Here is a 53,265-nt window from a genome sequence, read left to right on the forward strand (position 1 = left end):
TCGCTCGCCAATTTAAGAAAAGCTTATGATCAAACGCGCTCCGCCGCCGCTGCCTCGCTCATCCGAAGCTGAGACCCAGTCGATCTCTGTACAGAGACTCGATTGCGTGCCAGACCATCGAGGCCGGGGCCGCTCTCGGCACAGTCTTCGACTTCCTCCGCCGAGCCTTTATCGCCGGCGGAGCGTTTTCACGATGATATAGGACCTGGAACAGCCGAACTATCCCGGCTTGTCCTGCGACAGCCAGGCGAGCGCCTCCGCCCCGGTGAGCGGCGTCGGGTCCCAGCGGGCCGGATGCTCGACGGCCTCGCGCAGCAGGCGCTTGTAGACCTGGCGCGGCACCTCGGTGGCGCCGAACTGGGCGAGGTGGCTGGTCACGAACTGCGCGTCAAGGAGGCGGTAGCCGTCGCGGCGCAGCCGCGCGGCGAGGTGGACCAGGGCGATCTTGGAGGCGTCGCGGGCGAAGTGGAACATGCTCTCGCCGAAGAAGGCGCCGCCCAGCGACACGCCGTAGAGCCCGCCGATCAGCGCGCGCGGCTCGCCCCCGTAGACCTCGACCGTGTGGCAGTAGCCGAGGTCGTACAATTCGCCGTAGAGGGCGCGGATGCGGCCGTTGATCCAGGTGCGGGCGCTCTCGCGGCGCGGCGCGGCGCAGCCGGCGATCACCGCGTCGAAGTCCCGGTCCACCGCCACCTCGTAGGCGTCCGAGCGCAGGGTCCGGGCGAGCCGGCTCGCCACGTGGAAGCGGTCGAGGGGCAGGATGCCCCGCTCCCGCGGCTCGACCCAGTAGATCGCCGGGTCGTCGGCATCCTCCGCCATCGGGAAGATGCCGGCCGCGTAGGCCTTGAGCAGGATCTCAGGCGTGATCTCGACGAAGACGCTGCCGTGCATCGAGGGCTTCCGGTCGAGAGAGGTCCGCATTCTCCACGGGGCGGGCGGCCCTTGCAAACGGCTCCGGCGTCAGCCGGCTTCGAGACCCCCGGTCCGCAGGAACTCCTCCAGCCAGTGGATGTCGTAGAGGCCGTTCTGGATGTCGGGGTTGCGCACCAGGGTGCGGAAGAGCGGCAGCGTGGTGTCGACCCCGTCGACCACGAACTCGTCCAGCGCCCGGCGCAGGCGCATCAGGCACTCGGTCCGGGTGCGGCCGTGCACGATCAGCTTGCCCAGCAGGCTGTCGTAGTGCGGCGGGATCCTGTAGCCCTGGAAGGCCGCCGAATCGACCCGCACGCCGAGGCCCCCCGGCGGATGGAAGTAGGTGATGGTGCCCGGCGAGGGCCGGAAGGTCGCCGGGTGCTCGGCGTTGATGCGGCACTCGATGGCGTGGCCCTCGACCCGCACGTCCTCCTGGCGCACAGACAGGGGGGCGCCCGCCGCCACCCGGATCTGCTCGTTCACGAGGTCGATCCCGGTGATCATCTCCGTGACCGGGTGCTCCACCTGGATGCGGGTGTTCATCTCGATGAAGTAGAACTGCCCGTCCTCGTACAGGAACTCGATCGTGCCGGCGCCCGTGTAGCCGAGTTCCTGCATGGCCCGGGCGCAGATGCCGCCGATGCGCTCGCGCATCTCGGTGTTGAGCGCCGGGGAGGGACCCTCCTCCCAGACCTTCTGGTGGCGGCGCTGCAGCGAGCAGTCGCGCTCGGCGAGGTGGATCGCCCCACCGCGCCCGTCGCCCAGCACCTGCACCTCGATGTGGCGCGGCTTGGAGAGGTACTTCTCGATGTAGACCGCGTCGTCGCCGAAGGCGGCCTTCGCCTCGGTGCGCGCGGTGGCCAGCGCCGTCTCCAACTCGTCCTCGGAGCGCGCGACCTTCATGCCGCGGCCGCCGCCGCCGGAAGCGGCCTTGATCAGCACCGGGTAGCCGATCTCGGCCGCGACCCGCCGCGCCTCGTCCGGGTCGGTGACGCCGCCGTCGGAGCCGGGCACGCAGGGGATGCCGAGCCGCGTCGCCGTGCGCTTGGCCTCGATCTTGTCCCCCATCACCCGGATGTGCTCGGCCTTGGGCCCGATGAAGGCGATGCCGTGATGGCCGAGCACCTCGGCGAAGCGCGCGTTCTCCGACAGGAAGCCGTAGCCCGGATGCACCGCGTCCGCCCCGGTGATCTCGCAGGCCGCGATGATCGACGGGATGTTGAGGTAGCTGTCGCGGGCGGGCGGCGGGCCGATGCAGACGCTCTCGTCGGCGAGCCGCACGTGCATGGCGTCGGCGTCGGCCGTGGAGTGGACCGCCACGGTGGCGATGCCGAGTTCCTTGGCGGCCCGCAGCACGCGCAGCGCGATCTCGCCCCGGTTCGCGATCAGGATCTTGTCGAACATCGCTCCGCCGCTACTCGATCACCAGGAGGGGCTCGCCGAACTCCACCGGCTGGCCGTCCTCGATGAAGATCGCCGTGACGGTGCCGGCGCGGGGCGCCACGATGTCGTTGAAGGTCTTCATGGCCTCCACGAGGAGGAGCCGCGCGCCGCTCTCGACCCGCGCGCCCACCTCCACGAAGGGCTTGGCCTCCGGAGACGGGCGCCGGTAGGCGGTGCCGACCATCGGCGAGAGCACCGCGCCCGGATGGGCCGCCAGCGCCCGGGCGTCGGCCTCGGCGCTCGGGACGGTGGTGGGCACGGCCGCCGCCGGGAGGGGGGGCGCCGCCACCGGCGGGGCGACCGGCACCTGGAACGTGGCCGCCATGCGCTCGCGGGCGACGCGGATGCGCAGGTCGCCCTTCTCGACCTCGATCTCGGTCAGGTCGGTCTCGGCGATCAGGGTCGCGAGCTGGCGCACCAGATCGGGATCGAAGGGCTCTTGCTTGGACATGCTCGGGCAATCGACTCTGTGGCGAGGGAGCCCGCGGGATGTAGGGCACCGCGACGCTCGGCGCCGGTCTTGGCCGGCGCCGGAGCGCGCTCTTACCCGATCGGCCGGGGCTGGGATAGACCGGAGGACGGCCTCCGCCTCAGCAGGTGGCGTGGCCGCACTGGCGCACGCCCGCGATCGTCTTGCGGATCGGGTCCGCGCCGACCGCGCCCGGGATCACCTCGTCCCCGATGATGAAGGCGGGCGTACCCGACAGGCCGAGCTTGTCGCCGAGCCCGACATTCTCCTGCAGCACCGCCTGCACGTCGGGGGCCTGCATGTCCTTCTGCAGGCGGGCGATGTCGGCGCCCATCTCCTTGGCCACCTGGATCGCCCGCTCGCCGTTCACGCGGCCGCGGGTCTCCAAGAGCTTGGTGTGGTACTCGAACAGCTTGTCGCCCTTGAGCTGCTGGCGCACCGCGAGCGCGACCTTGCTGGCCTCGACCGAGTCCGGGCCGAGCACGGGGAAGTCCTTCAGCACGACCTTGAGCTTCGGATCGCTCTTGAGGATGGCCTGGACGTCGCCGAGCGCCCGCTTGCAGTAGCCGCAATTGTAATCGAAGAACTCGACCAGCGTGACGTCGCCGTTCGGGTTGCCGGCGACGTAGCTCGTCGCGGCGTTGTGCAGGACGTCCCGGGTCTCCTTGAGGGCGCTGGCCTGGGCCTGGCGCTGGGCCTCCTGCTGGCGCTTCTCCAGCTCGGCCATCGCCTCCTGCAGCACCTCGGGGTTCTTGAGCAGGTAATCCCGGATCACGCCCTCGATGGCTTGGCGCTGCGCGTCGGTCATCGGCGCCTCGGCCCGGGTCGGGGCGGCGGCGAGCGCGAGGCCCCCCGTGAGGGCGAGCGCGGGCAGGAGGCGGGAAAGGGGCAGCATCATCGTCCTCGTGGGCGTCTAGGGCGGACGGCGGGCGTCGCGCGGACGCAGCGATAGTCGCGTGGTTAGGCGGTTTCGCGGCGTGCGGCAAATCACGGTTGTGGGGGCGTTGCGGAGGGGAGGGGAAAGGGCCTAACTGGCCGGACCCATCGATCGCGCTGGCGGCGACCGGCCCCCGCCGACGCCGTCTCCGTCCAGGCGCGGGAACCCCTCTCCCGTGCGGGAGAGGGGCAGGGGTGAGGGTCCAGGTGGTTCAGCAGGACACCTGAACCGGTCCGCTGCCAGCACCACCGTGGTGGACGCTTGGTGCAGGGTTCGGGGCCCTCACCCCTACCCCTCTCCCGCACGGGAGAGGGGATCCCGCGTCGGACGGGCGACCGTCGAGGCCTCACCGCTCTCCGGACACCGCTCATGCCCACCGACCCGCTTCTCTCCCGCCGTGCCGCGCGCGTTGCCCCGTTCCTCGCCATGGACGTGCTCGCCGCCGCCGCCGTGAAGGAGCGGCGCGGGGACAGCGTCGTGCACATGGAGGTGGGCCAGCCCGCCGCGCCCGCGCCCCGCTCCGCGATCGCGGCGGCGCAGGCCGCCCTGGCGACGGGCCGGATCCCCTACACGGAGGCGCTCGGGATCGCCCCCTTGCGCGAGCGCATCGCCCGCCACTACGCCGAGGCCTACGGGATCGCCGTGCCCCCTGAGCGGATCGTCGTGACCACGGGCTCCTCGGCCGGGTTCGTGCTCGCCTTCCTGGCCCTGTTCGACGCGGGCGCACGGGTGGCCATCGCCGAGCCGGGCTACCCGGCCTATCGCAGCATCCTGCAGGCCCTCGACCTCGAACCGGTGCCGCTGCGCCTGCGGGCGGAGGACGGCTTCGTGCCCACGGCCGCCCTGCTGCGGGCGGCCCAGGCCGAGCGCCCGCTCGCCGGCCTCCTGACCATGAGCCCGGCGAACCCCTCGGGAACGATGATCGACCCGGTGGCGCTCGGCGAACTCGGCCGCGCCTGCCGGGCGCTCGGCCTCGCCTTCGTGTCGGATGAGATCTACCACGGCCTCACCTACGGGGTGCCGGCCGCCACGGCGCTCGCGAGCGATCCGGAGGCGGTGATCATCAACTCCTTCTCGAAGTACTACTGCATGACCGGCTGGCGGATCGGCTGGATGGTGGTGTCCGAGGCCCTGGTGCGGCCGATCGAGCGGCTGGCGCAGAACCTCTACATCTCGGCGCCCTACCTGTCGCAGGTGGCGGCGCTCGCCGCCTTCGACGCGACCGAGGAGCTGGAGGCGGTCAAGGCCGACTACGCTCGGGCCCGCGCGCTGCTCCTCAACGCATTGCCGGGGCTCGGCCTCGGCGACGTGCATCCGGCCGACGGCGCCTTCTACCTCTACGCGGACGTGGCCCGGCTCACCAATGATGCGAGCACCTTCTGCCGCCGGATGCTCGACGAGGCCGGCGTCGCGGCGACGCCCGGCCTCGACTTCGATCCGGCCGAAGGCCACCACCACCTGCGCTTCTCCTTCGCGGGGGGCGAGAAGGAGGCGCACGAGGCGGTGCGGCGGCTGAAGGGGTGGCTGGGCTGAGCCTCACGCGCTCGCGAGGGCGAGGCGCAGGCCGAAGCCGATCAGCAGGGCGCCGAACAGGCCGCGCCGCAGGCGCTCCCATCCCGGTGAGCGGCCCAGGCAGCGGCCGAGCGCGGCGCCGCCCAGGGCGTAGAGCCCGTCGAAGACGAGCCCGACGCCGACCAGGATCGTCCCCAGCAGGAGGAAGCCGCCACCCCTCTGCTCCGGCCGCGCGAAATGCGGCAGCAGCACCGAGCAGAACAGCAGGGCCTTGGGATTGGTGATGTTGGTGAGGAGGCCGCGCCGGACCGCCCCCCACCACGAGACGGGCGACGGCGCGTCGCCCGAGGACGGGACCGGCTCCGCGCGCAGCACGCCGATGCCGAGCCAGACGAGGTAGGCGGCGCCGACGACCCGCAACGCCGCGAAGAGGCCGGGCGAGGCCGCGAGCAGGGCCGCGAGGCCGAGCCCGGCCAGGGCCACGTGGGCGGCGCGGGCGAGGGCGAGACCAATCGCGATCGCCATCGCCGGTCCGCGGCCCTGCGCGATCCCGGTCTGCAGCACCAGCGCCATGTCGGGCCCCGGCATCAGGTAGGCGACGGCGAGCGCCCCGACGAAGATCCACGGTTCCGTCATGTCGCGACCTCCCGGGTGTGATGGCCGGGAGATTAGGACGCGAGGGTGGGGCAGGTCCGTGCGTTCTGCGCTAGGATGACGGGACTCCTTGGCAGATCCTGCCACATCTCCGCCCCAGGCAGCGCAATCATGCCACAACCGACGCTCGACGCCATCGACCGGCGCGTCCTCGCGGCCCTGCAGCGGGAGGCCCGGCTGACCAATGTGCAACTGGCCGACGAGGTCGGCCTCTCGCCGTCCCCGTGCCTGCGCCGGCTGCGTCGCCTGGAGCGGGACGGCGTGATCGCGGGTTACGCCGCGCGGCTCGACCGCGCGGGCATCGGGCTCGGGCTGACGGTTTTCGTGGAGGTGCGGGTGGGGCGTCACCACGAGGAGGCGACGGCGGCGATCCGGGAGGCGGTGGCGACCGTGCCGGCGATCGTCTCCTGCCACCTCGTTTCGGGGCAGGCGGATTTCCTGCTCCAGGTCGTCGTGCCGGACTTGGCCGCCTACGAGCGCCTGCTCCTCGACACGCTGCTCAGGCTGCCGGGCGTCAGCGACGTGCGCAGCAACTTCGCGATCCAGACCGTGAAAGCGGAGGGACCGCTGCCCCTCGGCCACCTGCCGGGGGCGGGCCGCGCGTAACCGCCGCCAATCAGACCCACGCCCCCCGCGCGTCCTCCGCCGCCTGCCGGATCGCCGCGATGTTGGCCGCGTAGGCGTCGCGCCCGCCCCGGAAGGTGGCCGAGCCCGCCACCAGCGCGTTGGCGCCCGCCCGCACCACGGCGGGCGCGGTCTCGGCCGTGACGCCGCCGTCGACCTCGATGTCGATCGCCCGGCCGCCGATCATGGCGCGCACGCGCGCCACCGTCTCGCAGACCGAGCCGATGAAGCTCTGGCCGCCGAAGCCGGGATTGACCGTCATGCACAGCACGAGGTCAGCCATGTCGAGCAGGGGCTCCACCAGCGCGGCCGGCGAGCCCGGGTTGATCGCGATCCCGGCCCGCTTGCCGAGCGCCCGGATGGTCTGGAGGGAGCGGTGGATGTGCGGCCCGGCCTCGGCATGGACCGTGATCGTGTCGGCCCCCGCCTTCGCGAAGGCGTCGAGGTACGGATCGGCCGGGGCGATCATCAGGTGGACGTCGAACGGCGCGGTGGTGTGCGGGCGCAGGGCCTTCACCACGTCCGGGCCGATCGTGATGTTGGGCACGAAGTGGCCGTCCATCACGTCGACGTGGATCCAGTCCGCGCCGGCCGCGACCACGTCGCGGACCTCCTCGCCGAGCCGCGCGAAATCGGCCGAGAGGATCGAGGGGGCGATGACGAGAGGACGGGTCATGGCATGTGCCTCACACAACGGCGAAAGGCCAGGATCGGAGGATCCCGGCCCGGCCGGCCGCGACGGTGGAGGAGGTGGGACGGCTCAGCGCCGGCGGAACTGGCTGCCGCCGCGCATCGGCGGGCGGGGACCGGAGCGCTCGTCCTTGTGGCGGAACACCAGGCGGCCCTTCTCCAGGTCGTAGGGCGACATCTCGACGGTGACGCGGTCGCCGGCCAGAGTCTTGATGCGGTTCTTCTTCATCTTGCCGGCCGTGTAGGCCACGATCTCGTGACCCTGGTCGAGCTGCACGCGGTAGCGCGCGTCCGGCAGGATCTCCAGAACGAGACCCTCGAACTGCATCAACTCTTCTTTCGCCATCCACACTCTCCGCCCAGGTGCCGTCGCGGGCGGCGTCCCAGGATACCTGTCTGTCGAATCCAGCGCGAGCGGTCGAGGCTGAGGGAGCACGGCGGGAGGCCCGGGGGCTTGGCGGCCGTCGAACGCGAGAGTGCATGTAAGGGCGCCCGGCAGGGCGCGCAAGCCGTGCCGGTGACGAAGTCCACCGTTCGTCATCGCGGGAGAACCCGGCGCCCTTTCGGACGCCGGGCCCCGATCGAGGGCGTGTCGAGACGACGCCTTACTGCGTCAGCTCGTTGCCGGTGTAGTCGATGCGGCCGTCGGCGGCCTTCTTCCAGACGTACATCACGTAGTCGGGACGCGTGATGTCGCCCTTCTTGTCGTAGGAGATGTCGCCGATCACGGTCTTGAACGGCTTGCCGGCGTGCATCACCTCGGCGACCTTCTTGCCGTCGGTCGACTTGGCCTGCTCCATCGCCTCCTTGAGGATCTGCACGGCGGCGTAGGAGTACAGCGTGTAGGCCTCGGGGTCGATGTTCTTGGCCTTGAACTCGGCGACCGCGTCCTTGGCGTTGGGGTTCTTGCGGGCGTCGGGCGCGAAGGTCATCAGGGTGCCGTCGGCGCCGGGACCGGCGATCTGGGCGAACTCCTTGTCGGTGATGCCGTCGCCGCTCATCAGGGGCACGTTCAGGCCCTGGTCGTGCATCTGGCGCACGATCAGGCCTGCCTCCGGGTGCAGGCCGCCGTAATAGACCACGTCGGTCTTGGCCTGCTTCAGCTTCGAGACCAGGGCCGAGTAGTCCTTCTCGCCCGGGTTGATGCCCTCGAACAGCACGTCCTTGGCGCCCTTGGCCTTCAGGGCCTTGAGCGTCTCGTCGGCGAGGCCGCGGCCGTACGGGGTCTTGTCGTGCACGAAGGCGATGTTCTTGCCCTTGAAGTGGCTGGCGAGGTAGGCGCCGGCCACCGCGCCCTGCTGGTCGTCGCGGCCGCAGGTGCGGAACGTGTTCCAGAGCTTGCGCTCGGTGAACTTCGGGTTGGTCGAGGCCGGGGTGATCTGGACGATGCCGGATTCCGCGTAGACCTCGGAGGCCGGGATCGAGACGCCGGAGTTGAAGTGGCCGACCACGGCCTTCACACCCTCGGCCGAGAACTTGTTGGCGACGGAGACGCCCTGCTTGGGATCCGAGGCGTCGTCACCCTCCACCAGCACGACCTTCTGGCCCAGGATGCCGCCGGCCTTGTTGATGTCCTCGACCGCCTGCGTGGCGCCGTTCTTGAGCTGGGCGCCGAAGGCGGCGTTGGCGCCGGTCAGCGGGCCCACGACGCCGATCTTGATCTGCGCCTGCGCCGCGCCGGCGAAGGTCAGGCCGGCCGCCAGGACAAGGCCGGGCAACAGCGTGCGTTTCATCGTGTCTCTCCTCTGGATCAGACGTGACCGCGTGTTGGGCCCTTCGGCCATCGTACCGGGGACGCTCCCCCCGGAACCCGTGGAACTGGTGACGCCCTCACGCCTCGGCGCGCGGCCGCTCGCGCCAGGTCAGCGGACCCGTGCGCTCGTAGAGCCAGCGATACTGCGTGGTCATCTGCCGCGCGCGGGTGGCGCGGTAGCCGGCCGAGCCGAGGACGAGCAGCACGAGCGTGTCGATGGCGTAGAACTGGGGCGTCACCAGGGTGCCCCCGAACAGGGCGAAGTGGATGAAGCGCACCGCGGCCCCGAGCAGGAGCAGGCCCAGCACCGCCTGCCAGTAGGGCCGCCAGCCGAGCGCGATGCCGCGGGCGAGCATCCAGGCGGCCCAGCCGCCCATCACCACCGTGACGAGGAGGAAGACCGCCGCGTTCTCCTCGTAGAGGATGCCCTGCATCAGTGCCGCCCCCCTTCGAGATAGGCCGCCTTGACGGACGGGTCGTTGAGGAGGTCGCGGCCGGTCCCGCTCATCGTGATGGTGCCTGTGACCATGACGTAGCCGCGATGGGCGAGCTTGAGCGCGTGATAGGCGTTCTGCTCGACCAGGAACACCGTCATGCCGTCGCGCTCGTTCAGCTCCTTGATGACGGAGAAGATCTGCTTGACGATGAGCGGGGCGAGGCCGAGCGAGGGCTCGTCGAGGAGCAGCAGCCGCGGCCGGCTCATCAGGGCGCGGGCGATGGCCAGCATCTGCTGCTCGCCCCCCGACATGGTGCCGCCGCGCTGGTGCAGGCGCTCCTTGAGCCGCGGGAACAGCCCGCAGACCCGCTCCAGGTCCTGCGCGAAATGCGCGCCGCCGTTCACGGCGGCCCCCATCTGCAGGTTCTCGTAAACGGTCATGCGCGGGAAGATCCTGCGCCCCTCGGGCGATTGCGCGAGGTTGAGGCGGGCGATCTCGTGCGTGGGCATCTTGGTGATGTCCCGGCCCGCATAGGTGATGGTGCCCTCGCGCGCCCGCGGGCTGCCGAAGATCGTCATCATCAGGGTGGACTTGCCCGCCCCGTTCGCCCCGATCAGCGTGACGATCTCGCCCTCGTTGACGTCGAGGTCGACGCCCTTCAGGGCGATGATGTTGCCGTAATAGGTCTTCACCCCGCGCACTGTGAGGAGCGGCGGACGGGTGGCGGCGGCGCGGCCGGAGACGTCGTCCACGCGCAGGAGGGGGCCGGCGGTCACGGAGCGCTCCTCGTGGCGGCGATGCCGGCGCCGATCAGCAGGCTGCCACCGACGCGGTTGAACAGGCGCACCCGCTCCGCCCGGCCGAACAGCCCCCGCGCCCGGGCGGCGAGGACCGCGTAGCCGAGGGCGTTGAGGAAGGCGAGCGTCACGAAGGTGGCCTCGAAGCTGGCCATCTGGATCAAGAGGTCCCCTCGCGGATCGAGGAACTGGGGCAGGAAGGCGATGAAGAAGGTCAGGCTCTTGGGGTTGAGCGCCGTGACGAGCCAGGCATGGGCCGCCATGCGCAGGGCCGGCGCCCGCGTCCGCGGCGGGGCTGCGAGGCTGCCGCCGGCCCGCCACAGCTTCACGCCGAGCCAGACCAGGTAGGCGGCGCCCGCCCATTTCAGCGCCGTGAACAGGGCCGCGGAGGTCGCCAGCAAGGCGCCGAGCCCGAGCATCGAGAGCGTCATGGCGGTGAAGTCGCCGAGCGCCACTCCGATCGCGGCGGGAAAAGCGGCGCGCAGGCCGCCGCCGAGCGCGTAGGACACGACGAGCAGGATCGTCGGACCGGGGATCACCAGCAGGATCGCGGAGGCGCCCGCGAAGGCCGCGAGGGTCGCGAGCGTCATACGCCCACCTCCGCCTCGACCTTCTCCACCTCCTCGTCCTCGACGCCCAGATAGGCGGCGATGACGCTCTGGTCGCTCTGCACCTCGGCCGGCGTGCCGTCCGCGATCTTGGTGCCGTAATCGAGCACCACCACGTGGTCGGAGATCTCCATCACCACCGACATGTCGTGCTCGATGAGGAGCACCGACGTGTCGAAATCGTCCCGGATCGCCCGCAGCAGGTCGTTGAGTTCGAGGGATTCGCGCGGGTTGAGGCCGGCGGCCGGCTCGTCGAGGCAGAGCAGCACCGGATCCGTGCACATGGCCCGCGCGATCTCGAGCCGGCGCTGGTCGCCGTAGGGCAGGTCGCCCGCCGGGTCGTCCGCCCGGTGGATCAGGTTGATGCGGGTCAGCCACTCCACGGCCTTGGCGACCGCGGCTGCCTGCGCGGTCCGGTAGACCGGCAGCCCGATCAGGCCCGCGATGGAGAAGCCGGAAGCGTGCATCAGCCGGTTGTGCTGGGCAACGAGCAGGTTCTCCAGCACCGTCATGCCGGTGAAGAGGCGGATGTTCTGGAAGGTGCGGGCGACCCGCGCCCGCCGGTTCACCGCGAAGCCGGGCAGGCGCTCCAGCAGGTAGGACGACCCGTCCCGGTGCCGAAGGGTCATCATGCCCTCCGTCGGCTTGTAGAACCCGGTGATGCAGTTGAAGACCGTGGTCTTGCCGGCGCCGTTCGGACCGATCAGCCCGGTGATGTCGCCGCGCCCGACCGCGAAGGAGAGGTCGTTGACCGCGACGAGGCCGCCGAATCGCATGGTCAGGTGCTCGACGGTGAGCACCGGGTCGGCGAGGCGGGGGGAGGCGAGGGAGGCCATCAGCCGTGTCCCTCCTTCACGAGGGAGCCTGAGATGGCCTTTCGCTCCTTGAGCACGATGGAGGGCGAGCGCTCCGAGATCAGGCCGCGCGGACGCCAGATCATCATCAGCACCATGGCGAGTCCGAACAGCAGCAGCCGGTACTCGTTCGGGTCGAAGCCCTCGCCGAACACCGCCTTGAGGAAGCCGAGGTTGCGCAGCAATTCGGGCCCGCCGACCATGGCCAGCGCCGCGATGGCGACGCCGATCTGCGAGCCCATCCCGCCCAGCACCACGATGGCGAGGATGATCGCGCTCTCCAGGAAGTTGAAGCTCTCCGGGCTGACGAAGCCCTGGCGCACCGCGAAGAACGAGCCCGCGAAGCCCCCGAACATCGCGCCGAGCGCGAAGGCGGTGAGCTTGGTGTTGGTGGTGTTGATGCCGAGCGAGCGGCAGGCGATCTCGTCCTCGCGCAGCGCCTCCCAGGCTCGGCCGAGGGGCAGCCGGCGCATGCGCAGGGTGACGCCATTGGTGATCAGCGCCAGCGCCAGGATCAGGTAGTAGAGGAAGATCACCCGGTGCATCGGGCTGAAGGTGAGCCCGAGCTTGGCCGCGAACCCGTCCTCGTCGGCGGTGAAGGGGAGGCCGAAGAAGGTCACCCGCGGGATCGACGAGATGCCGGCCGAACCGCCCGAGAAGTCCGACCAGTTGATCAGGACGAGGCGGATAATCTCGCCGAAGGCGAGCGTCACGATGGCGAGGTAGTCGCCGCGCAGGCGCAGGACCGGGAAGCCGAGCAGCATGCCCCAGCAGGCGGCGAACAGCCCGGCCAGCGGCAGGCAGATCCAGAAGGAGAGGTCGAAGGTGGTCGAGAGCAGCGCGTAGGTGTAGGCGCCGACCGCGTAGAAGGCGACGTAGCCGAGGTCGAGCAGGCCCGCGAGCCCCACCACGATGTTCAGGCCCCAGCCCAGCATCACGTAGGTGAGGACCAGGATGCCGAGATCGATCCAGTAGCGCGACTCGGTCAGGCCGCCGGTGCCGAGCACGCAGATCAGCGGGAAGGCGAGCGTCGCGCCGAGGAAGACCGGCAGCGCGAGCCCGGAGAGGCGCTGGCCGGCGTTGGGTGTCGCCGCCACGGCCTCGGTGGCCTGGCGCGGCGCCGGGGTTAGCGCCCGGCGGGCGTCGCGGTTGGCCAGAACGAGCCGCTGCGCGACGCGCCCGACGAAGACGAGGCCGCAGAGGATCGCCACCAGGCCCCAGCGGGGCCTGAGGAAGAGGCCGCCGCTCTCGCCGCCGAGATCCGTGCGGTAGGCGACGATCGGCACGCAGAGGCCGAAGGTCACGAGGGCGAAGAGCGCGGCGTCCTTGACGATCGCCGCCACGTCGGCGCCCGTGCGGGCGGCGGGAGCGGGGGCCGCGATGGCGTTGGCGGGGGCGCTCATCAGACCTTCTCGACCTCGGGCCGGCCCAGGATGCCGGAGGGCATGAAGATAAGCACGATGGCGAGGATCGAGAAAGCCGCCACGTCCTTGTACTCGATGGAGAAATACGCCGACCAGAAGGTCTCGATGAGCCCGATGATGAGCCCGCCCAGAACCGCCCCCGGCAGGCTGCCGATGCCGCCCAGCACCGCCGCCGTGAAGGCCTTCACGCCGGGCACGAACCCGTCCGAGAAGGACAGGACGCCGTAGTAGAGGAGGTACATGGTGCCGGCGACCGCGGCCAGCGCCGCGCCCAGCACGAAGGTGAGCGAGATGGTGCGGTCGACGTCGATGCCGAGCAGCGCCGCCATCTTGCGGTCCTGCTCGCAGGCGCGCTGGGCGCGGCCGAGCGGCGTGTGCTGCACGAGGTACCAGAAGCCGACGAGCAAGACCGCCGTCACCAGCATGATGATGATCTGCTTGTAGGAGAGCGCGACCGCGTAACCATTCTCGCCGGTCCACAGCACGATCACGTCGCGCAGCATTGGCGGAGTCGGCTTGTTGCGGGCACCCTGCACCACCTGCACGAAGTTCGACAGGAAGATCGAGACACCGATCGCCGAGATCAGCGGCGCGAGGCGGAAGGAGCCCCGCAGGGGCCGGTAGGCGACCCGCTCGATTGACCAGCCCCACAGGGCGGTGAGGGCCATGGCGATGACCATCACCAGGATCAGCGCCACCACGACCGAGCCGATGCCGAGCACGGTGGTCAGGATCATGAAGGCGATCAGCGCGATGAAGGCCGAGAGCATGAACACGTCGCCGTGGGCGAAGTTGATCATGCCGATGATGCCGAACACCATCGTGTAGCCGATGGCGATGAGGCCGTAGATCGACCCGAGCGTCAGCCCGTTGATGAGCTGTTGCGCGAAGACCTCCATGCGGATGCACTCTCCCTGTCGGGCTCATGCAACCTGTCGTTGCGGCCCTGCCCCTGTGGTCCGCCCCCGTTTTTCGGGTGACGGACAGCTCCCTGCGCAAGCCTTAGCAAGGGCCGCACCACTCCACAATCGGGGGGGTCGGAGGCGGCTGGCTTGGCCGGCCGCGCTTCGCTATCGTCCGGAGCAACCGGAGTTTCGGGGGAAGCGCGCGATGGCGATGACGATGAACGGCGAGGTCGTGCTGCCCGCCGACCAGCAGACCGTCTGGGAGAAGCTCAACGATCCCGAGGTGCTGCGGCGCTGCATCCCGGGCTGCGAGAGCCTGGAGAAGGTTGGGGACAACGAGCTGCAGGCTTCCGCAAAGGTCGCGGTCGGCCCGGTGAAGGCGACGTTCAAGGGCAAGGTGACGCTCACCGACATCGACCCGCCGAACGGCTACCGGATCTCCGGCGAGGGCCAGGGGGGCGTGGCGGGATTCGCCAAGGGCGGCGCCGCGGTGCGCCTGGAGACGGTCGAGGGCGGCCAGACCCGGATGACCTACGACGTCGATGCCAGCGTCGGCGGCAAGCTCGCGCAGCTCGGCGGCCGCCTGATCAACGGCGTGGCGAAGAAATACGCGGACGGATTCTTCGAGACCTTCGCCAAGGAGGTGCAGGGCGGGACGCCTTCGGCGTGAGGGCCGCGCAGCCTATGTTCTTGGTGGGCGGCGCGCCCGAGCGGAGGTGTGATGGCCGAGATCGAGCATCTGGTCGTGACGCTGCCGGCCGACGTGGCCGCGGTGGTGCAGGATGCGGTCCGAAGCGGAGCCTACGCGTCGGCCGGTGAGGTCGTGCGCGCCGCGCTTCATGACTGGACGACCCGCAGCCGTGGGCTCGATTCCGAACAGTCGCTGAGGGCCGATATCGAACAGGGCCTGGCCGATATCGCGGCCGGGCGCGTTCACGCCTTCGATCTCGATGACATCATCGCGAATGGGAGGGGCATGTCGAACGATCGGCGACCGGCTAAGCGTACCGATCGAAACTCTCCGATGTCGCCTGTCTAACGAGAATGCCGCGGGATCCCTTCTCCCGTGCGGGAGAAGGGTAGGGATGAGGGTCCAGGTGGTTCCGCAAGTGCCCTGAACCATCCCGCTGCCAGCACCATCGTTCAGCCCGATTGCGGCATGGTCCGGGACCCTCACCCCTACCCCTCTCCCGCACGGGAGAGGGGATCCTGCGGTGCGCCGTTCGAACGAGACATCTTGGACCGTGGCAGCTTTCCATGAGTGTGAGGGCTGCCGCACCGCACACCCCCAAACCGCCCCTTTTGGCACCCGAAAGTCTCCCAACGCCCTCCTTGACCGGCCGCCGCGGCCGGTTGACACTCGTTTTCGAACGATTCTGAATTCGCGGGTGGCCGGCCCGGAGGTCCCGTGCGAAGGACCCGGAACAGGGTCCGGCGGGCGCGGCCCAGAGGAGGAAATCAGCATGAGCTCCGTCAGCCTGACGGTGAACGGCAAGGCCGTGACCGCCGCCATCGAGCCGCGCACGCTGCTCGTCCAGTTCCTTCGGGAGACCCTGCGCCTCACCGGCACCCATGTCGGCTGCGACACCAGCCAGTGCGGCGCCTGCGTGGTGCATCTCGACGGGCAGGCGGTGAAGGCCTGCACGCTGCTCGCCGTCCAGGCGGACGGGCGGCAGGTCACCACCATCGAGGGCCTGGCCGATTCGGGCGCCCTCCACCCGATGCAGGCGGCCTTCCGCGAGCATCACGGCCTGCAATGCGGCTACTGCACGCCCGGGATGATCATGACCGCCGTCGACCTCGTGCGCCGCAAGGGCCACGCCCTCGACGAGGCCACGATCCGGCACGAGCTCGAAGGCAATCTCTGCCGCTGCACCGGCTACCACAACATCGTGAAGGCGATCGCGGCGGGCGCCGCCGCCATGGGCGGCGAGCCGCCCCTGCAGCAGGCGGCCGAGTAGCGGCCGCGCCGCTCCACCGGCCCGGAAGAGGCGAGGGGAGCCCCGAGGAACGGACGACACCAAGGCTGGGGAGAGGAACATGACCGCGACCGGCATCGGCGCCCCCGTGCGCCGCAAGGAAGATCAGCGCTTCATCACCGGCAAGGGCCGCTACGTCGACGACTTCAATCGGCCCGGCCAGGCCCATGCCTATTTCCTGCGCTCGCCGCACGCCCATGCCGAGATTCGCGGCATCGACGCCGCGGCGGCCCGGGCGATGCCGGGCGTCCTCGGGGTGTTCACCGGCGAGGATCTGGCGGCCGACAAGGTCGGCGGCCTGATCTGCGGCTGGATGATCCACTCCAAGGACGGCAGCCCGATGAAGGCCGGGCCGCACCCGGCGCTGGCGCAGGGCAAGGTGCGGTACGTGGGCGACCACGTCGCCGTGGTGGTGGCCGAGACCCTGGCCCAGGCCCGCGACGCCGCCGAGGCGATCACGGTCGATTACGGGATCCTGCCGGCCGTGGTCGAGACCGGTAAGGCGCAAGGGGCGGGCGTGACCGTGCACGAGGTCGCCCCCGACAACGTCGTGTTCAACTGGCATCTGGGCGACAAGGAGCGGACGGACGCCGCTTTCGCCCAGGCGAAGCACGTGACCACGCTCGACATCGTCAACAACCGCCTCGTCCCGAATCCGATCGAGCCGCGCGCGGCGATCGGCGAGTACGACGAGGCCGAGGAGGCCTTCACCCTCTACACGACGAGCCAGAACCCGCACGTCGCCCGCCTCGTCCTCTCGGCCTTCATCGGCATCGCGCCGGAGAACAAGCTGCGGGTGGTGGCCCCCGACGTGGGCGGCGGCTTCGGCTCCAAGATCTTCATCTACGCCGAGGAGACGGTCTGCGTCTGGGCCGCCAAGAAGGTCGGCCGGCCGGTGAAGTGGACGAGCGACCGCACCGAGGCCTTCCTCGCCGACGCGCATGGGCGCGACCACGTCACCCACGCCGAGATGGCCCTCGACGACAATGGCCGCATCCTGGCCCTGCGCGTCCACACGGTGGCGAATCTCGGCGCCTACCTGTCGACCTTCGCCTCCTCGGTGCCGACCTACCTGTACGCGCCGCTCCTGTCGGGCCAGTACAACATCCCGGCGATCTACTGCGAGGTGGACGGGGTCTACACCAATACCGCGCCCGTCGACGCCTACCGGGGCGCCGGGCGGCCCGAGGCGACCTTCGTGATCGAGCGCATGGTCGAGGTGGCGGCCCGCGAGATCGGGCAGGACCCGGCCCGCTTCCGCCGCCGCAACTACATCAAGAGCTTCCCCCACCAGACGCCCGTCATCATGAACTACGATGTCGGGGACTACGTCGCCTCCCTCGACAAGGCCCTGGAGGCCGCCGATTACCAGCACTTCCCGCGCCGCCGCCGGGAGAGCGCGCGCCGCGGCAAGCTGCGCGGCATCGGCTTCTCGTCCTACATCGAGGCCTGCGGCATCGCCCCGTCGCAGGCGGTGGGCGCCCTCGGGGCGGGCGTGGGATTGTGGGAATCGGCCGAGGTGCGGGTGAACCCGACCGGCTCGATCGAAGTGCTGACCGGCTCGCACAGCCACGGCCAGGGCCACGAGACCACCTTCGCGCAGCTCGTGTCCGACCGGCTCGGCGTGCCGATCGAGAGCGTGACGATCGTGCATGGCGACACCGACAAGGTGCAGTTCGGCATGGGCACCTACGGCTCGCGCTCGGGCGCGGTCGGCATGTCGGCCATCGCCAAAGCCCTCGACAAGGTGATCGCCAAGGGCCGCAAGGTCGCCGCCTACGCGCTGGAGGCGGGCGAGGGCGACATCGAGTTCAAGGACGGGCGCTTCACCGTCTCGGGCACCGACCGCTCGCTTGCCTTCGGCGAGGTGGCGCTCCAGGCCTACATCGCCCACAAGTTCACGGGCGCCGACCTGGAGCCCGGCCTGAAGGAGGGGGCGTTCTACGATCCCACCAACTTCACCTTCCCGGCCGGGATGCACATCTGCGAGCTCGAGGTCGATCCCGACACCGGGACGGTGACGATCGAGCGTTTCACCGCCGTCGACGATTTCGGCAACGTCATCAACCCGATGATCGTCGAGGGGCAGGTCCATGGCGGCATCGCCCAGGGCGTCGGCCAGGCGCTGTTCGAGGGCGCGGTCTACGACGCGGACGGCCAGCTCGTCACGGCGAGCTTCATGGATTACCGCATGCCCCGGGCCGAGGACCTGCCCTCCTTCGCGGTGGGCATGACCGTCACCCCCTGCCCGTCGAACCCCCTCGGCATCAAGGGCTGCGGCGAGGCCGGGGCCATCGCGGCGCCGGCCGCCGTGATGAACGCCCTCACCGACGCCCTCGGGCACGAGAACATCGCCATGCCGGCGACCCCGCTCGCGGTCTGGCGCGCGGCGCAAGCGGCCCGCCGGCCCGAGCCGATCGCCGCCGAGTGAACCGGGAGCCCCCGCCATGTACGCCTTCGACTACCACCGCCCGGCGAGCCTCAAGGAGGCCGCCACCCTGCTGTCCAAGGAGGACGCCAAGATCGTGGCGGGCGGTCACACGCTGATCCCGACCATGAAGCAGCGCCTCGCTTCGCCCGGCCTGCTCATCGACCTCGCCGCGATCCCGGACCTCGTCGGGATCGAGCGCACGCCCCGCGCGGTGACGATCGGCGCCATGACCACCCACGGCGCCGTGGCGGATTCCGCCGAGGTGAAGGAGGCGATCCCCGCCCTGTCGGAACTCGCCGCGCTGATCGGCGACCCGGCGGTGCGTCACCGCGGCACGATCGGCGGCTCGGTCGCCAACAACGACCCCTCCGCCGACTACCCGGCCGCCTGCCTGGCCCTGGGGGCGACGATCCTCACGAGCCGGCGGCGGATCGCGGCGGAGGAGTATTTCCGCGGCCTGTTCGAGACCGCGCTCGAGGAGGGGGAGATCGTCACCGGGGTCTCCTTCCCGATCCCGCACAAGGCCGCCTACCAGAAGTTCCGCAACCCGGCCTCCCGCTACGCGCTCGTCGGCGTCTTCGTGGCCAAGCGCCCGAGCGACATCCGGGTCGCCGTGACGGGGGCGGGCTCGAACGGCGTCTTCCGCTGGCCGGAGGCCGAGGAGGCGCTGGCCAAGCGCTTCGCGGCGAAGTCCCTGGACGGCCTCGCCGCCCCCGCCGAGGACCTGATCAGCGATCTCCACGCCGACGCGGAGTACCGGGCGCACCTGATCGGCGTGATGACGCGCCGGGCGGTGCAGGCGGCGGCGGACCGGTAGGGTTTGTCGAACCCGCTGCGGCGGGATCCCCTGTCCCGTTCGGGAGAGGGGTCGGGACTGCGGTATGAGGGGAAGCCGATCGGCTTCCCCCCTTTTCCGGATCTCCTTCCGCTGACGCTTCAGTCGTCCGGAAAAGGGTGAGTAAGGCTTGAGAAGAGCAGCGAGTCGATTGTGCCGGCCTCGACCGGGAGGGGGCGCGTCCGGTGGCCTACACGCACACCCTGCTCCAGATGCAGGCGTGGTGCGACGCGCACGCCATGCGCGAGCGGGCGGACAGCATCGTCGTGGCGCGCTACGTACCGGGTTCTGAACCGGAAGCGGGCAAGGCATGAGCGGCACACCTGACTCGATCGACGCGACCCTCTCCCTCCTCGCCTCCGGCGGCTACGTGGCTGACCGGGCGCTCGCCACCGTCGCCTTCCTGTCGCTGCGCCTCAAGCGCCCGCTCTTCCTCGAAGGGGAGGCCGGGGTCGGCAAGACCGAGATCGCCAAGGTGCTGGCGGCGAGCCTCGGCCGGCCGCTGATCCGCCTGCAATGCTACGAGGGGCTCGACGTCGCGTCCGCGGTCTACGAGTGGAACTACGCCGGGCAGATGATGGCGATCCGCCTCGCGGAGGCAGGCGGCGGGGTCGACCGCGAGCGGCTCGAAGCCGACCTCTTCTCCGAGCGCTACCTGATCCGGCGCCCGCTCCTGCGCGCCCTGGAGCCCGCCGAGGGCGGCGCCCCGGTCCTGCTCATCGATGAACTCGACCGCACCGACGAAGCCTTCGAGGCCTTCCTGCTGGAGGTGCTGTCCGACTTCCAGGTCACCATCCCCGAACTCGGCACCGTGCGGGCGCCCGAGCCGCCCATCGTGGTGCTGACCTCGAACCGCACCCGCGAGATCCACGACGCGCTCAAGCGCCGCTGCCTCTACCACTGGGTCGACTACCCGGACGCCGCGCGGGAACTCGCCATCCTGCACCGCCGCGTGCCGGGCGCCCCGGAGGCGCTGGCCCGAGCGGTCGTCGCCTTCGTGCAGGCGATCCGCAAGGAGGACCTGTTCAAGGCACCGGGCGTCGCCGAGACCCTCGACTGGGCCACCGCCCTCGTCGAACTCGACGCCGTCGCCCTCGATCCGGCCCTCGTCTCCAACACGCTCGGCGTCCTGCTGAAGTACCAGGACGACATCCAGGCGATGCAGGCGGGGCGCGCCAAGGCGCTCCTCGACGAGGTGCGGTCGGCGGCGCGATGACGGGCCGCCTGCCGGACAACATCGCCTACTTCGCCCGCGCCCTGCGCAAGGCCGGGCTGCCGGTGGGCCCGGGCGAGGTCATCGACGCCGTCGAGGCCGTGCGGGCGGCCGGGCTCGGCAGCCGAGACGATCTCTACTGGACCCTCCACGCGGTGCTGGTGCGCAAGCACGAGCACTCGGTGCTGTTCGCCGAGGCGTTCCGGCTGTTCTGGCGCCGCCGCGACCTGATCGAGAAGCTGATTGCCCAGATGTCGCCGGTGGCGCCGGCCCGGGGCAAGGAGCCGCCGAAGGCCGGCGCCCTGCGGGTGCGCGAGGCGCTGACCCCCGACGCCGCACCCAAGCCCCGGCCGAAGGAGGAGGAGACGCAGGTTCGCGCCGCGCTGACGGTCTCCGAGCGCGAGGTGCTGAAGGCCAAGGACTTCGCCCAGATGTCGGCCGCCGAGGTGGCCGAGGCCCGCCGCCTCATCGCCGGCCTCGCGCTGCCCGACGATGCCACCCGCACCCGGCGCTTCGCCCCGACCGCCCACGGGCGGATCGACCCGCGCCGCAGCTTCCGGCGCACGATCCGCGCCTACGGGGGCATCGACCTCGCCTTCCGGGCGCCCCGCGAGCGCCCGCCGCCGATCGTGGCGCTCGCCGACATCTCGGGCTCGATGGCGGAGTATTCCCGGCTCTTCCTGCACTTCCTGCACGCGCTGAGCGAGAAGCGGCGGGTGCACAGCTTCGTCTTCGCGACGCGGCTCACCAACATCACCCGCGAACTCGCCCGCCGCGACCCGGACGAGGCGCTCGCCCGCGCCAGCGCCCGCGCCCGCGACTGGGAGGGCGGCACCCGCATCGCCGAGGCGCTGCACGCTTTCAATCGGCACTGGTCGCGCCGGGTGCTCGGCGGCGGCGCGGTGGTGCTGCTGTTCACGGACGGTCTGGAGCGCGAGGTGACGCCCGAACTCACCTTCGAGATGGACCGGCTCAAGCGCTCCTGCCGGAGGCTCGTCTGGCTGAACCCGCTCCTGCGCTTCGACCGCTTCGAGGCGCGGGCGAGCGGCATCCGCGCGATGCTGCCCCACGTCCACGACTTCCGGCCGATCCACAGCCTCGCGGCCATGGAGGATCTCTGCCGCGCGCTCGGCGCAGGGCCGATCCGCGCCGAGGACCCGCGGGCTTGGTTGCGCCGGGCCGGCTGATCCCTACCTTGTCCGGAGGCGCGCCCGTGACGAGGCGCCGGAGATCCCCCATGCTCTCCACCGACACCGACATCCTCTCGGCCGCCCAGGAGTGGCGCGAGGCCGGGCGCGGCGTGGCGCTCGCCACCGTGATCGAGACCTGGGGCTCGGCCCCCCGCCCGGTGGGCAGCCACCTCGCCATCGACGAGGAGGGCAACTTCCTCGGCTCGGTCTCGGGCGGCTGCGTCGAGGGCGCGGTCATCACCGAGGCGGTCGAGGTGATCGAGGACGGCAAGCCCCGCGTCCTGGAATTCGGCGTCGCCGACGAGACCGCGTGGCGGGTCGGCCTGTCCTGCGGCGGGCGGATCCGGGTGCTCGTCGAGCGCGTGGCCTAGGGGCGCCCCATGCGGCTCGACCTCCTCCAGGCCCTCAACGCCGAGCGGGCCGCCCGCCGGGCCGCCATCCTGGTGACGGCCCTCGACGGCTCCGCGCAGCGCCTCGTGCGCGAGGCCGAGGCCGCCGCGGACCCGCTGGCGGCCGAGTTGCTGCCGCGCCTCCGCTCGGGCAAGAGCGGCCTCGTCGAGGCGGAGGGCGGCGCGGTCTTCCTCACCGTGCAGGTGCCGCCGCCGCGGCTCGTCATCATCGGGGCCGTTCATATCAGCCAGGCGCTGGCGCCGATGGCGGCGCTCACCGATCTCGACGTCACCGTCATCGATCCCCGCACCGCCTTCGCGACGCCCGAGCGCTTCCCGGACGTGCCCCTGCTGGCGCTGTGGCCCGACGAGGCCCTGGCGCGCCTGCCCGCGCTCGACGCCTACACGGCGGTGGCGGCCCTGACCCACGACCCCAAGATCGACGATCCCGCCCTGATCGCCGCGCTCGCGGCCGGCTGCTTCTACGTGGGGGCCCTCGGCTCCCGGAAGACCCACGCGCGGCGGGTCGAGCGGCTGACCGAGGCCGGCCTCTCCGAGGCGCAGATCGCCCGCCTGCGCGCGCCGATCGGCCTCGACATCGGAGCGGTGAGCCCGGCCGAGATCGCCGTGGCGGTGCTGGCCCAGGTGATCGCGGCCCTGCGCCGCGCGGAGCCGTGAGGCGCCGATGCGGTTCGGTCCCGTCCCGGTCGCGGAGTCGGTCGGCCTGATCTCGGCCCACGCGGTGCGGGCGGGGGGCGTGGTCCTGCGGAAAGGCAGCCGCATCGGAGCCGAGGAGGCCCGGCGCCTGGAAGAGGCCGGTCTCACCGAGATCGTCGCGGTGGCCCTGGAGCGGGGCGACGTGGGCGAGGACGAGGCGGCCCGGATCATCGCCGAGGCGGCGGCGGGGGAGGGGGTCGAGATCGCCCCGGCCTTCACCGGGCGGGCGAACCTGCACGCGCGCGCGGCCGGCGTGCTCGTTCTCGACACGGACGTGATCGCGGCCGTGAACGCGGTCGACGAGGCGGTCACGCTCGCCACGCTCTCCCCCTTCAAGCCGGTGGTGCCGGGCGAGATGGTGGGGACGGTCAAGATCATCCCCTACGCGGTACCGGGCGCGGTGCTCCGCGAGGCGCGGGAGGCCGTCATCCGCCCGGCCGTGACCGTGGCGCCGTACCGCCTGAAGCGGGTCGCGGCGATCTCGACCCTGCTGCCGGGCCTCAAGCCGAGCGTCGTCGAGAAGACGCTGCGGGTCCTGGCGGACCGCCTCGCCCCGGCGGGCGCCGGGATCGTGTTCGAGGCGTCGGTTCCGCACCGGGCGGATGCCGTCGCCGACGCACTCCGGGAGGCCCTCGCGGCGGGGGCCGAGCTCGCGGTGGTGTTCGGCGCCTCCGCCATCGCCGACCGCCGCGACGTGATCCCGGCCGGGCTCGAAGCGGCGGGGGGGAGCATCGGCCACCTCGGCATGCCGGTCGATCCGGGCAACCTGCTCCTCCTCGGCGACCTGGATTCCGTGCCGGTGATCGGCGCCCCGGGCTGCGCCCGCTCGCCGAAGGAGAACGGCTTCGACTGGGTGCTCCACCGGCTGCTCGCCGGGATCCCGGTGGCGCGGCGCGACCTCGTCCGGATGGGCGTCGGCGGGCTCCTGATGGAGATCGTCTCGCGGCCGCAGCCGCGGGAGGGCGGCGAACCAGCCGAGCCGGAGGGCGAGGCGTGACCCTGCCGGTCGGCCTCGTCCTCCTCGCGGCCGGCCGCGGCACACGGTTCGGCGCCGCGCCCAAGCTCCTCGCTCCTCTCGACGGCAAGCCGCTGGTGCGCCATGCCGCCGAAGCGGCCCTGGAGTCCGGGATCGGACCGGTCGTCGCGGTGCTCGGCCATGCGGGCGCGGCGGTGGAGGCCGCCCTCGACGGTCTCGCCCTGCGGCGCGTGCCGAACCCGAACTACGCCGAGGGCCTGTCCACCTCGCTCAAGGCGGGACTTGCCGCCCTGCCGGACGAGATCGTGGGGGCGATCATCCTCCTCGGTGACATGCCGCGCGTGCCGGCTGGGCTGCTGCGTGGGCTCGCGGGAGCGTTCCGGGAGGGCGATGCGGCGGTGGTCCCGGTCCATGGCGGCCGGCGGGGCAATCCCGTGCTGCTCAACCGGCGGATTCTCGGCGATGCGCTCGCGGGCTTGTCGGGCGATCGCGGGGCCGGGCCGCTCTTGGCCGGGCGGACGGACCTGCGCGACTGGCCGGTGGAGGAGGCGGGGATCCTGCTCGACGTCGATACGCCGGAGGCTTTGGGCGGCCTCGTGCCGACGGTCCATGATGCCTTGGACCGTTAACCGACTCGACTATTGGATGGTCGTCCCCGCCGCTGATCCGACCGCCCCTTTCCCGGACGACTGCGGCGATAGCGGAAGGAGATCCGGGAACCAGCGCGAGGACTCGCCGCCAAGCGGCTCCGTACGCCAGCACCGTAGCTTCAAGTCGGACGCTTCGCGGAGTCTTGTACTGGTTTCCGGGGCGCATTCCGCTGACGCTTCATGCGCCCGGAAAAGGGGAAGAAGAGAATCAGGATCGCCCAGGACGACGATCCAGCAGCCGCCCGCCTCTACACCACCCCGAGGCTGAACAGCCCGACCACGGCGCTGAACACCGCGTAGACGAAGCCGAGATTCAGGAGCACGCCGAGCGCGCCCACGCCGAGGCCCGCGAAGACCACGATCCCGTCGCGCTCCACCAAGCCGAGACCGACCAGGGACACGGCGAGACCGAGGGGGATCTGCCCGACGATCGGGGCGGCGACGATCAGCACCAGGGCGAGCGTCAGCAGCAGCAGGCCCATCGCCCGCATGCCGATCTCGTTCTCGAACAGGCGCATGCGCGGGCGCGACCACCGCTCCAGCCGCCGCAGCAGCGGCACCGCGCGGTCGACGGCCCGCTTCAGGTCGGAGCGCGCGATCGAGCGGCCGAGGAGCGAGCGCGGGAGCCAGGGGGCCGACATGCCGGCGGCGATCTGCGCGGCAACGAGCGCCAGCAGCAGCCCGCAGATCAGCGGGATGGGCGGCGGCATCGGCAGGCAGTTCGGCAGGCCGAGCAGCACCACGAGCAGCGCGAAGGCCTTGTCGCGCAGGACCGAGATGATGTCGCCGACCGTCAGCCGGTCGGTCTCCTGCGCGGCCAGAACCGTGAGGACGTCGGAGGTGCGCGTCGGTTTGGTCAATGGGGGCAAGCCGTCCGCTACCTCGGTCGCGGCGCCCGCTCTACCCTGTTCCACTGCGTCGGCCAACCCGCCCGTGCGGCGGGCGGGCGGAGAACCGCGCTCCGCGTCGGTCTCCGGAAGCTCGTCGGGCTCGAGGAGCTCAACGGGTTCGGCCCGTGCCGCCGCCCCGCCCGCGCGCCTGCTCATCATCCGCAACCATCCTCGCGCCCCCGAAGGGGCCCATCGGGACCGTCTTCAGACGAGCAAACGGGCTTTCGTGAGGCAGGATGCCACCGTCAGTGCAGGGTGAGCACTCCGTTCACCGTCCGGAACTCCGCCGGCTTGATGAGTTGCGAATGCGCCACACGCACCGAGTGGAGCGGCCCCTCCAGCTCCCGCTTCCAGAAATCCAGGAAGTCGTGGAGCACCGGGAATTTCGGGGCGAGGTCGTAATCCTGCCAGACATAGGTCTGGAGGACGACCGGGTGATCGGGAAGGCGGTAGAGGATCTGGGCGGTGGTCAAGCCATAGCCTTCGAGCTGACGCAGGAACTCCTTCGACACCATCGGACCTCCTCTCTCGGCCGAGCGGGACGCGGCCGCGCTGCTTGCCGACTAACGGTCGGATGATGCGGTGAATCCACCGTTAAGCTCAAGACCAAAATTCGGCATTCGCGTTCAAAAACAAGGCTTTGGCAGCAACTCTTCATGAGTGCTAGCAAGCCTCGCGCGCGCCGTCGTGGTCATGACCCAGAAGGGGCCAGGAAAGCAAGAGGCTGCGGCCGCCGACCATGCGCGCCGAGCCATCCCCTGATCATTCCGATCGGGGGCTTGACCCTGGGGCATATGGAAAACACTTTTCCACGCTCCCGCATCCGCGATCTCGGGACGGCCCTTGTTTGCGCCGACTCGCCCCTGCTCGACCCTGGCGCTCGCCGCGGCCTGCGGCGGGATCGGCGTGCCGTGTGCGGAGGCCATGCAGACCGATGGCGGACAGGAGGAGGTCCGGGCCGTCCTGTTCGGCAGCCTTGAGGCGGGCCGCTCCGGCTTCCTCAACGCCGGCGGCAAATTCGCACCGGGCGGCCTGACGGGCGACGGCTTCGTCGCGATGGGCGGCCTCGGTTCGGGGCTGCACACGGAGCGGGACTGGAGCGACCGCGAGGCGGTGGCGAACGGGCGGGTGCCGCGCGTGCCGGGCACCACGACGCTCGCCCACGCCCTCGGCGGCTGGCAATGGGCCCGGAGCTGGGGCGTCGTCGCGCTGTTCGCGGGCCCGGAAGTCTCTCTCGACACGCTCGACACCAGCGTCCCGGTGCGGCCGGTCCTGCGATTCGGGCTGCGCCTGCACGCGGAGGTGTGGGCCCGTCCGAGCGACGCGACGCTCCTCACCGTGACGGGGATCACCGGCACGGCCCGCGGCGACGGCTGGGGGCGGATCTCCTGGGGGTGGCGGGCGCTAACGGGTTATCTCGGGCCCGAGGCCGCCCTCTACGCGGATCGCACCGGCTACCGGAAATGGTCGCTGGGCGTCCACCTCACGGATGTGCCGGTTCCCTGGTCGACCCTCGAAGGGCTGAGAGCGCGCGTCTCAGCGGGTTGGCTCTACGAGGAACAGGTCCGGCGTCCGGGCCTCTACCTCTCGGCCTGCGCCTGGCTCCCCCTCTGAGCCGGAGAGTCCGTCGAGGAAGAGGGCGGCATCCGCCGCGATCTCCCGGCGCCGCGAGGCCGCCATCCGGTCCAGCGTCCGGTAGGGCATGGCGAGGCGCGGGTTGTCGCGCAGCCGCGCCTCATGGGTGATCAGGAAGTTCCAGTAGAGGTAATTGAACGGGCAGGCCTTCGCGCCGGCCTTGCGCCGGACGTCGTAGGCGCAGCCGCGGCAGTAATCGGACATCCGGTCGATATAGGCGCCGGAGGCAGCGTAGGGCTTGGAGCCGAGCAGGCCGCCATCGGCGAAGAGCGCCATGCCGTGGACGTTCGGCAGTTCGACCCACTCGTAGGCATCCGCGTAGACGACGAGGAACCACTCCTCCAGCGCCACGGGCCGCACGCCCGCCAGCAGCGCGAAATTGCCGAGCACCATCAGGCGCTGGATGTGGTGGGCGTGGGCGTGGGCCCGCGTCGACGCCACGCTGTCGGCGAGGCAGCGCATCGGCGTCTCGCCCGACCAGTAGAACCAGGGCAGGTCTCGGGTCGCCCCGAGGGCGTTCGTCTGCGCGTAATCGGGCATCCGCGCCCAGTAGAGGCCGCGGACGTATTCCCGCCAGCCGAGGATCTGGCGGATGAAGCCCTCGACGGCGTTGAGCGGCGCGCGCCCGTCCGCGTAGGCCTGCTCCGCCGCCCGGCAGACCTCCTCCGCGTCGAGGAGGCCGAGGTTGAGCGCCGGCGCCAGCAGGGAATGGTAGAGGAAGGGCGCCTCCGCCCGCATCGCGTCCTGGTAGTCGCCGAAGGCGCCGAGGCACGCGTCGAGGAAGTGGCGGAGCGCCGCGAGCGCCTCCGTCCGGGTCACCGGCCAGCCGAAGGCGTCGAGGTCGCCGAAATGGTCGGGGAAGCGGCGCGCCACCAGCGCCATCACCTCCCGGGTGAGCGGGTCGGGCGGAAAGCGCAGGCGGTCGGGCGGGCGGTGATCGGCGGGGAGCTTGCGGCGGTTCTCCTGGTCGAAGTTCCAGCGCCCGCCCACGGGCTCGCCGTCCCGCATCAGGAAACCGGTGCGGCGGCGCATTCCGCGGTAGAAGGTCTCCATGCGCAGCGTCGCCCGCCCCTCCGCCCAGGCCGCGAAGGCCGCGCGGGGGCACAGGAAGCGGGTGTCGGACCGGATCTCGACGGGGAGGCCGAGCGCGTCGGACCAGCCCCGCATCGCCTCCATCACCCGCCACTCGCCGGGCTCCGTGACGACCACCCGGTCGGGCCGATGGCGGGCCACCGCCCGGGCGAGTTCGCCCGTGAAGGAGCCGGTATTGCCCTCCTCCTCCAGCGCCACGTAGTCGACCGCGACGCCGCGCTCCCGCAATTCGGCCGCGAAGTGGCGCATGGCCGAGAGGACGAGGGCGATCTTCTGCTTGTGGTGGCGGACGTAGGTCGTCTCCTCGGCGACCTCCACCATCAGCACGACGTCGCGCTCGCGATCGAGGTCGGTCAGGGTGGCGAGCCGCGGGTGGAGCTGGTCGCCGAGGATGAGGCGAAGCGCCCGCATCGCCTCAGCCCTTCGTCCGGACCGTCGACCGCCCGCCGTCGACGCCGATCACCTGGCCGGTGATCCAGCCCGCCTCGGGCGAGACCAGGAAGGTGGCGAGCGCGCCCGGATCCTCCGGCGTGCCGAGGCGCGGGATCGCGTGCATCGCCGCGATGCCGTTCGCCACGGTCTCGGTGGCGGTGAGCGCCCGGGCCAGGGGCGTGCGGGTGAGGGAGGGGGCGATCACGTTCACGCGAATGCTCGGCGCCAGCTCCGCCGCCAGCGCCAGGGCGAGGCCCTGCACGGCGCCCTTCGCCATGGCGACGGAGGCGTGGGCGGCGAAGCCCTGCGCCACCGCCACGGTCGAGAACAGCACCACCCCGCTGGTCCCCGCTCCGGCCCCGGCCTTCAGCGCCGGGGCGGCGGCCTGCACGGCCAGGAAGGCGCCGAGCGCGTTGATGCGGAAATCCGTCTCGATCTCCGCCGGCGTGAGGCGGCCGACCGGCCGCAGCGTGATGGTGCCGACCGCGTAGACGAGGCCGGCCAGCGCCGCCCCGGCCTCCGCGGCGGCGCGGCGGGCCGTGTCCGGGTCGGTGACGTCCCCGGCCGTGACCGTGGTGCTGCCGAGTTCGGCCGCTGCCGCCTCCAGGCGCCCGGCGTCGCGGGCGACCAGGTGGAGCGGGATGCCTCGCGCCCGGAGCGCCCGGGCGGTGGCGCGCCCGATCCCGCCCGTGCCGCCGTAGATCATCACCCGCGACGCATCGCTCCCCGGCCCGTCCGTCATCTCGCTCCCCATCACCGTCGACAGGCGCTAGGTATGGCAAGTGGCCGGGCGGTCAGCCCGGCCGAACTGCCGCAGGCCGGCGAAGATCCGGGGGGTTGAGGGGATGAAGTTCGCCTTCGCGGGGATCGACTTTCTCGGCGGCGTCTTCGAGGCCCTGGCGGGCGTCGGCTGGCAGCCGATCAAGCTGTTCACCCGCCCCTGCGACGGGATCTACGACTTCAACGACAGCGTCGTGGCGCTCGCCCGGCGCCACCGGGTGCCGATCCAGCTCTCGCGCCTGCGGGCCGCCGATCTCGACGCGCTCACCGCCGAGCACGGCCGCGACTGGACGCTCGTCGTGGCGGGCTATCCCTGGCTGATCACCGGATGGCCGGGGCGGGTGCGCTACGCCCTGAACTTCCATCCCTCGCCGCTGCCGACCGGGCGCGGGCCCTACCCGCTGTTCAAGGCCATCCTCGATGCCTACGAGACCTGGGGCGTGACCGCGCACGTGCTCGCCGAGGAGGGCTTCGACACCGGCGACATCCTGGCGCAGGAGCTCTTCCCGCTCGCCGCCGCCGAGACCCACGAGACCCTGCTCGCCCGCTGCCAGATGGCCGCGATGCGGCTGGCGGCCGGGCCGATCGCCCGCGATTTGCCGGCGCGCTGGCGCTCGCCCGAGCCGCAGGGCGACGGCTCCTACTGGCCGCGGGTGACGGATGCGGACCGCACGCTCGACTTCCGCCAGCCGGTCGAGGCGGTCCTGCGCAAGGTCCGGGCGTTCGGGGCGATCGAGACCGTGGCGCGGCTCAACGACGCCCGCGTCTTCGTCGCCGCGGCCGACGGCTGGACCGAGCCCCACCGCTTCACGCCGGGCGCCATCGTCCACCGCCACCGCCGCCACGTGCTGGTCGCGGCCCGGGACGGCTTCGTGCAGGTCACCCGCTGGAGTTCGCTCCCGCTCGCCGAGGCCGGCCAGACGGGGCGCTGAGGTATGCCCCCGATGCGCCGCAAGGGCGACCTGCCGCAGAAGACCTGCCTGCAATGCGGCCGGCCCTTCGCGTGGCGCAAGACGTGGGAGCGGGTCTGGGAGGAGGTGCGCTATTGCTCCGACGCCTGCCGGCGGGAGGCCCGGCGCGCCGGCCGAACCGGCGCCCCGCCCGACGAAGCGCCGCTCAGCCCGCGCCCGCCTCGATCTCCCGGGCGATCGCCGTGATGATGCGTGGGTCGGTCGGGGATACCGGCGTCGCGAAGGCGGCCGCCACGTGGCCGTCGCGCCCGATCAGGTACTTGTGGAAGTTCCAGCGGGGCGTCTCGCCCGGCTTCTCGGCGGCGGCCCAGCGGTAGAACGGGTGGGCGTTCGGACCCGTCACCGAGGTCTTGGCGACGACCGGGAAGGTCACGCCGTGGTCGCGGCGCACGGCGTCCACGATCGCCTGACCGTTCAGAGGCTCCTGGCCCCCGAAATCGCTCGACGGCACGCCGACCACCGTGAGGCCGCGGGCGCCGAAGCGAGTCCAGATCTGCTGCAGGCCGCCGAGCTGCGGGGCGAACCCGCAGGCGGTCGCCGTGTTGACGACGAGGATCGGCTTGCCCGCATGCGCGGCGAGCGGAAAATCCCCGCCCTCCACCGTGGTGAACGAGAAGGCGGCGGCGGTCACGGCGCTCTCCGGATTCGCCCGGGCCGGCAGCGCCAGCAATCCGCCGAGCAGGGCGAGCGCCTCGCGACGTGCGATCGGCATGGTGGACACCTCCAACGGCATGATGGGCGGCAAGATCGTCCGGTGCGGGGCGGGCGGCAAGCCGTCCGCGCGCCGCTCACGGGATTGTTGATCCCGCGCAGCGTCTTGGCGGCCAAGTGCCGCGTTTTCGGGCGGCTCGCCGATGCCGGTGGTGAACCTTCGGGCCACGGCCACGTTGTTGCACAGACGCACCACGGGAGGAAAAAATGGGTCCGCACGAGATTCTCGACTATTTCGAGCACCGGCGCGACGGCGCCTGGGTCTGCACGCGGCCCTTCACCCTGACCACCCGGCGCGAGAGCGTGCCGATCCGGCCGGGCATGCGCTTCGATTACGGGATGCGGGTCGGCGGCCTGGATCTGGCGGAGTACCTGGAGCGGCTCGGCTCCCAGTTCGGATCCTGAGGCCAATCGGTGACGCAAACGGGCGACAGGGGCCGGAAAGCGTACCCCCGTTGCCCCGCAAGCTTTTGATCACGCTGCGTGAAATCCTGTAGGCTTGCGGGATGACCTCAGCCGAGCTCCCGGACGACACCGTCACCCCGACCACCCGCTGCCGGATCCTGGCGACGGCGGCGCGCTTCTTTCAGGAGATCGGCTACCAGAAGACCACGGTGGCCGACATCGCCAAGACGCTCGGCATGAGCCCGGCCAACGTCTACCGGTTCTTCGACTCCAAGAAGGCGATCAACGAGGCTGTCGTCGAGCGCCTCACCGGCGAGGTCGAGGCGATGATCGCCGCCGTGGCCGGCCGGCCCGGGCCGGCCGGGGAGCGGCTGCGGGCGATCATCCACACGCTGCATCGCGACAGCGCCGAGCGGATCACCGCCAATCCCCGCATGCACGAGATGGTGGAAGCCGCGATGACGGAGAGCTGGGGCGTCTGCCACCACCACGTCGACCGCATCACCGCCGTGCTGGAACGGGTGATCGCCGAGGGCGCGGCGGCGGGCGAGTTCCGCGTGGCCGATCCGGCCCAGGCGGCCCGCTACGTGCAGACCGCGATCCTGCGCTACTGCCACCCGGTGCTGATCCAGCGCTGCCCCGGCGACGTGGCGCCGCCGCTCGACGGGATGATCGACTTCCTGCTGGCGGGGTTGGGGGCGGGGGAGGGGCGGGCGTGAACGGCCTCCCCGCTGCGGGAGGCTGTCCGTGGACAATCAAGGTCCCCTGAGAATGCGCTTCGGTCTCCGAAAAATGCATCATTGACAGCAAACGACGTCCATCCAGCTCGCGCGGGATCCCCTCTCCCACCCGGGCTTGCGGATTCCCACTTCGGGTGGTGCGCATGCCCTCTCCCCGCGTGCGGGGAGAGGGCCGACGACCTTGTCGTCGGCGCGGCGAGGCGGCAGCCGACGGTGAGGGGGCGCATCCGGAGGAGCCACATCCGGAACCGCCCCCTCACCCTCGCCCTTCGGGCTCGCTGCGTCCCCGACAAGGGGTCCGCAGCCCTCTCCCCGCACGCGGGGAGAGGAGAAACCGCGCCTCATCCGGCGAAGTGTGAACACGCTAGCCCACTCGGGAGAGGGGAGACGTGCCTCTCATTGTCCCCGGACGGCCGTGCCTCGCGAGGAAGGGTCGGGACCGGCGGCGTGTCCCGCCCAAACGAAAACCCCGGCCTCGCGGCCGGGGTCTCGAACATCACGCCCGCGGGAGCGGTTTAGTTGTTCCGGTTGCCCATCAGCGAGAGCAGGAACTGGAACATGTTGATGAAGTCCAGGTACAGCGTCAGCGCGCCGAACACGGACACCTTCGCGGCAGCCTCCTGGTCGAAGTTGCCGTAGAGGTACATCTCCTTCAGCTTCTGCGTGTCGTAGGCGGTCAGGCCGGCGAAGATCACGACGCCGATCACCGAGATGGCGAACTGCAGCGCGCTCGACGCCAGGAAGATGTTGACCAGGCTCGCGATGACGAGGCCGATCAGGCCCATCACCAGGAACGAGCCGATGCCCGACAGGCTGCGCGCGGTGGTGTAGCCGTAGAGGCTCAGGCCGCCGAACGCCGCCGCGGTGATGAAGAAGACCTGCACCACGCTGGCGCCGGTGTAGCGCAGCAGCAGCGTGGAGAGCGACGCCCCCATCACCGCCGCGAAGGCCAGGAAGGTCGTGCGGGCGCTCGCCGCCGACATCCGGTCCATGCGGAAGGAGAACAGGAAGATGAAGGCGAGCGGCGCGAGCGCCACCACCCACATCAGGGGCGTCGCGTACAGGACCCGCCCGAACTCGGTCAGCGGGATCCGGCCGATGCGCGCGACCGCGTCCGCGGACGAGGACGCCACCGCGAGCTTGTTGACGCCGAGCGCGACCAGCGCCGAGATGGCGAGGCCGAGCACCATGTTGTTGTAGACGCCGAGCATGAACGCGCGCAGGCCCTGGTCGACCTCGACTTGGCCGCGGGCGTAGCCCTGGGGGGCTCCGTACCCGTTCGCGCCGCCCTGCCGGAACGGGCTGTTCTCGAATGCCATGGGAGTTTCCTTCGGAAGCTCTCTAGCGTGGGAATTCGTGATCGAGGCTCACGCGATCCTCGGACGCCGTCACGGCGTCATGCGCGAAATATGAGCGCCCGGCCCTGCCCGCACAAGGCCCCGCTCCCCGGGAAGCGTCGGACTCCCGAGAGAACCCCGAGGTCCATCGGCCGCAGGACGAATCCGGGATTAACATCTCATAGATTTCGTAAATACGGCGCCGGCTTCTGACCGAGGATCCGCCAGGTGCCGGCGAGCCCGAGACCGATCGCCACCACCACCGAGAGGGCCGCCGCCAGGACCGCACCCGAGAGATCGAGGCGGAAATCGATCCGCATCACCTGGGTGACGATCACGTAGGCGGCGAGCGTGCCCGCGGCGAGGCCGAACACGGCGGTCGCGAGGCCCAGCGCCCCGTATTCCAGGGTGTAGGCGCCGAGGAGCCGGGCCCGGGTCGCCCCCAGGGTCTTGAGCACCACGGCGTCGTAGAGCCGCGCCCGGTGCCCGGCCGCCAGCGCGCCCGCGAGCACGAACAGGCTCGCCACCAGGGCGACGCCGCTCGCCCCGCGGATCGCGAAGACGAGCTTGCCCACGATGTCGTTGACGGCGTCGAGGGCGTCCTTCACCCGCACGCTCGTCACCGAGGGGAATTGCCGCGCCGCGTCGCGCAGGATGCGCGCCTCCAGGGCCGGGTCGGATCCCTCCGGCAGGGTGAGCGTGGCGAGATCCGCGTGCGGCGCCCCCCGGAAGGTGCCGGGCGAGAAGATCATCACGAAGTTGATGCCGAGGTTGCGCCACTCCACGTGGCGCAGGTTGGCGATCGTCACCGTGAGGTTGCGGCCGAGCACGTTGACGGTCACCGTGTCGCCGACCTTGAGGCCGAGGGCGCGGCCGAGCTGGTCGTCGAAGGAGACGAGCGGGGTCGCCGCCTGCTCCGCGTTCCACCACGCGCCCTCGGTCACGCGGGAGCCGTCCGGCAGATCCTCCGCGTAGGTGATGCCGCGATCCCCGTCGAGGACCCAGGCGGCCTCCTCGGACGCCTTGATCTCGCTCGCGGACCGGCCGTTCAGCGCGAGGATGCGGCCGCGCATCATCGGCGCCCGCTCGATCTTGCCCCGGGGGGCCTCCTTCCCGAGGAAGTCCGTGAAGACCTCCGCGTCCCGGCCCGGGATGTCGAGGAAGAACAGGTTCGGCGCCCGGCTCGGCAGCGAGCGGGTCAGCGTGCGGGTGATGCTGGCGTCGATCAGGCTCAGCGTCACCAGGAGCGTGATGCCGAGGCCGAGCGAGAGCACGATCGAGGGCGTGAGCGCGCCCGGCCGGTGCAGGTTGGCGAGCGCGAGCCGCGGCGCCGCCCGCGAGGGGCGCGGCAGGCGGCGGGCGACCGCCATCAGCACCAGGGCCACGCCGCGCAGGAGCCCGAAGGCGAGGCCGGCCGCCACGATGAAGATCAGCGCCACCTTGCGGTCGAAGGCGGTGACGAGGGCGAGACCCACCAGGGCGGCGAGCGCCAGGGCGAGCACCGCGAGGTAGCGCGGCCGCGGGAGACGCCTCTCGGGATCGACCGTGTCGCGGAACAGGCCCGAGACCGCGATGTCGTGGGCGCGCCCGAGCGGCCCGATCGCGAAGGCGAGCGCGGTGAGGAGCCCGTAGAGGGCCGCGACCGCGAGTTCGGCGGGCGCGACGGTGGGGGCGATGGGCACCGGCAGCAGGTCGGAGAAGGCGGCGACGAGCCCGAAGGGAATCGCGGTCCCGACCGCGAGCCCGATCACCACGCCGAGGGCGGCGATCAGCATGACCTGGGTCAGGTAGAGGGCGACGACCTGCCCGCCCGGGGCGCCGAGGCTCTTGAGCGTCGCGATCGAGGCGCGCTTGCGCTCGACGAAGCCGCGCACCGCGTTGGCGACGCCGACGCCGCCCACCATCAGGGCGGTGAGGCCGACGAGGGTCAGGAACTGGGTGAAGCGCTCGACGCTGCGGGAGAAGCGCGGATCGGCGTTGAGCCGCGAGCGGATCTCCCAGCCGGCCTCCGGCAGGGCGGTCCGCGCCTCCGCGAGCACCCGCTCGACATGGGCGTCCGACGGGTCGGCGAGCTGAAGGCGGTAGACGAAGCGGTTGAGGCTGCCGGGCTGGATCAGGCCGGTCGCCCGCAGGGCCGCCTCCCCGGTGAGGAGGCGCGGGCCGAAGCCGATGCCGTTGGCGATCTTGTCGGGCTCGCTCTGCAGGACGGCCCGCAGGGCGATCGTCGCGCTGCCGATCGTGATCCGGTCCCCGAGCTTGAGGTCCAGCCGGGCGAGGAGGGCGGGGTCGGCCGCCGCCCCGAAGGCGCCGTCGCGCTCCGCGAACAGGTCCCGGAGCGGCAGCGGCGGCTCGGTGACGAGGTCGCCCGCGGCCGGGTAATCCGGTCCCACGGCCTTCAATTCGACGAGTGCCGCCTCCTTGTCGCCCGCCACCGCCATGGCGCGGGTGAAGGCGACCACGGAGACGCGGCCCTGCGCGTCGAGGAAGGCCCGCTCCGCCGGGCTGGCCTCCCGGTGGATGAGGGCGAAAGCGAGATCCCCGCCCAGGATCGTGCGGCCCTGCTCGGCGAGGCCCTCGGTGAGCGAGCGCGACACCGAGGCGACGCCCGCGATCGCCGCCACGCCGATGGTCAGGCAGGCGAGGAAGACCGCGAAGCCCGAGAGCCCGCCGCGCAGCTCGCGCAGGGCGAGGCGCAGGATCAGGGGCAGGCGGGCGCGCGCGCCCGGGCCTCGGCCGCCGGGGGCGCTCAGGGGGGGCAGGCTGCCGTGCATGGAAGAATCCTGCGAGGGGGGCGCGGGCGGCCGCGGTCAGGCGGCGGCCGACGCCTCGATCCGGCCGGAGCGCAGCCGCACCGTGCGGTCGCAGAGCCGGGCGAGGCCGGGATCGTGGGTGACGAGGACGAGGGTCGCGCCGCGGTCGCGCTTGAGGGTGAAGAGCAGGTCGACGATCGCGGCCCCGGTCGCCTCGTCGAGGTTGCCGGTCGGCTCGTCGGCGACCAGGATCGCCGGGTCGGGCGCCACCGCCCGGGCGATGGCGACGCGCTGCTGCTCGCCGCCCGAGAGCTGCGCCGGGTAATGGTGCAGGCGCTGGCCGAGCCCGACGGCCCGGAGTTCCGTCTCGGCCCGCGCCTGCGCGTCCGGCGCGTCGGCGAGTTCGAGGGGCAGCGCCACGTTCTCCAGGGCCGTCATCGTCGGCACGAGGTGGAAGGACTGGAACACGATGCCGATCCGCCGGCCGCGGAAGCGCGCCAGCCCGTCCTCGTCGAGGCGGGAGAGATCGGTGCCCTCCACGAGGACGCGGCCGGAATCCGGCCGCTCCAGCCCCGCCATGGTCATGAGCAGGGTCGACTTGCCGGAGCCCGAGGGCCCGACGAGGCCCACCGCCTCGCCCGCCTGGACGGTGAGCGCGATGCCCTTGAGGATGTGCACCCGCGCGGCCCCACGCCCGAGGCTGAGGTCGACGCCGTCGAGGGCGATGGCCGGTGCGCTGGCCTTGTCGGTCATGGGTCGGTGGCCGATTTGAGGGGCGTCGGACCGACGCCCCGGAGGGAGACTCAGGTGAACCGCAGTGACGCGCGCCGAAGCGAGAGCCCGCCCGATATGGTCGGCCGCCCCGGATTCCGCCAGCGCCTATCCGGCGACCATGGCGGTCTCGCGACGCTCCTCCTCCTCTGTGTCGCCATGTGTGTCGCCATGACGCTGCTCTCCGGCTCCCTCCGCGCGGCCGATCGCCCGCTCCACCTCGTCGCCCTCGGCGACAGCCTCACGGCCGGCTACATGCTGCCGGCGCAGGCCGCCTTCCCGGCCGCCCTGGAGCGCGCGCTCCAGGCGAAGGGCGTCGCCGCCACCGTCGAGAACGCGGGGGTGTCGGGGGACACCACCACCGGGGGGCTCGACCGGGTCGACTGGTCGGTGCCCGACGGGACCGACGGGGTGATCCTCGAACTCGGTGCCAACGACATGCTGCGCGGCACCGATCCGGCCGTTCCGGAGAAGAACCTCGACGCGATCCTGGCGCGGCTGAAGGCCCGCGGCATCCCGGTCCTGCTCGCCGGCATGAAGGCCGGGCGCAACCTCGGCCCCGACTACGTGGCGCGGTTCGACGCGATCTACCCGCGCCTCGCCGAGCGCTACGGGCTGGTCCTGTACCCGTTCTTCCTCGACGGCGTCGCCGGGGACCGCGCCGTGACCCTGCCGGACGGGCTGCACCCGAACGCGGCCGGGGTGGAGCGCATCGTCGCGGGCATCCTGCCCACCGTCGAGACCTTCCTGGCGAAGCTGCGCCGCGCCTCGTGACGGGCGTCGGCCCGGAGGAGACCGCATGCCGCGCCTGTTCACCGGACTCGAGATCCCCGCGGCGGTCGGCGAGGCGCTGAGCCGCCACCGCGGCGGGGTGCCGGGTGCCCGCTGGGTCGAGCCCGCCGACTACCACATCACCCTGCGCTACGTCGGCGACGTGGATGGCGGCCTCGCCGAGGAGATCGCCGGGGCGCTGGCCGAGACGCGGCCGCGGGGCGCGCTCGCCCTCGCCCTCGACGGGCTGGCGAGCTTCGGCGGCGACCGCCCGCACGCCATCTACGCGCGGGTCGTGCCCTCCGCGCCCCTCGACGAACTCCAGGCCGAGCAGGAGCGCCTGATGCGCCGCCTCGGCCTCAAGCCCGAGACCCGGCGCTTCACGCCCCACGTGACCCTCGCCCGGCTGCGCCGCGAGGCGAGCGCGGAGGCGGTGGCCCAGTACCTCGCGCTCCAGGGCGGGACGCCGCCGCTCGCCTTCACGGCGACGCGGTTCGTGCTCTACTCGGCCCGGGACTCGGTCGGGGGCGGGCCCTACCTGGTCGAGGCGGCCTACGCGCTGGAACCGTGAGGGCCGGATGGCGTCGGTTGCCGCCAGCGTCGCCGTCCCGTGCGGACGGATGCGTGGTCTGATGTGCGGCAAAGGCAGTCGATGATCGATGACGGCATGTCGGGACGGGCGTAGGATCCCCTCTCCCGCAAGGGCTACCGTGTGCACACAGCGCAGGAAAACATGTTCCGTATGAAAAGGATGATCGTTCCGATCGATCAGACTTAGAGCGGATCCGTCATCGCTCAGCCGCACCCGCTGCATGATCGCCTCCATAGCCTCAGACGACGCGATCGAGACCGATGAAGCTGAAGATCGGCAGATGTCATCCAGTCAGGTGAAGAAGATCCGCAGCATCAGACCCGACCGATGGCAGCAAACCCACCTCCTCATGCTGAGGTGCGACCGGAGGGAGCCTCGAAGCACCCCGGAACGGCGTGTCCGTGGCGTCCTTGCCCTGGAGCGCTGTCCCGGGGTGCTTCGAGGCTGCGCGCGATCTTCGATCGCCGCAGCACCTCAGCATGAGGAGTGTTGTGCCTTCCAGGTCCGTTCAGTCGATGGCTTGGCGACCGAGATATGTGCACACGGTAGCCCACCCGGGAGAGGGGATCCCACGCCACGACCTGCGGGCCGGCGTGAATCGGATCTCGCAGCAATGACAAGGCCGTGCGAGAGCGGTCCATCGAGGGAGGAGCCTTCTTGAAGCTCAGGGTTCCTCCGTCCCGGATCGCCTTCCGCCTGCGCTGCCCTTGTCCGGAAAAGGGGGAGCGCCACGACGAGTCCCTTCGCTGAGAGCCTATGCCGCACTCCGGCAAGGACCTTCCCGCTGATCGCTGCCGGACGGGAGAAGATCGTCGCCGAAAGCCGGACCGGGAGAAGAGATCGCGCGTTCACCGGCCGTGAGCGTCCGTCGACTCGTCCGCCCGGCCCGTCCGTCACGCTGCTTCCAACCGTCCACCGATTGATTCCAACACGGATCGTCTTACGGATGACGCTGGCGTTCGCTTCGCAGAACGCCTCATCCTCTCCTCCGAACGGATCCGTCATGCGACGCAGAGATCTCCTGGCCGGTGCCGCCGCGCTGATCGCCGCCGGCCGCCCCGCCCGCGCCGAGGTCCCGCTCCCGAAGGAGCTGCGCCTCGGCTTCCAGAAAGCCGGCCTGTTCGTCTCGGCGCGGCGCCGCGGCGTCTACGAGGCGCATTTCCAGGCCCTCGGTGTGCCGGTGCGCTGGGTCGAGTTCCAGTTCGGGCCGCCGATGCTGGAGGCCCTCAACCTCGGCGCCATCGACTTCGCCAGGGTGGGCGACGCCCCGCCGATCTTCGCCCAGGCCGCCTCCGGCAACCTCCTCTACGTCGCCGCGCAGGAGGCGGGCGGCGAGGCGGTCATCGTCCCGGGCGCCTCGCCCCTGCGCTCCCTCGCCGACCTGAAGGGACGCAGCATCGGCGTGCCGAAGGGATCGAGCGCCCACGCCACCCTGGTGGCGGCGGTCGAGAAGGCGGGCCTCGCGTGGAGCGACATCACTCCGGTCTACCTCGCCCCCGCGGACGGGGTGGCGGCCTTCGCCCGGGGCGCCATCGACGCGTGGTCGATCTGGGACCCGTATCTCGCGATCGCGCTCGGCCAGGGCGCCCGGGTCCTGGCCTTCAACCGCGATGTCGCCAATCCGCACAGCTTCTACCTCGCCAACAAGGCCTTCGCGGAGGCCTATCCGGACGTGGTCGGGCAGATCGCCGACGTGCTCGCCCGCGAGGCGGCCTGGGCGGACGCCCATCGCGACGAGGTCGCCCGCACCCTCCACGAGGCGCAGGGTATTCCCCTCGCCGTCGAGGAGGCGGTGGTCGAGCGCAGCCGCTTCCGGATCAAGCCCATCGACGATTCGGTGCTGGAGAGCCAGCAGAAGACCGCCGACCGCTTCCACCGGCTCGGGCTGATCCCGCGACCGATCCGCGTGCGCGACATCGCCTGGACCTGGACCCCGAAGGCCTGATCGCGCCGGACCGACCCTGAAGGACGTGTTGCGTCGCGGCCCGGCGACGCAACATTGGCGCTCCCGATGCGCCGCCGCACGCAAAATCCCGGACATCCCCTGCCCCTATACGCATCTCCGTTCGAGGCCCGCAGCAGAGGGGCCCGGGCGACGGGACGCGCGACGGAGGCGGGGACGATGGGTGCGGCGAGGCTGATCCTGATGGGCGCGATGCTAACGGCGGGCATCGCCTTGATGGTGGACGGGCAAGGTCCCGTCGCGCCCGCGCCGCAACGCCCGGCCCCGGCCCTCTCGACCACGTCCTGCGCCGGCGCGGCCTGGCCGTACCGGTCGGCCTCCTGCCGCGGCGATGCTGCGACGCCCGCCGTGCGGGTGATCGGCGTCGCGGTCCCGCTCCGCGTGGCGGAGCGCTGAGGCCGGTGCCGCATTTCAGCGCCGATCTCCTGGAGGGCGACCCGGACGGGACGGCCCTTCTGCGCGACATCCTCGGTCCCGTCGGGTCCGCGCCCGGCGCGTCCCCGACCGACATCCTGCCGCCCGCGGTGCCGGGCCCGCGCGCCCCGCGCGCCGAGGCCCGTCGGGCGGAGCGCGGGGCGCCCGTTCGCGGCGTCGCGACCCGCTCCCGCCGGTCCGCCCGGCTGCCCTGACCGGCGAACGCCGCCCCGCTTGGCACTCTGGCCAGACGAGTGCCAAAATTTTTTTGCCGACCCCTTGAAGGGTGGATTCGGCGCTCCCAGCTTCGCGGCGGCCGGGCGGCTCAGATGGAGAGCCCGGACCTTCGACAGGCTTGTGCAGCGCTGGAGACACAGGATGACGTTCCAACCGCTCCATGATCGCGTCGTCGTCCGCCGCATCGACGCGGAGGAGAAGACCAAGGGCGGCATCATCATTCCCGACACCGCCAAGGAGAAGCCGCAGGAGGGCGAGATCGTGGCCGTGGGCCCCGGCGCCCGCGACGAATCCGGCAAGGTGAACCCCCTCGACGTGAAGGCCGGCGACCGGGTGCTGTTCGGCAAGTGGTCGGGCACCGAGGTCCGCATCGACGGCGAGGATCTCCTGATCATGAAGGAATCCGACATCCTCGGCGTGATCGTCGCGTCCGAGGCCGTGAGGAAGGCCGCCTGAGCGGGGCCCCACGTCCCGTCATGTCTCTGGAGGAATGACCACGATGGCAGCGAAAGACGTTCGTTTCTCGGCCGATGCCCGCGAGAAGATGCTGCGCGGCGTCGACATCCTGGCGAATGCCGTGAAGGTGACGCTGGGCCCGAAGGGCCGCAACGTGGTGATCGAGAAGAGCTTCGGCGCTCCCCGCATCACCAAGGACGGCGTGACGGTCGCGAAAGAGATCGAGCTCGCCGACAAGTTCGAGAACATGGGCGCCCAGATGGTGCGCGAAGTGGCCTCGAAGACCAACGACCTCGCCGGTGACGGCACCACCACGGCGACCGTGCTGGCCCAGGCCATCGTCAAGGAAGGCGCCAAGTACGTCGCCGCCGGCATGAACCCGATGGACCTCAAGCGCGGCATCGACCTCGCGGTCACCGCCGTGGTCGAGGACCTGAAGCAGAACGCGCGCAAGATCACCCGTAACGACGAGATCGCTCAGATCGGCACCATCTCGGCCAACGGCGACGCGGAGATCGGCCGCATGCTCGCCGAGGCGATGCAGAAGGTCGGCAACGAGGGCGTGATCACGGTCGAGGAGGCCAAGACCGCCGAGACCGAGCTCGACGTCGTCGAGGGCATGCAGTTCGACCGCGGCTACCTCTCCCCGTACTTCGTCACGAATGCGGAGAAGATGATCGCCGAGCTCGAGGATCCCTACATCCTGATCCACGAGAAGAAGCTGTCCTCGCTGCAGGCGCTGCTGCCGGTGCTCGAGGCGGTGGTGCAGACCGGCAAGCCGCTGCTGATCGTGGCCGAGGACATCGAGGGCGAGGCGCTGGCCACGCTGGTGGTGAACAAGCTGCGCGGCGGGCTGAAGGTGGCGGCCGTGAAGGCGCCGGGCTTCGGCGACCGCCGCAAGGCGATGCTGGAGGACATCGCGATCCTGACCGCCGGTCAGATGATCGCGGAGGATCTCGGCATCAAGCTCGAGAACGTGACGCTGCCGATGCTCGGCCGGGCCAAGCGCGTGCGGATCGAGAAGGAGAACACCACGATCATCGACGGCGCCGGCGACAAGGCGGACATCGAGGGCCGTGTGGCGCAGATCAAGGCGCAGATCGAGGAGACGACCTCGGACTACGACCGGGAGAAGCTGCAGGAGCGTCTGGCGAAGCTCGCCGGCGGCGTGGCGGTGATCCGGGTCGGCGGGGCGACCGAGGTCGAGGTCAAGGAGAAGAAGGACCGCGTCGACGACGCCATGCACGCGACCCGCGCGGCCGTGGAAGAGGGCATCGTTCCGGGCGGCGGCACCGCGCTGCTGCGTGCCAAGGCGGCGGCCCAGGGCGTGAAGAGCGACAATCCCGACGTCCAGGCCGGCATCAACATCGTGGTGAAGGCCCTGGAATCGCCGATCCGCCAGATCGCCGAGAATGCCGGCGTCGAGGGATCGGTCGTGGTCGGCAAGCTGGTCGAGAACGGCTCGCGCAGCTTCGGCTTCGACGCCCAGACCGAGACCTATGTCGACCTGATCGAGAAGGGCATCGTCGACCCGGTCAAGGTCGTGCGCACCGCCCTGCAGGACGCCGCCTCGGTGGCCGGCCTGCTGGTGACGACCGAGGCGATGGTCGCCGACGCGCCCAAGAAGGAGAGCGCGGCCCCGGCCATGCCGGGCGGCGGCGGCATGGGCGGCATGGACTTCTGATCAATTCCCGGTTCAGCGCGTGACGGAGGGCCGCCGCGAGGCGGCCCTTTCCGTTCGCGGGCCGTGCCGCGCGCGCCGTTCCCCGGTGCTGACCCGCGCCGCGGCGCGGGCCCCTCCGCGACAACGCCGATATGCGGCGCGGCGGTGCTCGGCCTCGTCAGGCTTTCTCGGCGAAAACGCGCTCGAGGATTGGGACGAAATCCCCGGGCGCCGCGCGTTCTGTTGAAGGTGCGCCCAACATCTTGCATCGAAATCTTACCGAATGTTAATCTCGAGGTGAGAGGTGCGGCGGACCGGGCCGCCCGCGATCCGGCGGGTCGCGGTTCGGCGCCGTCGAGGAAGGGTCATGTCCGCGCGTTCGCTCGATCTCTCCCGCGAGATGCTGCGGGCGATCCATCGCGCGGCCACGACCGACCACGTCCGCGATCAACTCCTCAAGACCCTGGCGGGGCTCGGCGTCGAGCACCTGCTGGTCGCGACGCTCCGGCTCCGCCCGGCGCCCCCGCTGGAGCCCACCGCCACCGTCTACATCAACACCTACCCGGATGCCTGGGTGCGCCGCTATCACGCCCGCGGCTACATCCTCCAGGATCCGATCGTGCGCGGCCTGGACGGGCGGATGGCGGGCATCGCCTGGAGCGACCCGGGTTTCTGCCCGGCGGACGACCGGGCCGCCCGGCGCGTTCTCGACGAGGCCGGCGAGTTCGGCCTGCGCTCCGGCTTCACCCTGCCGCTCCCGACCCCCGACGGCGACCTCGCGGTGGTGAACTTCGTGGGCGAGCACCTCACCCTCGATCCGGCGGCGCGGGGCACGCTCACGCTGGTGGGGACCTACGCGCTCGGACAGGTGCTGCTCCTGGGCGGCGCCGAGGTCGAGCCCTTCGCCGAGCCGCTCTCGCCCCGCGAGCGCGAGAGCCTGCAATGGGCGGCGGAGGGCAAGTCCGACCACGAGATCGCCGACGTGATGGGCATCTCGGAGCACGGGGCGATCCGCCACCTGCGGGCGGTCCGCCGCAAGCTCGGCACCACGAGCCGCGCCCACGCGGTCGCCCTCGGGCTCAGATTCGGACTCATTACCTAACGGTACGGGTACAAGTCCTTGGACTATGGGGCCTCGGCGCGCCGGCTAAGATCGGCCGGTGGGGTGGAGCGCTCCCGGTCCGGTCACCTCTCCGGCTCCGGCCCGACGATGCGGCGCGATGCGACCCTGAGCCTTCACGCCCTCCGAGGCCACTGCTTTCCTGCGAGAGATCCTCCCGATGCAGACCGATCCCTCACCTCGTCGGCCCCTCGCCGCGCGCCGGACCCGGTCCGGCCAGGCCCAGGCCGAGCTGAGCGTGCTTCGCGCCGCCGCCACGGTCCTCGATCTGGAGCAGCTCCTGGCGCCGACGGTCGCCGAGCGGCCGGCCGTTCAGGCGCTGATCCGCGCGGCCTGGGACGTCTTCCGCGAATGCGAGCGCGACGACGCGAGCGGAGAGCCGCCGCTCAACTGAACGGTGCAGCCACGGAACCCTGCCATGCCCGTCCGGCATGGCCATCGCGGCCGGGGTCGCCGTAAGGTCGGATCCCGGGGCGGGTGATCCCGCCCGCTCGGGCGCCCGGCGCCCGGATTGGGGGTCCGACCGAACCGTGCTGCAGACCGCGCCCGCCCGGGCCTCGCTTCCCCTGCTCGTCGCCGTGACGATGACCGGGACCGTGGCGCTCCACATCTTCGTGCCGGTGCTGCCCGCCGCCGCGGCCGATCTGGGCACGTCGCCGGTCGTGGCGCAGCTGACCATCACCCTCTACCTCGTCGGCCTCGCCTGCGGGCAACTCGTCTATGGGCCTCTCTCGGACCGGTTCGGGCGCCGGCCGGTGCTGATCGGGGGGATGTCGCTCTACCTCGCGGGGCTGGTCCTGGCGATCCCGGCGCCGTCGATCGGGGTGCTGGTGGCCGCCCGGGTGCTGCAGTCGCTCGGGGCCTGCGGCTCCCTCGTCCTCGGGCGCGCCATGGTGCGGGACGTCTCGACCCCCGAGGACGCCACCGCCAAGCTCGCCCTCCTGACCATGGCGATGACCCTGACCCCCGCCCTGGCGCCCGCGATCGGCGGCGTCGTCGGGGGCGCCTTCGGCTGGCGGGCGGTGTTCGTGCTGCTCGCCGCCGCGGTGGCGCTCCTCGGCGCCCTGGTGGTGACGACGCTCCCGGAGACCAACCGCGCGCCCGTCGCCCTGCCGGGCCTCGGCGCGGTCGTGGCCGCCTATCTCCGGCTCCTCCGCATCCCCGCCTACCGCGCCTACGTGGTGGCGGGCGCCTGCGCCGGGACCAGCCTCTACGCCTTCCTGGCGGTCGCCCCCTTCCTCCTCGGCGAGCACCTGGGACAGACCCCGCAGGCGGTGGGGTTCGACTGCCTCCTCGTGGTCGCCGGCATGGTGGCGGGGGCCTGGATCGCCGCCCGGCTCGCCCGGCGCGTGCCGACCCGGCGGGCCGCCCGCGGGGGCAACGCCCTGTGCTTTCTCGGCGCGCTCGCGCTGCTCGCCATCGACCGCAGCGGTCAGCTCTCCGTCGCGACGCTGATCCTGCCCCTCGTGCTCTACGCGGTCGGAATCGGCATCCTCGGACCGAACGCCGTGGCCGGCCTGATGAACGTCGATCCCCACGCGGCCGGGGCGGCGTCGAGCCTCTACGGGTTCGTTCAGATGACCTGCGGGGCCGTGTTCACCCTCGCGGTGGCGGCGTGGCACGACGGCACCGCGACGCCCGTCGCCGTCACGCTGCTCGCCGCCGCGAGCCTCGCCGCGCTGGCGCTGCGGCGGGCCTGACGGCCGCTCAGGGGCGCGGGAAGACCCGCGCGGCGGCGGCGGTGAGCGCCAGCCGGTCGCCCTTGCGGTAGACGCCCGCGACCGTCACCTCAACCGCGCCGTCCGCCCCGTCGAGCTGCACCTCCGCCACCGTGCCGCGCGCCGTGCGGCGCCATTCGCGCACCGTGCCGTGGAGGGCGCCCTCGCCCTCGCCGACCGCGAGGTGCCAGGGCCGCAGGCAGAGGTCGACCGGTCCCTCGGGCCAGCCGGACTCGGCCTGCAGGGTCGGCCGTCCCTCCACGAGGACGCGCCCGTCCCGCACCTCCGCGTCGAGCCGCGCGGTCTCGCCCACGAAGGACATCACGAAGCGCGAGGCGGGATCGTCCTGCACCTCGTGCGGGGCGCCGACCTGCTCGATGCGGCCGCGATGGAGGATCGCGATCCGGTCGGCGAGTTCCAGCGCCTCGTCCTGGTCGTGGGTGACGAAGACCGTGGTCTGGCCGGTCTCGCGGTGGATCTCGCGCAGCCACCGGCGCAGGTCCTTGCGCACCTGCGCGTCGAGGGCGCCGAAGGGCTCGTCGAGGAGCAGCACCGCCGGCTCGACCGCGAGCGCCCGGGCGAGCGCCACGCGCTGGCGCTGGCCCCCCGAGAGCTGGCCCGGATAGCGCGAGGCCAGGGTCGGCAGTTGCACGAGGTCGAGGAGGTGCCCGACCCGGCGGCGGATCTCGGCCTCGTTCGGCCGGCGGGCGCGCTCCCGCGAGCGCAACCCGTAGGCGATGTTCTCGAACACCGTCAGGTGCCGGAACAGGGCGTAGTGCTGGAACACGAAGCCGACGCCGCGCCGCTGCACCGGCACGTCGGTGGTGTCCCGCGCGCCGAAGAACACCCGCCCCGCATCCGGAATCTCCAGCCCGGCGATGACACGCAGCAGCGTGGTCTTGCCGGAGCCCGACGGGCCGAGGAGCGCCAGGAGTTCGCCCGGGGCGATCGTCAGGCTGACGCCCTCGAGCGCGGCCGGGCCGTCGCCGCTGTAGCTCTTCGCGATGGACTCGACCCGCACCTCCGTGCCGGCGCCGCTCAGCGAGCGGGCGGCCGCCCGCTCCTCGCCGCGGGCCTGAACGCGGGGCGCCGTCAGGGCGTCGATCGTTCCCGCCACCATCTCAGTGCGCTCCCCGGCCGGCGAGGGCATCGGCATGGCGCCACTCCAGGAAGGTCTTCCCCGCGAGGGTGACGAGCGCCAGGAGTGCCAGGAGAGAGGCAATCCCGAAAGCCGCGACGTAGTTGTACTCATTGTAGAGGATCTCGACGTGGAGCGGCATGGTGGTCGTGAGTCCCCGGATCCGTCCCGACACCACCGAGACGGCGCCGAACTCGCCCATCGCGCGGGCGTTGCAGAGGAGCACCCCGTAGAGGAGCGCCCAGCGGATGTTGGGCAGCGTGACCGTCCGGAAGACCCGCCAGGGGCTCGCCCCGAGGGTCAACGCGGCCTCTTCGTCGGTGGTGCCCTGGTCCTGCATCAGGGGGATCAGTTCCCGGGCCACGAACGGGAAGGTGACGAACACCGTCGCGAGCACGATGCCGGGCACCGCGAAGATGATCTCGACGCCGTGGCGCTGCAGGACGGGCCCGAGCAGGCCCTGCGAGCCGAAGATCAGCACGTAGATCAGCCCCGCCACCACCGGGGAGACCGAGAAGGGCAGGTCGATCAGGGTGATGAGGAGGTTGCGGCCGCGGAAGTCGAACTTGGCGATCGCCCAGGAGGCGGCGAGGCCGAAGACGACGTTGAGCGGTACCGCGATCACCGCGACGAGGAGCGTCAGGCGGATCGCCGCCTGCGCGTCCGGCTCCGCGAAGGTGGCGAGGTAGGTGCCGAGGCCCCGGCTCAGCGCCTCCGTGAAGACCACGACGAGCGGCAGCAGCAGGAACAGCGCCAGGAAGGCCGCCGCGACGGCGGTGAGCGCGAGGCGCACGCCCCCCGGCTCGGTCAGGAAGGCCGGGCGGGGCTCAGACATGGCCGAACCTCCGCCGGCTGTAGTCCTGGATCAGGTTGATGGCGAGCAGGGCCCCGAAGGACATCAGCAGCATCACGGCGGCGATGGCGGTCGCGCCCGTGTAGTTGAACTCCTCGAGCTTGATCACGATCAGGAGCGGGGCGATCTCGGACACGTAGGGCAGGTTGCCGGCGACGAAGATCACCGAGCCGTACTCGCCCACCGCCCGCGCGAAGGCCAGCGCGAAGCCGGTGAGCACCGCGGGCAGGAGCGGCGGCAGGATCACCGTGACGAGGGCGCGCAGCCGCGAGGCGCCGAGGATCGCCGCCGCCTCCTCGCTCGACTTGTCGATCTCGGCGACGAGGGGCTGCACGGTCCGCACGCAGAAGGGCAGGCCGACGAAGACCAGCGCCACCAGGATGCCGAGCGGCGTGTAGGCGACCTTGAGGCCGAGCGCCTCAAGCGGTGCGCCGAGCCAGCCGTTGCCCGCGTAGAGGGTCGCGAGGCAGATGCCGGCGACCGCGGTCGGCAGTGCGAAGGGCAGGTCGACCAGGGCGTCGATGATCCGTCGGCCGGGGAAGCGGTAGCGGGTCAGAACCCAGGCGATCAGCAGCCCGAACACCGCGTCGATCGCTGCGGCCGCCAGCGAGAGGCCGAAGGAGGTGCGCAGCGCCGCGAGGTTGCGCGCGTCGGTAAGCAGGGCCCAGAGCCCGGCCGGGCCGATCGCCGAGGCGCGGATCAGCAGCACCGCGAGCGGCAGCAGCACCAGCAGGCTCAGATAGGCGACCGCGAAGCCGAAGGTCAGCCGAAAGCCCGGCAGCGCGCTCGGGCGCCGGAAGCGCCGCCGCGGCCTCGCCCCAGCCGGCGCAGCGCCTCCTGGCGCCCCGAGGGCCGAGGCGGTGCTCACTGACGCGCCTTCAGGATGGTGTCGAAGACGCCGCCATCGTCGAAGTGGGTCTTCTGCGCCTTGCCCCAGCCGCCGAAGGTGTCGTCGATGGTGACGAGCTTCAGCTTCGGGAAGCGGGCCAGGTCCTCCTTGGCGGCGGCGGATTCGTCGCGCGGGCGGTAGAAGTTCTTGGCGATGAGGGCCTGCGCCTTCGGCGTGTAGAGGAACTGCAGGTAGGCCTCGGCCTGCTTGCGGGTTCCCTTCTGGTCGACGTTGCCGTCGACGAGCGCCACCGGCGGCTCGGCCAAGATCGACAGCGAGGGCACGACGATGTCGAACTTGCCCTTCCCGAACTCCTCGTCGGCGAGGAACGCCTCGTTCTCCCAGGCGACCAGCACGTCGCCGAGGCCGCGCTGCACGAAGGTCGTGGTGGAGCCGCGCGCGCCGGTGTCGAGGACCGGGACGTTCTTGTAGAGCGCGGCCACGAAGGCCTTGGCCTTCTCGTCGTCGTTGCCGTTCTGGGCGAGGCCGTAGGCGTAGGCGGCGAGGTAGTTCCAGCGCGCGCCGCCGGAGGTCTTCGGGTTCGGGGTGATCACCTGGATGCCCGGCTTCACCAGGTCGTCCCAGTCCTTGACGCCCTTCGGGTTGCCCTTGCGCACCAGGAACACGATGGTCGAGGTGTAGGGCGTGGAATTGTTCGGCAGGCGCGCCTGCCAGTCGGCCGGGATCTTCTTCGTGCGCGCCGCGATGGCGTCGATGTCGCTGGCGAGCGCCAGCGTCACCACGTCCGCCGGCAGCCCGTCGATCACCGCGCGCGCCTGGGCGCCCGAGCCGCCATGCGAGGCGCGCACGGTCAGGCTCTCCCCGGTCTTCTGCTTCCACTCGGCCGCGAAGGCGGCGTCGATCGCCCGGTAGAGTTCCCGGGTCGGATCGTACGAGACGTTGAGCAGCACCGTCTCCGCCCGGGCGGGCTGCGGGTCCGACAGGCCGAGCAGGGCCGCCCCGGCGAGGAGCGCGAGGCTCGGGGCTCCGAACAGGCGGCGCAGCCCCGACAGGAACCCGCCGCGGCGCGGGGCCGCCTCGGTCGCCGCCTCCGGGCGGGCGGTGGGCGGTGCCTCGGCCGCCGGCACCTGGACGAGGCCGAGGGCCGCCGTGTCGGTGGTCTCGCGGTCGATCAGGATCAGGCTGCCGGTGTCGCGGTTGTCGCGGTAGGGATCGACGGCGACCGGGCGGTCGAGGGTCAGAACCACGTCGCCGATGTCGTTGACCGCGAGCGCCTCCGCGGGATGGGACACGCCCGTCTCCGGGTCGATCCGCGAGACGATCCGCGCCACGGTGGCGTTCGCCGTCACCGTGCCGATCTTGGCGGTGAGCGTCGCGCCCGCCGCGAGCTCCGCCTCGCGCGCCCAGAACAGGCGCACGTCGAGCCGGTCGGTCAGGCGCGGGGGAGCGTCCGCCGCCGCGATCACGCTGCCCCGCGAGGCGTCGCGCTCGTCGGCCAGCACCAGCGTCACGGACTGGCCGGCGATCGCTGCGTCGAGGTCGCCGTCCGCCGTGTAGATCCGCGCGATGGTCGAGGACTGGCCGGAGGGCAGCACCGTGACGGCGTCGCCCGGCGCCACGCGGCCGGACGCGATCATGCCCGAGAAGCCGCGGAAATCGGGGTTCGGCCGGTTGACCCACTGCACCGCCATGCGGAAGGGCGCGGCCTCCTCCTCAGCGTGGGCCGGCACCTCCTCCAGGTGCTGGAGGAGCGGCGGGCCGGAATACCAGGGCGCGGCGGCGCCGGGCAGCACGACGTTGTCGCCGTTCGCCGCCGAGAGCGGGATCGCCGTCACGTCCGCGAAGTTCAGGGGCGCCGCGAAGGCGCGGAACTCCGCCCCGATCGCCTCGAACCGGTCCTCGGACCAGCCGATCAGGTCCATCTTGTTGACCGCCAGCACGACGCGGCGGATCCCGAGCATCGAGACCAAGAGCGCGTGGCGCCGGGTCTGGCGGCTCAGCCCCTTGCGCGCGTCGACGAGCAGCACCGCCACGTCCGCGGTCGAGGCGCCGGTCGCCATGTTGCGGGTGTACTGCTCGTGGCCGGGTGTATCGGCGACGATGAAGGAGCGCCGCTCGGTCGAGAAGAATCGGTAGGCGACGTCGATGGTGATGCCCTGCTCGCGCTCGGCCTGGAGGCCGTCCACGAGGAGCGCGAGGTCGATCTCGCCCCCCCGGGTGCCGTGGCGGCGGGAATCCCGCTCCAGCGCGCTCACTTGATCGTCGAAGATCTGCTTGGTGTCGTGCAGCAGCCGGCCGATCAGGGTCGACTTGCCGTCGTCGACCGACCCGCAGGCGATGAAGCGCAGCACTTCCTTGCGCTGGTGGACCGCGAGGAAGGCCTCGTAGCCGAACGCGCGGGTGGACTGGTGCAGCGTCATCAGAAGTAGCCTTCCTGCTTCTTGCGCTCCATGGCGCCGGACCCGTCCTTGTCGATCACCCGGCCCTGGCGCTCGGAGGTGCGGGCGGCCAGCGTCTCGCCGATGATCTCCGGCAGGGTGGCGGCGTCGCTCTCCACCGCCCCGGTGAGCGGGTAGCAGCCCAGCGTGCGGAAGCGGACCATGCGCAGCTCGGGCGTCTCGCCGGGCTCCAGCGGCAGGCGCTCGTCGTCGACCATGATGAGCTGGCCCTCGCGCTGCACCACCGGCCGCTCGGCGGCGTAGTACAGGGGCACGATCGGGATGTTCTCGCGCTCGATGTAGAGCCAGATGTCGAGCTCGGTCCAATTCGACAGCGGGAACACCCGCAGGCTCTCGCCGCGCTTCTTCTTGAGATTGTAGAGGTGCCAGGGCTCGGCCCGCTGGCGCTTGGGGTCCCAGCGGTGCTGGGCCGTGCGCAGCGACACGATGCGCTCCTTGGCCCGAGAGGCCTCCTCGTCGCGGCGCGCGCCGCCGAAGGCCGCGTCGAACTTGTACTTGTCCAGGGCCTGGCGCAGGGCCTGGGTCTTCATCACGTCGGTGTGGACCTCGGAGCCGTGCGTGATCGGCCCGACGCCGCGGGCGAGCCCGTCCGGGTTGGTGTGGACCAGGAGATCGAGGTCGAGTTCCTTCGCGCGCTGGTCGCGGAAGGCGATCATCTCCCGGAACTTCCAGGTCGTGTCGACGTGGAGCAGCGGGAAGGGCAGGCGCCCCGGCGCGAAGGCCTTGAGCGCGAGGTGCAGGAGGACGGAGGAATCCTTCCCGATCGAGTAGAGCATCACCGGGTTCTCGGTCTCGGCGACCGTCTCCCGCATGATGTGGATGCTCTCCGCCTCCAGGCGCTGGAGGTGGGTCAGGTGCGGGGCCTCCTCCGCGGCGTGTGCGGGCGCGGCGCTCATGCGGCCAACTCCGGTTCGGGCGAGGACAGGCTGACGGACGATGGCGCCGGGGCGGCGGCGACGTGCAGCCCGCACTCCTTCTTGCTCTCCTGCTCCCACCACCAGCGGCCGGCCCGCTCGGGCTCGCCGACCTTCACGGCGCGCGTGCAGGGCGCGCAGCCGATCGACGGGAAGCCGCGGTCGTGCAGGACGTTGTAGGGAACGTAATTCTCGTGGACCGCCCGGGCGACGTCCTCCCGCGACCAGTCGGCCAGCGGGTTGATCTTGATCAAGCCGCGCTCGGCGTCGGCCTCGGCGAGGGGCGTCGCGGCCCGGTTCGCCGACTGGCCGGCCCGCAGGCCGGTGATCCAGGCGGCGGCGCCGTCCAGCGCCCGCCCGAGCGGCACCACCTTGCGGAAGCCGCAGCAGGCCTGGCGCGCCGCCACCGAGTGGCGGAAGCCATTGATGCCCTCCTCGGCCACGAAGCGCTCCTCGGCCTCGCGCTCGGGCGCGTAGGCGCGGATGCGGAAGCCGTAGGCCGCCTCGGTCTCGGCCCAGACGTCGTAGGTCTCCGGGAACAGCCGGCCGGTATCCAGGGTGACGATCTCCGCCCGCGACTTTGCCATCCGCAGGAAGTGCGTCAGCGCCTGGTCCTCCAGGCCGAAGCTCGTCGTGAAGACGAGCCGGCCCGCCACGCGCCGGTCGATCAGCGCGAGGCGCTCGGCGATGCCGAGGGGAGCGAGCGCGGAGGCGAGGTCCTCCGCGGCGCGGTCGAGGGCGTCAGTCATGGGGATTTGCGCCGGAACGTGCCTTGTCGGACCCGCTAAGTGTTCGCTATAACGAACGCTGTCAAGGCATGACAGCCTTGCGTCCGGGCCTGTTTATGCGCGATGCAGGGCAGGTGACGCAAGGGCCGGTCTCGCCTTCCCCGACCCGGACGGGGGAATTAGGAGAAGGTTCTTCTCCTTTCCGCCGTCGGTACCCCGTGTCGTTCTCCCCAATGCGGAGCTCCCGTCGTGGACGCCATCGATTTGAAGATCCTGGCCCTCCTGCAGCAGGACGCGACGCTCTCGATCGCGCAGATCGGCGAGCGCGTCGGCTTGTCGCAGACGCCGTGCTGGAAGCGGATCCAGCGCCTGGAGGCCGACGGGGTCATCGACCGGCGCGTGGCGGTGCTCGACCCGGTGAAACTGGGCCTCGGCCTCACCGTCTTCGTCTCCGTCGAGACGAGCGACCATTCGCG

The 53,265-nt window shown here is 71.5% G+C and carries 57 protein-coding genes and 2 pseudogenes (1 of these 59 running past the window's edge); 30 read left to right on the forward strand and 29 right to left on the reverse strand.

Features of this window, described 5'->3' with window-relative positions; genetic code table 11:
* Positions 1–219 precede the first annotated feature (219 nt).
* From aat to ACW9J6_RS27015, 4 genes are all read right to left on the reverse strand, one after another.
* Positions 220–891 carry a leucyl/phenylalanyl-tRNA--protein transferase gene (aat, locus tag ACW9J6_RS27000; RefSeq protein ID WP_457119432.1) on the reverse strand — a complete coding sequence of 224 codons (672 nt, stop codon included), beginning with the start codon at positions 889–891 and terminating at the stop codon, positions 220–222.
* Between the two features lie 69 nt (positions 892–960).
* Complete coding sequence (gene accC / locus ACW9J6_RS27005) at positions 961–2,316, reverse strand: acetyl-CoA carboxylase biotin carboxylase subunit (RefSeq protein WP_457119433.1); 1,356 nt, start codon at positions 2,314–2,316, stop codon at positions 961–963.
* 10 nt (positions 2,317–2,326) lie between these two features.
* A complete protein-coding gene (accB, locus tag ACW9J6_RS27010) occupies positions 2,327–2,806 on the reverse strand; it encodes an acetyl-CoA carboxylase biotin carboxyl carrier protein (protein ID WP_457119434.1) in 480 nt (159 codons plus the stop codon).
* A gap of 139 nt (positions 2,807–2,945) precedes the next feature.
* Positions 2,946–3,719 (reverse strand): DsbA family protein, encoded by a 774-nt coding sequence (locus tag ACW9J6_RS27015; RefSeq protein WP_457119435.1) that lies wholly within the window; start codon positions 3,717–3,719, stop codon positions 2,946–2,948.
* A gap of 411 nt (positions 3,720–4,130) precedes the next feature.
* On the opposite strand from ACW9J6_RS27015, the gene ACW9J6_RS27020 reads away from it, so the two are divergent.
* Entirely contained in the window at positions 4,131–5,294 is a 1,164-nt protein-coding gene (locus tag ACW9J6_RS27020) for a pyridoxal phosphate-dependent aminotransferase (protein ID WP_457119436.1), read from the forward strand.
* Between the two features lie 3 nt (positions 5,295–5,297).
* Here the strand turns inward: ACW9J6_RS27020 and ACW9J6_RS27025 are convergent, their stop codons facing one another.
* Positions 5,298–5,909: a LysE family translocator gene (locus ACW9J6_RS27025; RefSeq protein ID WP_457119437.1), complete on the reverse strand. Its 612-nt coding sequence runs from the start codon at positions 5,907–5,909 to the stop codon at positions 5,298–5,300.
* Positions 5,910–6,038: 129 nt separating this feature from the next.
* On the opposite strand from ACW9J6_RS27025, the gene ACW9J6_RS27030 reads away from it, so the two are divergent.
* Positions 6,039–6,533 carry an Lrp/AsnC family transcriptional regulator gene (locus ACW9J6_RS27030; RefSeq protein WP_457119438.1) on the forward strand — a complete coding sequence of 165 codons (495 nt, stop codon included), beginning with the start codon at positions 6,039–6,041 and terminating at the stop codon, positions 6,531–6,533.
* Between the two features lie 10 nt (positions 6,534–6,543).
* Here ACW9J6_RS27030 and rpe read toward each other — a convergent pair whose 3' ends face one another.
* From rpe to ACW9J6_RS27075, 9 genes are all read right to left on the reverse strand, one after another.
* The gene (rpe, locus tag ACW9J6_RS27035; RefSeq protein WP_457119439.1) at positions 6,544–7,227 is read right to left on the reverse strand and encodes a ribulose-phosphate 3-epimerase; all 684 of its coding nucleotides are present in this window, start codon (positions 7,225–7,227) and stop codon (positions 6,544–6,546) included.
* Positions 7,228–7,311: 84 nt separating this feature from the next.
* Positions 7,312–7,587: a translation initiation factor IF-1 gene (gene infA / locus ACW9J6_RS27040; RefSeq protein WP_457119440.1), complete on the reverse strand. Its 276-nt coding sequence runs from the start codon at positions 7,585–7,587 to the stop codon at positions 7,312–7,314.
* A gap of 259 nt (positions 7,588–7,846) precedes the next feature.
* On the reverse strand, positions 7,847–8,974 hold the full coding sequence (locus ACW9J6_RS27045) for an ABC transporter substrate-binding protein (RefSeq protein ID WP_457119441.1): 1,128 nt from the start codon (positions 8,972–8,974) through the stop codon (positions 7,847–7,849).
* A gap of 97 nt (positions 8,975–9,071) precedes the next feature.
* Complete coding sequence (locus ACW9J6_RS27050; RefSeq protein ID WP_457119442.1) at positions 9,072–9,428, reverse strand: DUF6867 family protein; 357 nt, start codon at positions 9,426–9,428, stop codon at positions 9,072–9,074.
* Positions 9,428–10,207: an ABC transporter ATP-binding protein gene (locus tag ACW9J6_RS27055; RefSeq protein WP_457119443.1), complete on the reverse strand. Its 780-nt coding sequence runs from the start codon at positions 10,205–10,207 to the stop codon at positions 9,428–9,430. The genes ACW9J6_RS27050 and ACW9J6_RS27055 overlap by 1 nt, the downstream gene beginning before the upstream one ends.
* Entirely contained in the window at positions 10,204–10,818 is a 615-nt protein-coding gene (locus ACW9J6_RS27060; RefSeq protein WP_457119444.1) for a LysE family translocator, read from the reverse strand. The genes ACW9J6_RS27055 and ACW9J6_RS27060 overlap by 4 nt, the downstream gene beginning before the upstream one ends.
* A complete protein-coding gene (locus ACW9J6_RS27065) occupies positions 10,815–11,672 on the reverse strand; it encodes an ABC transporter ATP-binding protein (protein ID WP_457119445.1) in 858 nt (285 codons plus the stop codon). Before ACW9J6_RS27065 ends, ACW9J6_RS27060 begins: the two co-directional genes overlap by 4 nt.
* The gene (gene livM / locus ACW9J6_RS27070) at positions 11,672–13,093 is read right to left on the reverse strand and encodes a high-affinity branched-chain amino acid ABC transporter permease LivM (RefSeq protein ID WP_457119446.1); all 1,422 of its coding nucleotides are present in this window, start codon (positions 13,091–13,093) and stop codon (positions 11,672–11,674) included. The genes ACW9J6_RS27065 and livM overlap by 1 nt, the downstream gene beginning before the upstream one ends.
* On the reverse strand, positions 13,093–14,013 hold the full coding sequence (locus ACW9J6_RS27075) for a branched-chain amino acid ABC transporter permease (protein ID WP_457119447.1): 921 nt from the start codon (positions 14,011–14,013) through the stop codon (positions 13,093–13,095). The genes livM and ACW9J6_RS27075 overlap by 1 nt, the downstream gene beginning before the upstream one ends.
* 211 nt (positions 14,014–14,224) lie before the next feature.
* Here ACW9J6_RS27075 and ACW9J6_RS27080 point away from each other — a divergent pair, with 211 nt between their 5' ends.
* From ACW9J6_RS27080 to ACW9J6_RS27135, 12 genes are all read left to right on the forward strand, one after another.
* Positions 14,225–14,689 (forward strand): CoxG family protein, encoded by a 465-nt coding sequence (locus tag ACW9J6_RS27080; RefSeq protein ID WP_457119448.1) that lies wholly within the window; start codon positions 14,225–14,227, stop codon positions 14,687–14,689.
* Between the two features lie 51 nt (positions 14,690–14,740).
* Positions 14,741–15,058: a ribbon-helix-helix domain-containing protein gene (locus ACW9J6_RS27085; protein WP_457119449.1), complete on the forward strand. Its 318-nt coding sequence runs from the start codon at positions 14,741–14,743 to the stop codon at positions 15,056–15,058.
* A gap of 424 nt (positions 15,059–15,482) precedes the next feature.
* Positions 15,483–15,980: a (2Fe-2S)-binding protein gene (locus ACW9J6_RS27090; RefSeq protein WP_457119450.1), complete on the forward strand. Its 498-nt coding sequence runs from the start codon at positions 15,483–15,485 to the stop codon at positions 15,978–15,980.
* 79 nt (positions 15,981–16,059) lie between these two features.
* The gene (locus tag ACW9J6_RS27095) at positions 16,060–18,429 is read left to right on the forward strand and encodes a xanthine dehydrogenase family protein molybdopterin-binding subunit (protein ID WP_457119451.1); all 2,370 of its coding nucleotides are present in this window, start codon (positions 16,060–16,062) and stop codon (positions 18,427–18,429) included.
* A gap of 16 nt (positions 18,430–18,445) precedes the next feature.
* Entirely contained in the window at positions 18,446–19,246 is an 801-nt protein-coding gene (locus ACW9J6_RS27100; RefSeq protein ID WP_457119452.1) for an FAD binding domain-containing protein, read from the forward strand.
* Positions 19,247–19,449: 203 nt separating this feature from the next.
* Complete coding sequence (locus ACW9J6_RS27105) at positions 19,450–19,578, forward strand: hypothetical protein (RefSeq protein WP_457119453.1); 129 nt, start codon at positions 19,450–19,452, stop codon at positions 19,576–19,578.
* Complete coding sequence (locus ACW9J6_RS27110) at positions 19,575–20,480, forward strand: AAA family ATPase (RefSeq protein ID WP_457119454.1); 906 nt, start codon at positions 19,575–19,577, stop codon at positions 20,478–20,480. Before ACW9J6_RS27105 ends, ACW9J6_RS27110 begins: the two co-directional genes overlap by 4 nt.
* Positions 20,477–21,664 (forward strand): vWA domain-containing protein, encoded by a 1,188-nt coding sequence (locus tag ACW9J6_RS27115; protein ID WP_457119455.1) that lies wholly within the window; start codon positions 20,477–20,479, stop codon positions 21,662–21,664. The genes ACW9J6_RS27110 and ACW9J6_RS27115 overlap by 4 nt, the downstream gene beginning before the upstream one ends.
* 50 nt (positions 21,665–21,714) lie before the next feature.
* Entirely contained in the window at positions 21,715–22,038 is a 324-nt protein-coding gene (locus ACW9J6_RS27120) for an XdhC family protein (protein ID WP_457119456.1), read from the forward strand.
* A gap of 9 nt (positions 22,039–22,047) precedes the next feature.
* Complete coding sequence (locus ACW9J6_RS27125; protein ID WP_457119457.1) at positions 22,048–22,734, forward strand: XdhC family protein; 687 nt, start codon at positions 22,048–22,050, stop codon at positions 22,732–22,734.
* 7 nt (positions 22,735–22,741) lie between these two features.
* Positions 22,742–23,770 carry a molybdopterin-binding protein gene (locus ACW9J6_RS27130; protein WP_457119458.1) on the forward strand — a complete coding sequence of 343 codons (1,029 nt, stop codon included), beginning with the start codon at positions 22,742–22,744 and terminating at the stop codon, positions 23,768–23,770.
* Positions 23,767–24,378, forward strand: a complete 612-nt coding sequence (locus ACW9J6_RS27135) for a nucleotidyltransferase family protein (RefSeq protein WP_457119459.1) — start codon at positions 23,767–23,769, stop codon at positions 24,376–24,378. The genes ACW9J6_RS27130 and ACW9J6_RS27135 overlap by 4 nt, the downstream gene beginning before the upstream one ends.
* Positions 24,379–24,647: 269 nt before the next feature.
* Here the strand turns inward: ACW9J6_RS27135 and ACW9J6_RS27140 are convergent, their stop codons facing one another.
* Positions 24,648–25,259 (reverse strand): exopolysaccharide biosynthesis protein, encoded by a 612-nt coding sequence (locus tag ACW9J6_RS27140; protein ID WP_457119460.1) that lies wholly within the window; start codon positions 25,257–25,259, stop codon positions 24,648–24,650.
* Positions 25,260–25,534: 275 nt separating this feature from the next.
* Complete coding sequence (locus ACW9J6_RS27145; protein WP_457119461.1) at positions 25,535–25,804, reverse strand: usg protein; 270 nt, start codon at positions 25,802–25,804, stop codon at positions 25,535–25,537.
* Positions 25,805–26,132: 328 nt separating this feature from the next.
* On the opposite strand from ACW9J6_RS27145, the gene bcsS reads away from it, so the two are divergent.
* Entirely contained in the window at positions 26,133–26,903 is a 771-nt protein-coding gene (bcsS, locus tag ACW9J6_RS27150; protein ID WP_457119462.1) for a cellulose biosynthesis protein BcsS, read from the forward strand.
* Here the strand turns inward: bcsS and ACW9J6_RS27155 are convergent.
* Together ACW9J6_RS27155 and ACW9J6_RS27160 are read right to left on the reverse strand one after the other, a co-directional pair.
* A complete protein-coding gene (locus ACW9J6_RS27155; RefSeq protein ID WP_457119463.1) occupies positions 26,826–28,427 on the reverse strand; it encodes a cryptochrome/photolyase family protein in 1,602 nt (533 codons plus the stop codon). The genes bcsS and ACW9J6_RS27155 overlap by 78 nt on opposite strands.
* A gap of 4 nt (positions 28,428–28,431) precedes the next feature.
* Complete coding sequence (locus ACW9J6_RS27160; RefSeq protein WP_457119464.1) at positions 28,432–29,190, reverse strand: SDR family NAD(P)-dependent oxidoreductase; 759 nt, start codon at positions 29,188–29,190, stop codon at positions 28,432–28,434.
* Positions 29,191–29,293: 103 nt separating this feature from the next.
* Here ACW9J6_RS27160 and ACW9J6_RS27165 point away from each other — a divergent pair, with 103 nt between their 5' ends.
* Both ACW9J6_RS27165 and ACW9J6_RS27170 read left to right on the forward strand, forming a co-directional pair.
* Positions 29,294–30,160, forward strand: a complete 867-nt coding sequence (locus ACW9J6_RS27165) for a methionyl-tRNA formyltransferase (RefSeq protein ID WP_457119465.1) — start codon at positions 29,294–29,296, stop codon at positions 30,158–30,160.
* A 3-nt stretch (positions 30,161–30,163) separates the two neighbouring features.
* Positions 30,164–30,316, forward strand: a pseudogene (locus ACW9J6_RS27170) (DUF2256 domain-containing protein); the annotation flags it as partial.
* A gap of 28 nt (positions 30,317–30,344) precedes the next feature.
* Here ACW9J6_RS27170 and ACW9J6_RS27175 read toward each other — a convergent pair.
* Complete coding sequence (locus ACW9J6_RS27175) at positions 30,345–30,911, reverse strand: glutathione peroxidase (RefSeq protein WP_457119466.1); 567 nt, start codon at positions 30,909–30,911, stop codon at positions 30,345–30,347.
* A gap of 206 nt (positions 30,912–31,117) precedes the next feature.
* Between ACW9J6_RS27175 and ACW9J6_RS27180 the strand changes: the two genes are divergently transcribed.
* Positions 31,118–31,315, forward strand: a complete 198-nt coding sequence (locus ACW9J6_RS27180; RefSeq protein WP_457119467.1) for a hypothetical protein — start codon at positions 31,118–31,120, stop codon at positions 31,313–31,315.
* 101 nt (positions 31,316–31,416) lie between these two features.
* Positions 31,417–32,034: a TetR/AcrR family transcriptional regulator gene (locus ACW9J6_RS27185; protein ID WP_457119468.1), complete on the forward strand. Its 618-nt coding sequence runs from the start codon at positions 31,417–31,419 to the stop codon at positions 32,032–32,034.
* A 536-nt stretch (positions 32,035–32,570) separates the two neighbouring features.
* Here the strand turns inward: ACW9J6_RS27185 and ACW9J6_RS27190 are convergent.
* The 3 genes from ACW9J6_RS27190 to ACW9J6_RS27200 form a co-directional block, all read right to left on the reverse strand.
* Positions 32,571–33,374 (reverse strand): Bax inhibitor-1/YccA family protein, encoded by an 804-nt coding sequence (locus ACW9J6_RS27190; protein ID WP_457119469.1) that lies wholly within the window; start codon positions 33,372–33,374, stop codon positions 32,571–32,573.
* Positions 33,375–33,571: 197 nt separating this feature from the next.
* Positions 33,572–36,163, reverse strand: coding sequence for an ABC transporter permease (locus ACW9J6_RS27195; protein WP_457119470.1), 2,592 nt, complete (start codon positions 36,161–36,163; stop codon positions 33,572–33,574).
* A 36-nt stretch (positions 36,164–36,199) separates the two neighbouring features.
* Complete coding sequence (locus ACW9J6_RS27200) at positions 36,200–36,895, reverse strand: ABC transporter ATP-binding protein (RefSeq protein WP_457119471.1); 696 nt, start codon at positions 36,893–36,895, stop codon at positions 36,200–36,202.
* A gap of 189 nt (positions 36,896–37,084) precedes the next feature.
* Here ACW9J6_RS27200 and ACW9J6_RS27205 point away from each other — a divergent pair, with 189 nt between their 5' ends.
* The 10 genes from ACW9J6_RS27205 to ACW9J6_RS27250 all read left to right on the forward strand — a co-directional run bounded on the left by ACW9J6_RS27205 (position 37,085) and on the right by ACW9J6_RS27250 (position 45,829).
* Positions 37,085–37,687: an arylesterase gene (locus ACW9J6_RS27205; protein WP_457119472.1), complete on the forward strand. Its 603-nt coding sequence runs from the start codon at positions 37,085–37,087 to the stop codon at positions 37,685–37,687.
* Between the two features lie 25 nt (positions 37,688–37,712).
* Positions 37,713–38,255: an RNA 2',3'-cyclic phosphodiesterase gene (gene thpR, locus ACW9J6_RS27210; RefSeq protein ID WP_457119473.1), complete on the forward strand. Its 543-nt coding sequence runs from the start codon at positions 37,713–37,715 to the stop codon at positions 38,253–38,255.
* Between the two features lie 1,024 nt (positions 38,256–39,279).
* Positions 39,280–40,221, forward strand: coding sequence for an aliphatic sulfonate ABC transporter substrate-binding protein (locus tag ACW9J6_RS27215; protein WP_457119474.1), 942 nt, complete (start codon positions 39,280–39,282; stop codon positions 40,219–40,221).
* Between the two features lie 177 nt (positions 40,222–40,398).
* Positions 40,399–40,635, forward strand: coding sequence for a hypothetical protein (locus tag ACW9J6_RS27220; protein ID WP_457119475.1), 237 nt, complete (start codon positions 40,399–40,401; stop codon positions 40,633–40,635).
* A gap of 5 nt (positions 40,636–40,640) precedes the next feature.
* Positions 40,641–40,868 (forward strand): hypothetical protein, encoded by a 228-nt coding sequence (locus tag ACW9J6_RS27225; RefSeq protein WP_457119476.1) that lies wholly within the window; start codon positions 40,641–40,643, stop codon positions 40,866–40,868.
* Positions 40,869–41,031: 163 nt separating this feature from the next.
* Complete coding sequence (groES, locus tag ACW9J6_RS27230; RefSeq protein WP_457119477.1) at positions 41,032–41,346, forward strand: co-chaperone GroES; 315 nt, start codon at positions 41,032–41,034, stop codon at positions 41,344–41,346.
* Positions 41,347–41,389: 43 nt separating this feature from the next.
* Positions 41,390–43,030: a chaperonin GroEL gene (gene groL / locus ACW9J6_RS27235; RefSeq protein WP_457119478.1), complete on the forward strand. Its 1,641-nt coding sequence runs from the start codon at positions 41,390–41,392 to the stop codon at positions 43,028–43,030.
* A 346-nt stretch (positions 43,031–43,376) separates the two neighbouring features.
* Positions 43,377–44,111: a LuxR family transcriptional regulator gene (locus ACW9J6_RS27240; RefSeq protein WP_457119479.1), complete on the forward strand. Its 735-nt coding sequence runs from the start codon at positions 43,377–43,379 to the stop codon at positions 44,109–44,111.
* Between the two features lie 178 nt (positions 44,112–44,289).
* A complete protein-coding gene (locus ACW9J6_RS27245; RefSeq protein WP_457119480.1) occupies positions 44,290–44,523 on the forward strand; it encodes a hypothetical protein in 234 nt (77 codons plus the stop codon).
* A gap of 136 nt (positions 44,524–44,659) precedes the next feature.
* On the forward strand, positions 44,660–45,829 hold the full coding sequence (locus ACW9J6_RS27250; RefSeq protein ID WP_457119481.1) for a multidrug effflux MFS transporter: 1,170 nt from the start codon (positions 44,660–44,662) through the stop codon (positions 45,827–45,829).
* Between the two features lie 7 nt (positions 45,830–45,836).
* On the opposite strand, the gene ACW9J6_RS27255 is transcribed toward ACW9J6_RS27250, so the two are convergent.
* From ACW9J6_RS27255 to ACW9J6_RS27285, 7 genes and pseudogenes are all read right to left on the reverse strand, one after another.
* On the reverse strand, positions 45,837–46,967 hold the full coding sequence (locus ACW9J6_RS27255; RefSeq protein ID WP_457119499.1) for a sulfate/molybdate ABC transporter ATP-binding protein: 1,131 nt from the start codon (positions 46,965–46,967) through the stop codon (positions 45,837–45,839).
* A 1-nt stretch (position 46,968) separates the two neighbouring features.
* The gene (cysW, locus tag ACW9J6_RS27260) at positions 46,969–47,820 is read right to left on the reverse strand and encodes a sulfate ABC transporter permease subunit CysW (RefSeq protein ID WP_457119482.1); all 852 of its coding nucleotides are present in this window, start codon (positions 47,818–47,820) and stop codon (positions 46,969–46,971) included.
* Positions 47,813–48,706 carry a sulfate ABC transporter permease subunit CysT gene (gene cysT, locus ACW9J6_RS27265; RefSeq protein WP_457119483.1) on the reverse strand — a complete coding sequence of 298 codons (894 nt, stop codon included), beginning with the start codon at positions 48,704–48,706 and terminating at the stop codon, positions 47,813–47,815. The genes cysW and cysT overlap by 8 nt, the downstream gene beginning before the upstream one ends.
* A complete protein-coding gene (locus ACW9J6_RS27270) occupies positions 48,703–49,680 on the reverse strand; it encodes a sulfate ABC transporter substrate-binding protein (protein WP_457119500.1) in 978 nt (325 codons plus the stop codon). Before ACW9J6_RS27270 ends, cysT begins: the two co-directional genes overlap by 4 nt.
* Before the next feature lie 33 nt (positions 49,681–49,713).
* Positions 49,714–51,108, reverse strand: a pseudogene (gene cysN, locus ACW9J6_RS27275) (sulfate adenylyltransferase subunit CysN); the annotation flags it as partial.
* Positions 51,108–52,043, reverse strand: a complete 936-nt coding sequence (cysD, locus tag ACW9J6_RS27280; protein ID WP_457119484.1) for a sulfate adenylyltransferase subunit CysD — start codon at positions 52,041–52,043, stop codon at positions 51,108–51,110. The pseudogene cysN and the gene cysD, both read right to left, overlap by 1 nt.
* On the reverse strand, positions 52,040–52,810 hold the full coding sequence (locus tag ACW9J6_RS27285) for a phosphoadenylyl-sulfate reductase (protein WP_457119485.1): 771 nt from the start codon (positions 52,808–52,810) through the stop codon (positions 52,040–52,042). The genes cysD and ACW9J6_RS27285 overlap by 4 nt, the downstream gene beginning before the upstream one ends.
* A 228-nt stretch (positions 52,811–53,038) precedes the next feature.
* On the opposite strand from ACW9J6_RS27285, the gene ACW9J6_RS27290 reads away from it, so the two are divergent.
* On the forward strand, positions 53,039–53,265 hold the start of the coding sequence (locus tag ACW9J6_RS27290) for an Lrp/AsnC family transcriptional regulator (protein ID WP_457119486.1). 271 nt of this gene lie beyond the right edge of the window; 227 of the gene's 498 nt are visible here — the first part of the coding sequence; it begins with the start codon at positions 53,039–53,041; the stop codon falls past the right edge of the window.

This window comes from Methylobacterium sp. JK268 (genome assembly GCF_054052225.1).

What these genes read in the sequence shown, in the direction of transcription:
- aat (WP_457119432.1), bottom strand. Translation starts at nt 891, where the DNA reads ATGCACGGCAGCGTCTTCGTCGAGATCACGCCTGAGATCCTGCTCAAG.
- accC (WP_457119433.1), bottom strand. Translation starts at nt 2,316, where the DNA reads ATGTTCGACAAGATCCTGATCGCGAACCGGGGCGAGATCGCGCTGCGC.
- accB (WP_457119434.1), bottom strand. Translation starts at nt 2,806, where the DNA reads ATGTCCAAGCAAGAGCCCTTCGATCCCGATCTGGTGCGCCAGCTCGCG.
- ACW9J6_RS27015 (WP_457119435.1), bottom strand. Translation starts at nt 3,719, where the DNA reads ATGCTGCCCCTTTCCCGCCTCCTGCCCGCGCTCGCCCTCACGGGGGGC.
- ACW9J6_RS27020 (WP_457119436.1), top strand. Translation starts at nt 4,131, where the DNA reads ATGCCCACCGACCCGCTTCTCTCCCGCCGTGCCGCGCGCGTTGCCCCG.
- ACW9J6_RS27025 (WP_457119437.1), bottom strand. Translation starts at nt 5,909, where the DNA reads ATGACGGAACCGTGGATCTTCGTCGGGGCGCTCGCCGTCGCCTACCTG.
- ACW9J6_RS27030 (WP_457119438.1), top strand. Translation starts at nt 6,039, where the DNA reads ATGCCACAACCGACGCTCGACGCCATCGACCGGCGCGTCCTCGCGGCC.
- rpe (WP_457119439.1), bottom strand. Translation starts at nt 7,227, where the DNA reads ATGACCCGTCCTCTCGTCATCGCCCCCTCGATCCTCTCGGCCGATTTC.
- infA (WP_457119440.1), bottom strand. Translation starts at nt 7,587, where the DNA reads ATGGCGAAAGAAGAGTTGATGCAGTTCGAGGGTCTCGTTCTGGAGATC.
- ACW9J6_RS27045 (WP_457119441.1), bottom strand. Translation starts at nt 8,974, where the DNA reads ATGAAACGCACGCTGTTGCCCGGCCTTGTCCTGGCGGCCGGCCTGACC.
- ACW9J6_RS27050 (WP_457119442.1), bottom strand. Translation starts at nt 9,428, where the DNA reads ATGCAGGGCATCCTCTACGAGGAGAACGCGGCGGTCTTCCTCCTCGTC.
- ACW9J6_RS27060 (WP_457119444.1), bottom strand. Translation starts at nt 10,818, where the DNA reads ATGACGCTCGCGACCCTCGCGGCCTTCGCGGGCGCCTCCGCGATCCTG.
- ACW9J6_RS27065 (WP_457119445.1), bottom strand. Translation starts at nt 11,672, where the DNA reads ATGGCCTCCCTCGCCTCCCCCCGCCTCGCCGACCCGGTGCTCACCGTC.
- livM (WP_457119446.1), bottom strand. Translation starts at nt 13,093, where the DNA reads ATGAGCGCCCCCGCCAACGCCATCGCGGCCCCCGCTCCCGCCGCCCGC.
- ACW9J6_RS27075 (WP_457119447.1), bottom strand. Translation starts at nt 14,013, where the DNA reads ATGGAGGTCTTCGCGCAACAGCTCATCAACGGGCTGACGCTCGGGTCG.
- ACW9J6_RS27080 (WP_457119448.1), top strand. Translation starts at nt 14,225, where the DNA reads ATGGCGATGACGATGAACGGCGAGGTCGTGCTGCCCGCCGACCAGCAG.
- ACW9J6_RS27085 (WP_457119449.1), top strand. Translation starts at nt 14,741, where the DNA reads ATGGCCGAGATCGAGCATCTGGTCGTGACGCTGCCGGCCGACGTGGCC.
- ACW9J6_RS27090 (WP_457119450.1), top strand. Translation starts at nt 15,483, where the DNA reads ATGAGCTCCGTCAGCCTGACGGTGAACGGCAAGGCCGTGACCGCCGCC.
- ACW9J6_RS27095 (WP_457119451.1), top strand. Translation starts at nt 16,060, where the DNA reads ATGACCGCGACCGGCATCGGCGCCCCCGTGCGCCGCAAGGAAGATCAG.
- ACW9J6_RS27100 (WP_457119452.1), top strand. Translation starts at nt 18,446, where the DNA reads ATGTACGCCTTCGACTACCACCGCCCGGCGAGCCTCAAGGAGGCCGCC.
- ACW9J6_RS27110 (WP_457119454.1), top strand. Translation starts at nt 19,575, where the DNA reads ATGAGCGGCACACCTGACTCGATCGACGCGACCCTCTCCCTCCTCGCC.
- ACW9J6_RS27115 (WP_457119455.1), top strand. Translation starts at nt 20,477, where the DNA reads ATGACGGGCCGCCTGCCGGACAACATCGCCTACTTCGCCCGCGCCCTG.
- ACW9J6_RS27120 (WP_457119456.1), top strand. Translation starts at nt 21,715, where the DNA reads ATGCTCTCCACCGACACCGACATCCTCTCGGCCGCCCAGGAGTGGCGC.
- ACW9J6_RS27125 (WP_457119457.1), top strand. Translation starts at nt 22,048, where the DNA reads ATGCGGCTCGACCTCCTCCAGGCCCTCAACGCCGAGCGGGCCGCCCGC.
- ACW9J6_RS27130 (WP_457119458.1), top strand. Translation starts at nt 22,742, where the DNA reads ATGCGGTTCGGTCCCGTCCCGGTCGCGGAGTCGGTCGGCCTGATCTCG.
- ACW9J6_RS27145 (WP_457119461.1), bottom strand. Translation starts at nt 25,804, where the DNA reads ATGGTGTCGAAGGAGTTCCTGCGTCAGCTCGAAGGCTATGGCTTGACC.
- ACW9J6_RS27155 (WP_457119463.1), bottom strand. Translation starts at nt 28,427, where the DNA reads ATGCGGGCGCTTCGCCTCATCCTCGGCGACCAGCTCCACCCGCGGCTC.
- ACW9J6_RS27160 (WP_457119464.1), bottom strand. Translation starts at nt 29,190, where the DNA reads ATGACGGACGGGCCGGGGAGCGATGCGTCGCGGGTGATGATCTACGGC.
- ACW9J6_RS27165 (WP_457119465.1), top strand. Translation starts at nt 29,294, where the DNA reads ATGAAGTTCGCCTTCGCGGGGATCGACTTTCTCGGCGGCGTCTTCGAG.
- ACW9J6_RS27175 (WP_457119466.1), bottom strand. Translation starts at nt 30,911, where the DNA reads ATGCCGATCGCACGTCGCGAGGCGCTCGCCCTGCTCGGCGGATTGCTG.
- ACW9J6_RS27180 (WP_457119467.1), top strand. Translation starts at nt 31,118, where the DNA reads ATGGGTCCGCACGAGATTCTCGACTATTTCGAGCACCGGCGCGACGGC.
- ACW9J6_RS27185 (WP_457119468.1), top strand. Translation starts at nt 31,417, where the DNA reads ATGACCTCAGCCGAGCTCCCGGACGACACCGTCACCCCGACCACCCGC.
- ACW9J6_RS27190 (WP_457119469.1), bottom strand. Translation starts at nt 33,374, where the DNA reads ATGGCATTCGAGAACAGCCCGTTCCGGCAGGGCGGCGCGAACGGGTAC.
- ACW9J6_RS27195 (WP_457119470.1), bottom strand. Translation starts at nt 36,163, where the DNA reads ATGCACGGCAGCCTGCCCCCCCTGAGCGCCCCCGGCGGCCGAGGCCCG.
- ACW9J6_RS27200 (WP_457119471.1), bottom strand. Translation starts at nt 36,895, where the DNA reads ATGACCGACAAGGCCAGCGCACCGGCCATCGCCCTCGACGGCGTCGAC.
- ACW9J6_RS27205 (WP_457119472.1), top strand. Translation starts at nt 37,085, where the DNA reads ATGACGCTGCTCTCCGGCTCCCTCCGCGCGGCCGATCGCCCGCTCCAC.
- thpR (WP_457119473.1), top strand. Translation starts at nt 37,713, where the DNA reads ATGCCGCGCCTGTTCACCGGACTCGAGATCCCCGCGGCGGTCGGCGAG.
- ACW9J6_RS27215 (WP_457119474.1), top strand. Translation starts at nt 39,280, where the DNA reads ATGCGACGCAGAGATCTCCTGGCCGGTGCCGCCGCGCTGATCGCCGCC.
- ACW9J6_RS27220 (WP_457119475.1), top strand. Translation starts at nt 40,399, where the DNA reads ATGGGTGCGGCGAGGCTGATCCTGATGGGCGCGATGCTAACGGCGGGC.
- groES (WP_457119477.1), top strand. Translation starts at nt 41,032, where the DNA reads ATGACGTTCCAACCGCTCCATGATCGCGTCGTCGTCCGCCGCATCGAC.
- groL (WP_457119478.1), top strand. Translation starts at nt 41,390, where the DNA reads ATGGCAGCGAAAGACGTTCGTTTCTCGGCCGATGCCCGCGAGAAGATG.
- ACW9J6_RS27240 (WP_457119479.1), top strand. Translation starts at nt 43,377, where the DNA reads ATGTCCGCGCGTTCGCTCGATCTCTCCCGCGAGATGCTGCGGGCGATC.
- ACW9J6_RS27245 (WP_457119480.1), top strand. Translation starts at nt 44,290, where the DNA reads ATGCAGACCGATCCCTCACCTCGTCGGCCCCTCGCCGCGCGCCGGACC.
- ACW9J6_RS27255 (WP_457119499.1), bottom strand. Translation starts at nt 46,967, where the DNA reads ATGGTGGCGGGAACGATCGACGCCCTGACGGCGCCCCGCGTTCAGGCC.
- cysW (WP_457119482.1), bottom strand. Translation starts at nt 47,820, where the DNA reads ATGTCTGAGCCCCGCCCGGCCTTCCTGACCGAGCCGGGGGGCGTGCGC.
- cysD (WP_457119484.1), bottom strand. Translation starts at nt 52,043, where the DNA reads ATGAGCGCCGCGCCCGCACACGCCGCGGAGGAGGCCCCGCACCTGACC.
- ACW9J6_RS27285 (WP_457119485.1), bottom strand. Translation starts at nt 52,810, where the DNA reads ATGACTGACGCCCTCGACCGCGCCGCGGAGGACCTCGCCTCCGCGCTC.